Source organism: Pandoraea sp. (assembly GCF_004297875.1).
In the GTDB taxonomy this organism is placed as follows: domain Bacteria; phylum Pseudomonadota; class Gammaproteobacteria; order Burkholderiales; family Burkholderiaceae; genus Pandoraea.
Map to the genome: position 1 here is coordinate 1 of NZ_SCSK01000054.1, position 56,007 is coordinate 56,007.

56 protein-coding genes (1 of these 56 only partly in view) are annotated in these 56,007 nt (G+C 64.1%); 34 read left to right on the forward strand and 22 right to left on the reverse strand.

The window, feature by feature from the left end:
- Positions 1-211: sigma factor (locus tag EPN80_RS16270; RefSeq protein ID WP_293029572.1), on the reverse strand; the 211-nt coding region annotated here is incomplete at its 3' end.
- Between the two features lie 331 nt (positions 212-542).
- On the opposite strand from EPN80_RS16270, the gene arsS reads away from it, so the two are divergent.
- The 3 genes from arsS (at position 543) to EPN80_RS16285 (ending at position 3,770) form a co-directional block, all read left to right on the forward strand.
- Entirely contained in the window at positions 543-1,514 is a 972-nt protein-coding gene (arsS, locus tag EPN80_RS16275) for an arsenosugar biosynthesis radical SAM (seleno)protein ArsS (protein WP_293029575.1), read from the forward strand.
- A 223-nt stretch (positions 1,515-1,737) separates the two neighbouring features.
- On the forward strand, positions 1,738-2,865 hold the full coding sequence (locus EPN80_RS16280) for an aminotransferase class V-fold PLP-dependent enzyme (protein WP_293029579.1): 1,128 nt from the start codon (positions 1,738-1,740) through the stop codon (positions 2,863-2,865).
- A gap of 5 nt (positions 2,866-2,870) precedes the next feature.
- Positions 2,871-3,770 (forward strand): NAD-dependent protein deacetylase, encoded by a 900-nt coding sequence (locus tag EPN80_RS16285; RefSeq protein WP_293029582.1) that lies wholly within the window; start codon positions 2,871-2,873, stop codon positions 3,768-3,770.
- A gap of 30 nt (positions 3,771-3,800) precedes the next feature.
- Here EPN80_RS16285 and EPN80_RS16290 read toward each other — a convergent pair whose 3' ends face one another.
- Positions 3,801-4,751, reverse strand: coding sequence for a GlxA family transcriptional regulator (locus tag EPN80_RS16290; protein WP_293029585.1), 951 nt, complete (start codon positions 4,749-4,751; stop codon positions 3,801-3,803).
- A 133-nt stretch (positions 4,752-4,884) separates the two neighbouring features.
- On the opposite strand from EPN80_RS16290, the gene EPN80_RS16295 reads away from it, so the two are divergent.
- Entirely contained in the window at positions 4,885-5,706 is an 822-nt protein-coding gene (locus EPN80_RS16295) for an SDR family oxidoreductase (protein ID WP_293029588.1), read from the forward strand.
- Between the two features lie 82 nt (positions 5,707-5,788).
- Here EPN80_RS16295 and EPN80_RS16300 read toward each other — a convergent pair whose 3' ends face one another.
- Complete coding sequence (locus EPN80_RS16300; protein WP_293029589.1) at positions 5,789-6,673, reverse strand: LysR substrate-binding domain-containing protein; 885 nt, start codon at positions 6,671-6,673, stop codon at positions 5,789-5,791.
- 103 nt (positions 6,674-6,776) lie between these two features.
- Here EPN80_RS16300 and EPN80_RS16305 point away from each other — a divergent pair, with 103 nt between their 5' ends.
- The 5 genes from EPN80_RS16305 to EPN80_RS16325 all read left to right on the forward strand — a co-directional run bounded on the left by EPN80_RS16305 (position 6,777) and on the right by EPN80_RS16325 (position 10,502).
- On the forward strand, positions 6,777-7,418 hold the full coding sequence (locus EPN80_RS16305; RefSeq protein WP_293029590.1) for an NAD(P)H-dependent oxidoreductase: 642 nt from the start codon (positions 6,777-6,779) through the stop codon (positions 7,416-7,418).
- A gap of 147 nt (positions 7,419-7,565) precedes the next feature.
- Complete coding sequence (locus EPN80_RS16310; RefSeq protein ID WP_293029593.1) at positions 7,566-8,864, forward strand: RNA polymerase sigma factor; 1,299 nt, start codon at positions 7,566-7,568, stop codon at positions 8,862-8,864.
- Between the two features lie 129 nt (positions 8,865-8,993).
- Positions 8,994-9,425, forward strand: a complete 432-nt coding sequence (locus EPN80_RS16315) for a VOC family protein (protein ID WP_293029595.1) — start codon at positions 8,994-8,996, stop codon at positions 9,423-9,425.
- A 73-nt stretch (positions 9,426-9,498) separates the two neighbouring features.
- Complete coding sequence (locus tag EPN80_RS16320) at positions 9,499-9,852, forward strand: YciI family protein (protein WP_293029598.1); 354 nt, start codon at positions 9,499-9,501, stop codon at positions 9,850-9,852.
- Positions 9,849-10,502, forward strand: a complete 654-nt coding sequence (locus tag EPN80_RS16325; protein WP_293029601.1) for a dihydrofolate reductase family protein — start codon at positions 9,849-9,851, stop codon at positions 10,500-10,502. The genes EPN80_RS16320 and EPN80_RS16325 overlap by 4 nt, the downstream gene beginning before the upstream one ends.
- A 20-nt stretch (positions 10,503-10,522) precedes the next feature.
- Here EPN80_RS16325 and EPN80_RS16330 read toward each other — a convergent pair whose 3' ends face one another.
- Positions 10,523-10,858, reverse strand: coding sequence for a metalloregulator ArsR/SmtB family transcription factor (locus tag EPN80_RS16330; protein WP_293029604.1), 336 nt, complete (start codon positions 10,856-10,858; stop codon positions 10,523-10,525).
- Positions 10,859-10,939: 81 nt separating this feature from the next.
- Between EPN80_RS16330 and EPN80_RS16335 the strand changes: the two genes are divergently transcribed.
- A complete protein-coding gene (locus EPN80_RS16335) occupies positions 10,940-11,977 on the forward strand; it encodes a cation diffusion facilitator family transporter (protein WP_293029607.1) in 1,038 nt (345 codons plus the stop codon).
- Positions 11,978-12,058: 81 nt separating this feature from the next.
- Here EPN80_RS16335 and EPN80_RS16340 read toward each other — a convergent pair whose 3' ends face one another.
- The 6 genes from EPN80_RS16340 to EPN80_RS16365 form a co-directional block, all read right to left on the reverse strand.
- Positions 12,059-13,264 carry an MFS transporter gene (locus tag EPN80_RS16340; protein ID WP_293029610.1) on the reverse strand — a complete coding sequence of 402 codons (1,206 nt, stop codon included), beginning with the start codon at positions 13,262-13,264 and terminating at the stop codon, positions 12,059-12,061.
- A 175-nt stretch (positions 13,265-13,439) separates the two neighbouring features.
- Positions 13,440-14,330 carry a UTP--glucose-1-phosphate uridylyltransferase GalU gene (gene galU / locus EPN80_RS16345; protein WP_293029612.1) on the reverse strand — a complete coding sequence of 297 codons (891 nt, stop codon included), beginning with the start codon at positions 14,328-14,330 and terminating at the stop codon, positions 13,440-13,442.
- A 48-nt stretch (positions 14,331-14,378) separates the two neighbouring features.
- Positions 14,379-15,920, reverse strand: coding sequence for an efflux transporter outer membrane subunit (locus EPN80_RS16350; RefSeq protein ID WP_293029615.1), 1,542 nt, complete (start codon positions 15,918-15,920; stop codon positions 14,379-14,381).
- Positions 15,921-15,954: 34 nt separating this feature from the next.
- Entirely contained in the window at positions 15,955-17,916 is a 1,962-nt protein-coding gene (locus tag EPN80_RS16355) for a glycosyltransferase family 2 protein (protein WP_293029618.1), read from the reverse strand.
- 13 nt (positions 17,917-17,929) lie between these two features.
- Positions 17,930-19,159 (reverse strand): hypothetical protein, encoded by a 1,230-nt coding sequence (locus tag EPN80_RS16360; RefSeq protein ID WP_293029770.1) that lies wholly within the window; start codon positions 19,157-19,159, stop codon positions 17,930-17,932.
- 86 nt (positions 19,160-19,245) lie between these two features.
- Positions 19,246-20,559, reverse strand: a complete 1,314-nt coding sequence (locus tag EPN80_RS16365) for an HlyD family efflux transporter periplasmic adaptor subunit (RefSeq protein ID WP_293029621.1) — start codon at positions 20,557-20,559, stop codon at positions 19,246-19,248.
- 746 nt (positions 20,560-21,305) lie between these two features.
- On the opposite strand from EPN80_RS16365, the gene EPN80_RS16370 reads away from it, so the two are divergent.
- The 8 genes from EPN80_RS16370 (at position 21,306) to EPN80_RS16405 (ending at position 30,699) form a co-directional block, all read left to right on the forward strand.
- Positions 21,306-23,375 carry an EAL domain-containing protein gene (locus EPN80_RS16370; protein WP_293029624.1) on the forward strand — a complete coding sequence of 690 codons (2,070 nt, stop codon included), beginning with the start codon at positions 21,306-21,308 and terminating at the stop codon, positions 23,373-23,375.
- Positions 23,376-23,583: 208 nt separating this feature from the next.
- Positions 23,584-24,915, forward strand: a complete 1,332-nt coding sequence (locus EPN80_RS16375) for an amidase (protein ID WP_293029627.1) — start codon at positions 23,584-23,586, stop codon at positions 24,913-24,915.
- Positions 24,916-25,033: 118 nt separating this feature from the next.
- Positions 25,034-25,243 (forward strand): ChaB family protein, encoded by a 210-nt coding sequence (locus EPN80_RS16380; protein ID WP_293029630.1) that lies wholly within the window; start codon positions 25,034-25,036, stop codon positions 25,241-25,243.
- A 68-nt stretch (positions 25,244-25,311) separates the two neighbouring features.
- The gene (locus tag EPN80_RS16385; protein ID WP_293029633.1) at positions 25,312-26,355 is read left to right on the forward strand and encodes a CorA family divalent cation transporter; all 1,044 of its coding nucleotides are present in this window, start codon (positions 25,312-25,314) and stop codon (positions 26,353-26,355) included.
- 291 nt (positions 26,356-26,646) lie between these two features.
- Entirely contained in the window at positions 26,647-27,741 is a 1,095-nt protein-coding gene (locus EPN80_RS16390) for a polyamine ABC transporter substrate-binding protein (protein ID WP_293029773.1), read from the forward strand.
- 98 nt (positions 27,742-27,839) lie between these two features.
- On the forward strand, positions 27,840-28,973 hold the full coding sequence (gene potA / locus EPN80_RS16395) for a polyamine ABC transporter ATP-binding protein (protein ID WP_293029636.1): 1,134 nt from the start codon (positions 27,840-27,842) through the stop codon (positions 28,971-28,973).
- Entirely contained in the window at positions 28,970-29,881 is a 912-nt protein-coding gene (locus EPN80_RS16400; protein ID WP_293029639.1) for an ABC transporter permease subunit, read from the forward strand. Before potA ends, EPN80_RS16400 begins: the two co-directional genes overlap by 4 nt.
- Positions 29,881-30,699, forward strand: a complete 819-nt coding sequence (locus EPN80_RS16405) for an ABC transporter permease subunit (protein ID WP_293029776.1) — start codon at positions 29,881-29,883, stop codon at positions 30,697-30,699. The genes EPN80_RS16400 and EPN80_RS16405 overlap by 1 nt, the downstream gene beginning before the upstream one ends.
- Before the next feature lie 14 nt (positions 30,700-30,713).
- Here the strand turns inward: EPN80_RS16405 and EPN80_RS16410 are convergent, their stop codons facing one another.
- Positions 30,714-31,154 carry a DUF1810 domain-containing protein gene (locus tag EPN80_RS16410; RefSeq protein WP_293029642.1) on the reverse strand — a complete coding sequence of 147 codons (441 nt, stop codon included), beginning with the start codon at positions 31,152-31,154 and terminating at the stop codon, positions 30,714-30,716.
- Positions 31,155-31,559: 405 nt separating this feature from the next.
- Between EPN80_RS16410 and EPN80_RS16415 the strand changes: the two genes are divergently transcribed.
- The 3 genes from EPN80_RS16415 to EPN80_RS16425 all read left to right on the forward strand — a co-directional run bounded on the left by EPN80_RS16415 (position 31,560) and on the right by EPN80_RS16425 (position 33,881).
- Positions 31,560-32,372 (forward strand): transporter substrate-binding domain-containing protein, encoded by an 813-nt coding sequence (locus EPN80_RS16415; protein ID WP_293029645.1) that lies wholly within the window; start codon positions 31,560-31,562, stop codon positions 32,370-32,372.
- Between the two features lie 131 nt (positions 32,373-32,503).
- A complete protein-coding gene (locus tag EPN80_RS16420) occupies positions 32,504-33,172 on the forward strand; it encodes an amino acid ABC transporter permease (protein WP_293029648.1) in 669 nt (222 codons plus the stop codon).
- Positions 33,159-33,881: an amino acid ABC transporter ATP-binding protein gene (locus tag EPN80_RS16425; RefSeq protein ID WP_293029652.1), complete on the forward strand. Its 723-nt coding sequence runs from the start codon at positions 33,159-33,161 to the stop codon at positions 33,879-33,881. The genes EPN80_RS16420 and EPN80_RS16425 overlap by 14 nt, the downstream gene beginning before the upstream one ends.
- An 85-nt stretch (positions 33,882-33,966) precedes the next feature.
- On the opposite strand, the gene EPN80_RS16430 is transcribed toward EPN80_RS16425, so the two are convergent.
- On the reverse strand, positions 33,967-34,614 hold the full coding sequence (locus EPN80_RS16430) for an XRE family transcriptional regulator (RefSeq protein WP_293029779.1): 648 nt from the start codon (positions 34,612-34,614) through the stop codon (positions 33,967-33,969).
- 105 nt (positions 34,615-34,719) lie between these two features.
- On the opposite strand from EPN80_RS16430, the gene EPN80_RS16435 reads away from it, so the two are divergent.
- The 5 genes from EPN80_RS16435 to EPN80_RS16455 all read left to right on the forward strand — a co-directional run bounded on the left by EPN80_RS16435 (position 34,720) and on the right by EPN80_RS16455 (position 40,631).
- Positions 34,720-36,006 carry an MFS transporter gene (locus EPN80_RS16435; protein ID WP_293029655.1) on the forward strand — a complete coding sequence of 429 codons (1,287 nt, stop codon included), beginning with the start codon at positions 34,720-34,722 and terminating at the stop codon, positions 36,004-36,006.
- A gap of 11 nt (positions 36,007-36,017) precedes the next feature.
- Positions 36,018-37,547, forward strand: a complete 1,530-nt coding sequence (locus tag EPN80_RS16440; RefSeq protein WP_293029782.1) for an amidase — start codon at positions 36,018-36,020, stop codon at positions 37,545-37,547.
- A gap of 21 nt (positions 37,548-37,568) precedes the next feature.
- The gene (locus tag EPN80_RS16445; RefSeq protein WP_293029657.1) at positions 37,569-37,934 is read left to right on the forward strand and encodes a RidA family protein; all 366 of its coding nucleotides are present in this window, start codon (positions 37,569-37,571) and stop codon (positions 37,932-37,934) included.
- Positions 37,935-37,944: 10 nt separating this feature from the next.
- Positions 37,945-39,177, forward strand: coding sequence for an FAD-dependent oxidoreductase (locus EPN80_RS16450; protein ID WP_293029660.1), 1,233 nt, complete (start codon positions 37,945-37,947; stop codon positions 39,175-39,177).
- 146 nt (positions 39,178-39,323) lie between these two features.
- Positions 39,324-40,631 (forward strand): Nramp family divalent metal transporter, encoded by a 1,308-nt coding sequence (locus EPN80_RS16455; RefSeq protein ID WP_293029663.1) that lies wholly within the window; start codon positions 39,324-39,326, stop codon positions 40,629-40,631.
- A 209-nt stretch (positions 40,632-40,840) separates the two neighbouring features.
- On the opposite strand, the gene EPN80_RS16460 is transcribed toward EPN80_RS16455, so the two are convergent.
- Positions 40,841-41,167, reverse strand: a complete 327-nt coding sequence (locus tag EPN80_RS16460; RefSeq protein ID WP_293029665.1) for a hypothetical protein — start codon at positions 41,165-41,167, stop codon at positions 40,841-40,843.
- 439 nt (positions 41,168-41,606) lie between these two features.
- On the opposite strand from EPN80_RS16460, the gene argC reads away from it, so the two are divergent.
- The 3 genes from argC (at position 41,607) to EPN80_RS16475 (ending at position 43,972) form a co-directional block, all read left to right on the forward strand.
- On the forward strand, positions 41,607-42,560 hold the full coding sequence (gene argC, locus EPN80_RS16465; RefSeq protein WP_293029667.1) for an N-acetyl-gamma-glutamyl-phosphate reductase: 954 nt from the start codon (positions 41,607-41,609) through the stop codon (positions 42,558-42,560).
- 160 nt (positions 42,561-42,720) lie between these two features.
- The gene (locus EPN80_RS16470) at positions 42,721-43,215 is read left to right on the forward strand and encodes a hypothetical protein (RefSeq protein ID WP_293029785.1); all 495 of its coding nucleotides are present in this window, start codon (positions 42,721-42,723) and stop codon (positions 43,213-43,215) included.
- Between the two features lie 301 nt (positions 43,216-43,516).
- Positions 43,517-43,972, forward strand: a complete 456-nt coding sequence (locus EPN80_RS16475; protein ID WP_293029669.1) for a CHRD domain-containing protein — start codon at positions 43,517-43,519, stop codon at positions 43,970-43,972.
- An 8-nt stretch (positions 43,973-43,980) separates the two neighbouring features.
- Here the strand turns inward: EPN80_RS16475 and EPN80_RS16480 are convergent, their stop codons facing one another.
- Together EPN80_RS16480 and EPN80_RS16485 are read right to left on the reverse strand one after the other, a co-directional pair.
- The gene (locus EPN80_RS16480) at positions 43,981-44,658 is read right to left on the reverse strand and encodes a cytochrome b/b6 domain-containing protein (RefSeq protein WP_293029672.1); all 678 of its coding nucleotides are present in this window, start codon (positions 44,656-44,658) and stop codon (positions 43,981-43,983) included.
- Positions 44,648-45,544 (reverse strand): AraC family transcriptional regulator, encoded by an 897-nt coding sequence (locus EPN80_RS16485; RefSeq protein ID WP_293029674.1) that lies wholly within the window; start codon positions 45,542-45,544, stop codon positions 44,648-44,650. Before EPN80_RS16485 ends, EPN80_RS16480 begins: the two co-directional genes overlap by 11 nt.
- Positions 45,545-45,739: 195 nt before the next feature.
- Between EPN80_RS16485 and EPN80_RS16490 the strand changes: the two genes are divergently transcribed.
- Positions 45,740-46,648: an NAD(P)H-binding protein gene (locus EPN80_RS16490; protein ID WP_293029677.1), complete on the forward strand. Its 909-nt coding sequence runs from the start codon at positions 45,740-45,742 to the stop codon at positions 46,646-46,648.
- A gap of 221 nt (positions 46,649-46,869) precedes the next feature.
- On the opposite strand, the gene EPN80_RS16495 is transcribed toward EPN80_RS16490, so the two are convergent.
- Together EPN80_RS16495 and EPN80_RS16500 are read right to left on the reverse strand one after the other, a co-directional pair.
- Positions 46,870-47,820: an NAD(P)-dependent oxidoreductase gene (locus EPN80_RS16495; RefSeq protein WP_293029679.1), complete on the reverse strand. Its 951-nt coding sequence runs from the start codon at positions 47,818-47,820 to the stop codon at positions 46,870-46,872.
- A 191-nt stretch (positions 47,821-48,011) separates the two neighbouring features.
- On the reverse strand, positions 48,012-48,932 hold the full coding sequence (locus EPN80_RS16500) for a LysR substrate-binding domain-containing protein (RefSeq protein WP_293029681.1): 921 nt from the start codon (positions 48,930-48,932) through the stop codon (positions 48,012-48,014).
- Positions 48,933-49,323: 391 nt separating this feature from the next.
- Between EPN80_RS16500 and EPN80_RS16505 the strand changes: the two genes are divergently transcribed.
- From EPN80_RS16505 to EPN80_RS16515, 3 genes are all read left to right on the forward strand, one after another.
- Positions 49,324-50,211 carry a PilZ domain-containing protein gene (locus EPN80_RS16505; protein WP_293029685.1) on the forward strand — a complete coding sequence of 296 codons (888 nt, stop codon included), beginning with the start codon at positions 49,324-49,326 and terminating at the stop codon, positions 50,209-50,211.
- Between the two features lie 169 nt (positions 50,212-50,380).
- Entirely contained in the window at positions 50,381-51,325 is a 945-nt protein-coding gene (locus EPN80_RS16510; RefSeq protein ID WP_293029687.1) for a DnaJ C-terminal domain-containing protein, read from the forward strand.
- Entirely contained in the window at positions 51,322-51,642 is a 321-nt protein-coding gene (locus tag EPN80_RS16515) for a chaperone modulator CbpM (RefSeq protein WP_293029690.1), read from the forward strand. The genes EPN80_RS16510 and EPN80_RS16515 overlap by 4 nt, the downstream gene beginning before the upstream one ends.
- 21 nt (positions 51,643-51,663) lie before the next feature.
- Here the strand turns inward: EPN80_RS16515 and EPN80_RS16520 are convergent, their stop codons facing one another.
- The 5 genes from EPN80_RS16520 to EPN80_RS16540 form a co-directional block, all read right to left on the reverse strand.
- Entirely contained in the window at positions 51,664-52,527 is an 864-nt protein-coding gene (locus tag EPN80_RS16520) for a universal stress protein (RefSeq protein ID WP_293029692.1), read from the reverse strand.
- 33 nt (positions 52,528-52,560) lie between these two features.
- On the reverse strand, positions 52,561-53,073 hold the full coding sequence (locus EPN80_RS16525) for a universal stress protein (protein ID WP_293029694.1): 513 nt from the start codon (positions 53,071-53,073) through the stop codon (positions 52,561-52,563).
- 144 nt (positions 53,074-53,217) lie between these two features.
- On the reverse strand, positions 53,218-54,024 hold the full coding sequence (locus EPN80_RS16530) for a helix-turn-helix domain-containing protein (protein ID WP_293029696.1): 807 nt from the start codon (positions 54,022-54,024) through the stop codon (positions 53,218-53,220).
- Positions 54,025-54,049: 25 nt separating this feature from the next.
- Positions 54,050-54,454, reverse strand: coding sequence for a response regulator transcription factor (locus tag EPN80_RS16535; protein WP_293029698.1), 405 nt, complete (start codon positions 54,452-54,454; stop codon positions 54,050-54,052).
- 142 nt (positions 54,455-54,596) lie between these two features.
- A complete protein-coding gene (locus tag EPN80_RS16540) occupies positions 54,597-55,715 on the reverse strand; it encodes a PAS domain-containing sensor histidine kinase (protein ID WP_293029700.1) in 1,119 nt (372 codons plus the stop codon).
- A gap of 249 nt (positions 55,716-55,964) precedes the next feature.
- On the opposite strand from EPN80_RS16540, the gene EPN80_RS16545 reads away from it, so the two are divergent.
- Positions 55,965-56,007, forward strand: partial view of an NADPH:quinone reductase gene (locus EPN80_RS16545; protein WP_293029703.1) — the beginning only. 935 nt of this gene lie beyond the right edge of the window; 43 of the gene's 978 nt are visible here — the first part of the coding sequence; the start codon lies at positions 55,965-55,967; its stop codon lies off the right edge, out of view.

The window sequence follows — 56,007 nt, forward strand, 5'->3', positions numbered from 1 at the left end:
TGATCTTGTTCTTCAGGATCGCGAACAGCCAGGTGCTGATCTGCGCCCGGCCCTCGAAAGTCGAGATACGTGCCATGGCCGCTACCATGGCGTCCTGGACCGCATCTTCGGCGGCCGCCGAGTCGCGCAACTGTAGTTCGGCAAAACGCAGCATATCTCGCCGCAGTAAGGAAAGTTCATGATAAGGATCGTCGCCTGCCAAATCGTTCATGGATCAGAGTGGTGAAGGGAGGGCGTGTGCGAATCACCCGATCGTCGACGAAACAAGCCGCCGCTGCGCGCCCGGCCATGATACTGTCGCCGCCCGCGCGCCGAGCCGCCGCGTAAACCCGAAACGCAGCCCACCCTGTTGCCGATTGGACGAGGATGCACAGGAATTATTACAGCGCGTGTGAAAATGGCGACGCGTTGCCTGCCCGGCCGATGCCAACGAGCCCAAGGCGGTGGCGGCGGGCCGAGAATCCAGGCGGTGCGAGTGTAAGAAAGCAGCGCCCGTATCGTCAAATGAGACATAGACATCCACCTTCGCTCGATCACTGGCCATGCACAATACTTTCCCGCTGCTGCAAAAAACGGATTTCCCCGCGCTGCGCCGCCGCATGCTCCGGACGCTGCAGGTGAACCTCGGCTATCGCTGCAACCAGTCCTGCGTGCATTGCCATGTCGCCGCGGGCCCGCACCGCACCGAGACCATGAGCCCGGGGGTGATCGACACGGTATTGGCGGTATTGGCCAAACATCGCGTCGGTACGCTGGACTTGACCGGCGGCGCGCCGGAGCTTAACCCCGACTTTCGCCGGCTGGTCGAGCAGGCCCGGACCTTGGGCGTGCATGTGATCGACCGCTGCAACCTGACTATTCTCGAAGTCGCCGGGCAGGAAACGCTGGCCGAATTCCTGGCCGGCCAGGGGGTCGAAATCGTCGCCTCGCTGCCGTGCTACTCGATGGAGAACGTCGACAAGCAACGCGGCGACGGCGTGTTCGAGGCCAGCATTCGCAGTCTGCGGCGGCTTAACGCGCTGGGCTACGGCGCGCCAAATTCAGGCCTGTCGCTGAGCCTGGTCTACAACCCCCAGGGCCCTGTGCTGCCGCCGCCGCAGGAGGCGCTTGAAGCCGACTATCGCCGGATACTCGGCGAGCAGTTCGGGATTCGTTTCACGCGCTTGATCGCCATCACGAATATGCCGATTCAGCGGTTCGGCAGCGTCTTGGTATCGAAGGGCGAGTTTGCGTCGTATATGGCGTTGCTCAAGAAAAGTTATCAGGCTGTCAATCTCGACGGTGTGATGTGCCGCGATCTGCTCAGCGTCGATTGGCAAGGCTATTTGCACGACTGCGATTTCAATCAGATGTTGGGCCTTGCGCTCGTGCGGGAAGGCCAGCGCCGCGTGCCGCTGTCGCTTTTGCTCGAGGAATCGCTCGAGGGCAACCCGATCCAGGTCGCCGAGCACTGCTACGGCTGCACTGCGGGGCAAGGCAGCAGCTGCTCGGGCGCGCTGGCTGCGGCCAGCTGAAGGAGCGCGCCGCTGCCGCCGCGATGCGTCGAGCCCCGCTCCGATCCGAGCGTGGCCCGGACAGAACCCACGAAATGTCGCAATGGTCTAGAATCGGATTCCATCAGGCCGAGCCAGGCCGCGAGCGCAGCGGGTGAGCCGCTGCCGCCGCGGCCTGCGGCCGGACAGCGCGTTCGCGCCGTAACGGCTGCGCCGCTTTGATGTCTTTTCGCTGGAGACCAACTTGCCTAGCCTATTGCCCAACATCGATCCAGACGGACTGCTCGAATATTCGGTGGTGTACACCGACCGCGCGGTCAATCATATGTCGGCCCTGTTTCAGGGGGTGATGAAAGACATCTCCAGTACGCTGAAACAGGTCTATCACGCTCATTCCGCGATCATCGTGCCCGGCAGCGGTACCTTCGGCATGGAGGCGGTCGCGCGGCAATTCGCGACCGGCAAGCAATGCCTGGTGATCCGCAACGGCTGGTTCAGTTATCGCTGGACCCAGATTTTCGAGATGGGCAGCATTCCTGCCGGCTCCCGGGTGCTGAAGGCGCGGCCGGTCGAAGACGGCCCGCAGGCGGCGTTCGCGCCGCCGCCGATCGACGAGGTGGTGGCGGCGATCGAGGCGAGCAAACCCGATGTCGTATTTGCGCCGCACGTCGAAACTTCGTCCGGCATCATTCTGCCCGATGACTACGTGCGCCGGGTCGCCGACGCCGTGCACGCGGTGGGCGGCCTGTTTGTGCTCGACTGTATTGCTTCTGGCACGATCTGGGTCGACATGCAGGCATGCGGCGTCGACGTGCTGATCAGCGCGCCGCAAAAAGGCTGGAGCGCTTCGCCGTGTTGCGCGCTGGTAATGCTCAGCCGGTTGGCGCGCGAGCGTATCGACGGCACTGTCAGCACCAGCTTCGCGTGCGACCTGCGCAAGTGGCTGCAAATCATGGAGTCATACGAGCAGGGCGGTTTCGCCTATCACGCGACGATGCCGACCGACGCCCTGATCGGGCTGCGCGACGTGATGACCGAGACGGCGGCCTACGGCTTCGACAAGGTGCGCGCCGAGCAGCAGATGCTGGGCGATCAGGTGCGTGCGCTGTTGGCCGAGCGCGGCTTCAAGAGCGTGGCCGCGCGCGGCTTCGAGGCGCCGGGGGTGGTGGTCAGCTACACCGACGATCCGGCCATCCAGTCGGCCAGGAAATTCGTCTCGGCAGGGGTGCAGGCCGCCGCCGGCGTGCCGCTGCAGTGCGACGAGCCAGCCGACTTCAAGACCTTCCGCATTGGCCTGTTCGGTCTCGATAAGCTGCATCACGTCGAACGCACCGTCACGACGCTGGCCAAGGCCCTGGACGCGATCGCCTAGCATTCATGCCGACGCACGAGTTGACCCGAGTGCATGACCCGCAGGCGCAGGACGCGCTGCATGCTTTCGTCGAGCGTCATCCGCGCCTGCTGGTGCTATCGGGCGCGGGGCTGAGCACTGCCTCGGGCATTCCCGGTTATCGTGATGAGACGGGGGCCTGGCGCGGCCGCCAGCCGATACAGCTCAAGGAATTTCTCGGCTCCGCGCTGGCGCGTCAGCGCTACTGGGCGCGCAGCCTGCATGGCTGGCCGGTGGTTGCCCGGGCCGCGCCGAACCCCGCGCACTTCGCGCTGGCGCGCCTGGCCGAGACGGGGCACGTGCGCCAACTGGTCACGCAGAACGTCGACGGCCTGCATCAGCGCGCCGGCAGCGACGACGTGATTGAATTGCATGGCAATATTGGGCAGGTGATCTGCCTGGCGTGCCGGGCGGATTTCCCGCGTGCCGACATCCAATCCGTGCTTGCCTCTCAGAATCCGCAATTCGTCGAGCAGGTGGCTATCCGGTCGGCCGAGCCGGCGCCGGACGGCGACGCCGATCTCGAAGTCGAAAATTTCGAAACGTTTCGCATTCCAACATGCCGGCACTGCGGCGGCATGCTTAAACCCGATGTGGTGTTTTTCGGCGAGAACGTGCCGCACGAACGCGTCGATGCGACGCGGCGTGCGCTCGAGCAGGCCGACGCGCTGCTGGTGGTCGGATCTTCGCTGATGGTGTTCTCCGGCTATCGCTTCTGTGTGCTGGCCAGCCAGTGGGGCAAGCCGATCGCCGCGATCAATCTCGGGCACACCCGGGCTGATCCGCTGCTCTCGCTCAAAGTGCGGCAGCCTTGCAGCGAAGCCCTGACGGGACTGCTCGAGCGGCTTGGCCTGGGGCAGAAGGCGGGAGTTGTTCTCGAGGCCTGAACCGCTGCCGGTCCCGCTGTTCCGATTTCGTCAATTCGGCTGCGCGTGCTCGCCTCGCGTCGTGCGTCGGATCGCCTGCGGTGGCTGGCCGAAGGCGCGCAGGAACGCGCGGCGCATGCGCTCGCGATCCCCAAAGCCGGTCTCGCGGGCGATCACGTCGATCGGGTGCCGTCCAGACTCCAGCATCAGGCGTGCGGCTTCGAGACGCAGATGTTCGACCGCCTTGGCCGGGGATTGCCCGGTCTCGGCACGAAACGTCCGGCTGAATTGACGGGGACTCAGGTGGGCTGCCTCGGCCAATTGCTCGACCGACAAGGCTGTGTGCAAATGCTGTTTGGCATAGGCCAGCGCGGTCTGGATGCGGTCGGACTTCGGGGCGAGTTCGAGCAATGCCGAAAACTGCGACTGGCCGCCGGCGCGGCGGTGATACACCACCAGCTTTCTGGCCACCTGCCTTGCCACCTCGCCACCGAAGTCTTTCTCCACCAGCGCCAGCGCCAAGTCGATACAGGCGGTCATGCCGGCTGAAGTCCATACCGGGCCATCGATAATGAAAATACGGTCTTCCTCGAGTGCCACGTTCGGGTAGTCGCGCCGGAATTTTGCCGCGAAAAACCAGTGTGTGGTCGCGCGCCGGCCGTCGAGTATGCCAGCTTGTGCGAGATTGAACGCGCCGGTGCAGGTTGCGCCGATGCGGCGGCTGGTGCGCGCGGCCTGTTGCACAAAGTCGATAAGTGCCGGCGACGGTTCGATGACTTCGTTGTCGCCGACCACCAGGACGGTATCGAAGCGGCTCTCGTCGAATGGCTGCGTATGCACCGCGAATCCGGCCGACGCCGGCACGGGGCCGCCGCGCTCGGAGAGCAGTACCACTTCATAAGCACACTTGCCAAGCGCAAGGTTGGCGAATTCGAACACCGTCGAGACGGCGAGGTTCATGACCTGAAACCCAGGGTACAGAACGATACCAATGCGCAGCATGGCGTTCCTCATGTTATGGCTTAAAAAGCTGTATATATGACATTTGAGTCACCGCATTATGCGCCTATTCTCCAACTCATGCAGGCCGATACGGGATCGGCCGCTGCCTCGACTGCAAACATGGAGCAATGCAATGACCCAAAGCACAGAACACAATGCGTACCAGGGCACCGCCCTGATCACCGGCGCGTCGTCCGGTATCGGCGCCGTCTATGCGGACCGATTGGCCCGGCGCGGCTACGATTTGATTCTGGTGGCACGCAACCAGGATCGCCTCAACGAACTGGCCCGGCGCCTGACGACCTCGACCGGCCGCTCGGTGGAAGTCATCGTCGCCGATCTCGGCGCGCCGGAGGGCGTGCGGCGCGTCGAGCAGATACTGCGCGCCGACGCCAGCATCACTATGTTGGTGAACAACGCAGGTATCGGCGGCGCCGGGCCGCTACTCCAGGCGGACGTCGATCGCATGCAAGCCATGATCGAGCTGAACGTGACCGCGCTGACGCGCCTGACGTATGCGGCCGCTCCGCAATTCGTCGCGCGCGGCAGCGGCACCATCGTCAATATCGCCTCGATGGTCGCAGTGGCGCCCGAGATTCTGAACGGTGTGTATGGCGGCAGCAAAGCCTTCGTGCTTGCCTTTAGCCAATCGCTGACGCATGAACTTGCCTCGCGCGGCGTGCGCGTGCAGGTGGTGCTGCCAGGCGCCACTCGCACGGAGTTCTGGGACATTGCCGGTCAACCGGTCGATCACTTGCCACAGGAGATTGTCATGAGCGCCGAAGACCTCGTCGATGCCGCGCTCGCCGGTCTCGACCTGGGCGAGTTCGCAACCGTGCCGTCGCTGCCCGACGCAGCCCATTGGCAAGCTTTCGAATCGGCCCGCGTCGCGCTCGGACCGAACCTGTCGCGCTCGGTGCCGGCGGCGCGTTATGGGGTCGGTGCGCCGGCCTGATCGCCTCAGGCGGGATTGCACCGCACGAGTCGTCGAGGTCGTCGCTGGGTCGCATATATGAACCCGGCGACGACCGCCTCGATCAAGCCGGTGCCTTGCTTTGCCTGCGCGGCGGCGCCCACCGCGCCACACAGCCTTGGGCGATGGATTCGATCAGCAGCCGCAACATCGTTTGCTCGCCGACGGCCGGCGCAAACAGTCGGAATTCCGCATCGGGCAGCGCGGGCAGGCCGTGCTCGGCACTCAGCGCGACGAGTTCCGGTGTCAGCTGGCTGGCAGGCATCGGGGCCAGCGCGAAGCCGGCTTGCGCAGCCGCGCGAAGGCTGGCCATGCTGGTGCAGACCATCGCGGTGCGCTGAGCCATGCCCGCCTGGGCCAGGCGGGCCAGAGCGGCCTCGCGGTAAGGACATGGTTCCGGAAACAAGGCCAGTGGAAGCGGCGCCGGCAGGTTGCGATTGGCTTGGGCAGACCACCCCCACACCAGGGGTTCGCGCCACAGCAGTCGGCCTGGTTCGCGAGCCTCGCACTGCGAACCGATCACCAGGTCGAGCGCGCCTTGCTTCATCAGCGGCAGCAGTGCGCCGGGAATACCGACCTGCACGTCGATTTCGACGCCCGCATGCTGATCGACGAATGCTTGCAGCACGCGCAGCAGCGGCAATTCGGCGAAATCCTCCGATACACCCAATCGAATGCGTCCCTGGAAGGGCGCGCGCGTCAACTCGGCCAGGGCGTCCCGGTTCAAGGCCAGAATCGCGCGGGCATAACCGATCAGCCGCGCGCCGTCCGGCGTGATTTCCACCGAGCGGGTCGTACGCCTCAACAACGGCTTGCCGATTTGCTCTTCCAGTTTGTGCAAATGGCCGCTGACGGCCGATTGCGTCAGATGCAGGCGCGCAGCGGCCTTGCTGAAGCCCGATTCGTCGACCACGGCCACAAAGCTGCGCAGCAACAGAGGGTCTAGCATATATTCCAATTCGCGTTTATTTGAATGTGAATTTACTGTTTATATATCGAATGAAAATATGTTGCAATGGCCGTGTTGTCCTCGTCCCGAAAGGAGGCTTGCCGTGACCACGCTTGTACACATAGAGTCGTCTCCCCGCAAGGATCGTTCGGCCTCGCTCGAGGTTGCCGACGCCTTCATCACCCGCTATTTGGCCAGACGGCCCGCGACAGAGATCGGCACGCTCGATCTCTGGGGCTGCGAACTCCCGGAATTCGACGGGCACGCAATGCAAGCCAAGTATGCCGGGCTGAGCGGGATCGCCTTGACGCCGCCTCAGGACGCCGCATGGACGGCGTTGCGCCGTTTGGCCGATCATTTGCACCGAGCCGATTTGCTGGTGTTTTCCGTGCCGCTATGGAATTTCGGCATTCCTTATAAACTCAAGCACTTTATCGATCTGGTCTCGCAAAAGGACCTGCTGTTCGCCTTCGACCCCGAGCGCGGCTTCGACGGCCTGCTGCACGGCAAGACAGCGGTGGTCGTCTATGCGCGCGGTCTGGATTTTTCGGCGCAATCGATCACGCCGGCCGAGCGCTTCGATTTCCAGAAGCCATACCTGGAAGCCTGGCTGAAGTTCGTCGGTGTCTCGTCGGTGCATGCGGTGGTCGTCGAAAAAACCCTGTTCGGCAGCGATATCGATCGGGGTGCCCGTTTGCGCGCGGCCCAGGAGGCGCGGCAATTGGCGGAGACCCTCAGCGATTGATAGATCGGCCGCGCGCGGGCGCAAGCACATTGGCGGCCGCGGCGACCCGGCTTGACGGTTGCGCGTTTGCCCGGCGGGGAAGAAAATCGTTGTTCGGCGCGCACGCTCCGGCTTCGCCGTCGGACGCCGCCATCACGAGGCAAGCACATGACGCTCAAACCCAGCGGCACGCCCGCCGGCCAGGCGCTCGAGGCCGACGGCGCGCTGCCGCCGGAGATGCGCGAGACAATCGATCGACTGTACCGGGACCAGGGACGCAAGGTGTTCGCCACACTGGTACGTCTGCTGGGCAGTTTCGATCTGGCCGAAGAAGCGCTGCACGATGCCTTCGCGGCTGCCGCAGCGCGGTGGCCGCGAGAGGGCGTGCCTGCCAGCCCGGTGGCGTGGCTGGTGTCGACCGGGCGTTTCAAGGCAATTGATCAAATCCGACGCCAGGCGCGCTTCACGCCGTGGGACGATGTCGCCGAGTTTGCAGAAAACCTGCCCGACGAAGCGGACCTCGATGAGCCCGCCGAGGTGCTCGAGGACGACCAGCTCCGCCTCATCGCCACCTGCTGCCACCCCAGCCTGTCGGAGCAGGCGCGCATCGCGCTGACCCTGCGTGAAGTCTGTGGATTGAGCACCGAGGCCATTGCGAGCAGCTTTCTGCTCGAGCCGGCAACGCTGGCGCAGCGCATCGTGCGGGCCAAGGCCAAGATCCGCGCGGCGCGCATTCCCTACGAAGTGCCTGGACCGGACGAATTGCCGGCGCGCCTGCAAAGCGTGTTGCGAGTGATTTATCTGGTCTTCAATGAAGGCTATTCGGCGTCGTCCGGCCAGAGCGTCGTGCGGCCCGATTTGTCGGGCGAGGCGATCCGGCTCGCGCGCATGCTCGTCGCATTGCAACCCCAGCCCGAAGTGCAGGGATTACTGGCGTTGATGCTGTTGCATGAGTCGCGGCGCGCGGCACGCATCGACCCGCATGGCGACCTGATTCCGCTCGATGAGCAGGATCGTACCCGATGGGATGCCGCGCTGATCGAGCAGGGGTGCGCGCTGGTGCGGGCGGCGCTCGCTACACGAGGTTTCGGCCCCTACTGCCTGCAGGCGGCCATTGTCGCGGTGCATGCCGAGGCGCGCGATGCCCGTGATACCGATTGGGCTCAAATTGTCGGCCTGTACGACGCACTGCTGCGACTCGAGCCGTCGCCGGTGGTGGCCTTGAATCGCGCCGTTGCGGTGGCCATGCGCGACGGCCCGGCCGCAGGCCTGGCGCTGATGGCGCCGCTGCTCAGTCATGACGCACTGCGCAATTACCATCTGGCGCACGCCGCGCAGGCCGACCTGTTGCGGCGCGAGGGCAGGGCCGCCGAGGCGTGTGCCGCCTATGAGGCGGCCTTGGCGTTGGCGCAACAGGCACCGGAAAAACGCTTTCTGCTAAAGCGTTTGAAGGATCTGCAAGCGTAGCGCAGACCGGCAAAAACAGAGCAGGAAAAATATTTTTCGAGGACTGTCGATTTCGCCGTCTGCCGTTCGACTAGAGAGTACAAACGCCAGCCGGCTTTTGTCACTTCACCCAAATGGAGAGAACCGACCATGCCTCAGCCGATCGCTTACCTGTCTTTCAACGGCAATTGCGCCGACGCCATGAAATTCTACGAGCGTGCCCTGGACGGCAAGCTTGAATTGATGATGACGTTTGGCGATTCACCCATGTGCGCCCAAATGCCCAAGCAGAGCCACTCGCTCATCATGCATGCGCGGCTTGCGCTGGAGGGCGGCAATAGCCTGGGCGCGCTTTATGCGGGAGACTGCCCGGCCAACGCGCCCTACGAGGGCATCAAGGGCGTCTCGCTGACGCTGAACTACGACACCGTCGCGCAAGCCGAGCGCGTGTTCGCAGCGCTGGCCGACGGCGGCACGGTGACGATGCCGATGCAAGCGGCATTCTGGGCCAAGACCTGGGGCATGCTGGTCGACAAGTTCGGCACGCCCTGGATCATCAACGGCGAAAACCTGCCGATCTGAGTATGCGCGGGGCACGGCGCCCGGCCGGTGCCGCAACCCCTTGCCGACATTGCCGGTCCTTCACGGAGACTTCATGAAATACTTATGCCTCGTTTATCTCGACCAGGAACACTGGAGCGCCTGCCCCGACAACATGTGCGCCGCCTACGGCCAGCGCCTGGCCGATAGCGGGCGGCTGCTCGCCGCCGAGCCGCTGCATCCGGTCGAGACGGCCACCACGGTTCGGGTGCGTAACGGTCAGACCGCTCTCTACGATGGTCCATTCGCCGAGACCAAGGAGCAATTGGCGGGGTTTTACCTGGTCGATGCCAACGACCTGAACGAAGCCATCCACATCGCCAGCGGCATCCCGCCTGCCAGATACGGCAGCGTCGAAGTGCGGCCGGTGCGCTCGCTCGCGATCGATCAAACCGGAGAACCGGCATGAGCAAACTGCGCATCAACGCTTTTTCCGTTTCCGTCGATGGTTATGGCGCAGGCCTGGGCCAGGATGTCGACAACCCCGTCGGTATCGGCGGTCTCGCACTGTTCGAGTGGGTGTTCGGCACACGCACTTTTCAGCGCATGCACGGCGACCGCGGCGGAAGCACCGGCAGCACCGGCGTCGATGACGATTTCGCTGCCCGCGGCTTCGACAATGTCGGCGCCTGGATTCTCGGGCGCAACATGTTCGGCCCGATCCGGGGGCCGTGGCCCGATCTTGCCTGGCGCGGCTGGTGGGGCGACGATCCGCCGTATCACGTGCCGGTGTTCGTGTTGACTCATCACGCGCGAGCGCCGCTCGAAATGCAGGGCGGCACGGTGTTCCATTTCGTTACCGGCGGCATCCACGAGGCCCTGGCCCGAGCCAGGGAAGCGGCCGCGGGCAAGGATGTGCGCCTGGGCGGCGGCGTCGCCACCATCCAGCAATACTTGCGCGCCGGTCTGGTCGACGAAATTCATCTGGCGATTGCGCCGGTACTGCTCGGCCGGGGGGAGCACTTCTTCGGCGATCTCGACCTGCCCGCCCTGGGGTTCGAGCGCAGCGAGCACGTTGCCACCGCGCATGCGACGCACGTGGTCTTCACCAGGCGCTAAGCGGTAAAGCTCGGCCGGCATCAATGTTCGCGCGAGGCGTCGTCCAGATCGGTCGGCGGATGTTCGCAAACGTGGTCGGCCATGTCGTCGATCATGCGCCTGACATGATCGTCGGCCGCCTCGTAGAAGATTTGCTTGCCGCGTCGCGCCGCCCGCAACACGCGCGCCGCGCGCAGCAGCCGCAGGTGATGGCTGACCAGCGGTTGCGACAGGCCGAGCTTGGCGGCGATGTCGGACACGCACATCGGCGCGCTCAGGCACGCCGCGATGATCTTCAGGCGGCTCGGATCGCCCATGAGCCGGAACATTTCAGCCAACTCAACCACTTGGTCGTCGCTTAGATCGGCGGCATGCATGGCAACTCCGGTTTTTTCATATCAACACATGTTTATGTGTGTATATAATAATGCATTCGCCATCCAGCCAAGAGCTTTTCGATGTCACACCCTCATCACCCCGACAATGCCAGGAGCGCGCCGCACGACCATGAACATGGCGCGCATGGGCACGATCATGCAGGCCACAACCATACAGGGCACAGTCATGCGGGGCACAGCCACGCGGGACATGATCACTTGCACGGCGTAGCCGATCAGCGGCGCATCGGCTGGGCTTTCGTCATCATTGCGGCGTTCATGTGCGTCGAGATCGCTGGTGGCCTGCTGTCCGGCTCGCTGGCGTTGCTGGCCGATGCCGGGCATATGGTGAGCGACGCCGCCGCGCTCGGATTCAGTTGGCTTGCGATTCATTACGGGCGACGTCCGGCGACCGCGCAACTGTCCTATGGCTACAAACGGCTAGAGATTCTCGCGGCGTTCGTCAACGGGTGCGCGCTGTTCGTGATCGCGGCCTGGATCGTGATCGAGGCCATCCAGCGTTTCGCCGCGCCGGTACCGGTGGTCGGCAGGACCATGCTGATTGTCGCGCTGGTCGGGCTGGCCGCCAATATCGCCGCGTTTCTGGTGCTGCATGCCGGCAACCGCGAAAACCTGAATCTGCGCGGCGCCTGGCTGCATGTGATGGGTGACATGCTCGGCTCGGCCGCGGCGATCGTTGCCGCCGGCGTGATTCTCGCGACCGGCTGGACGCCGATCGATCCGCTGCTGTCGATCTTCGTCGCCGTGATCATCCTCAAAAGCGCCTGGGGCATCGTCAAATCGTCCGCCCACATCCTGCTCGAAGGCACGCCCTCGGGCATGAGTCTGGCCGACATCAAGGCCGATCTCGAGCGACATGTGCCCGAGGTAGCCGACGCGCATCACATTCACGCCTGGTCGATCACCGGTGAACGGCATATGCTCACGCTGCACGTGCATCCCGCGCCGGGTGCCGCGTCGCGTGAAGTGGTCGCCGCGGTCCAGCGGCGCCTGACCGAGCGCTTCAACATCGAGCACGTGACGGTGCAAGTCGAGGAGGATACGTGCTTCGATGCGAGCGTCGATGAAGGCGGTCAGGCTGGCAGAAAGTGCCACTGAGTGTGACGACAGTGCCGCCGATTGCGATGTGCGGTAACTGCGGCAGTCCCTGCTGGCTGCATGCGAGGGCCTCGCAACGGCTCACGGGCGCACGGTCGGCGCGGGACTGCGCACCAACGACAGCAGCACGATTGTCAGCAGGCTGAAGCCCGCGCCGGCGTAAAAGGTGGCTGCGGCGCCGACGCGGTCCCACAGGCTGCCGGCGATGACGCTGGCCACCAGCGTCACCAGCCCGCTGAGCAAATTGAACAGGCCGAAGGCGGTGCCGCGCAGGCGGGTTGGCGCGACGCGCGCGACCATGGTCGACAGCAGTCCCTGCGTCATTCCCATATGCAGCCCCCACAGCATGACGCCTGCCAGCACCATGCTCCAGTGCGCGCTGTGCGCGAGTATTACGTCCGAGGCAATCAGTACCAGCAGGCCGGCGATCAGCAGGCGGGAGTGGCTCATGACGTCGGCAAGTTTGCCAAACGGGTAGGCGGCCAGCGCGTACACGACATTCATGGCGACCATCACCAGCGGCACGATGGCGATCGGCACGCCGCTTCCCATCGCGCGCAAGACCAGGAAGGCTTCGCTGAAGCGCGCCAGCGCGAAGATGCTGCCGACCGCCACCACCCACCAGTATGCGGCGCCGAGCTCGCGCACGCTGTCCCAGCGGATCGGGTTGACACGCTTGTCGCCGGCTTCATGCGCCGGCTCCTTGACTGCCAGCACGAGCAGGGCGACGGCCAGCGCGCCGGGGATTACCGCCAGCCAAAAGGCACGCCGGAAGTTGTCCGCCCACAGGAGCATCACGCCCACCGCGATGAGCGGGCCGAGAAACGCGCCGACGGTGTCGAGCGACTGGCGCAGCCCGAACGCCGCGCCGCGCAGCTGCGGCGGCGTGAGATCGGCGACCAGCGCGTCGCGCGGGGCGCCGCGAATGCCCTTGCCGACCCGGTCGGTGATACGCGCGGCCACCACGAAACCGACGCTCGGCGCGAGCGCGAACAGCGGCTTGCTCAGCGCGCCCAACGCATACCCGGTGACGGCCAGCCATTTGCGGTTGCGCAGGTAATCGCTGAGCGTGCCGGAGAACACCTTGACGATCGGGGCGGTCGCTTCGGCCAGGCCCTCGATCAGCCCGATGGTGGCGGCATTGGCGCCCAGGCCCGCCATCAGGAACATCGGCAGCAGGCTGTGGATCATTTCCGAGGAAATGTCCATGAACAGGCTGACGAAGCCCAGTACCCAGACACTGCGTGGAATCTGCTGCAGAACGCTCGCGCGCGATTCGGTTGACATCGGTGTGATCGGCAAAAGGATGGGGGGCCGCCGCGTCGCGTTCGACGCCTTTGCCGCGGGCCTCGGCGGCCGGCGGGACGGCAGCGGTCAAAAACGTTGTCATGGTAACCGCTGTACTGCCGATCGTGATGGGCCGCGGCGAGAAATTTCGCGGGAGCCCCGCGTTGCCGCTTGGTCAGACCTCGGTCAAGTCGGCCCGCAACGCGATCTGCCGGACATACTCGGTGAACTCCTCGCGCACTTCGGGATGGCGCAGTGCGTATTCGACGGTCGCCTTCAGGTATCCCACCTTGCTGCCGCAGTCGTAGCGGGTACCGCGATAGCGGTAGGCCAGCACCTGCTCTTCCTGCAGCAGTGCCTGGATCGCGTCGGTGAGCTGGAGTTCGCCGCCGGCGCCGGGCTTGAGCCGGCGCAAATGCCGGAAGATGGTGGGCATCAGGACGTAGCGGCCGACCACGCCGAGATTGGACGGCGCGTCATCGGGCGCGGGCTTCTCGACAATGCCGGAGAGCTTGACGATGCTGTCGTCCCACGCCTTGCCGTCGATCACGCCATAGGCGCGGCTGCGCTCGCGGGGAATTTCCTCGACCCCCAGCACCGAGCTGTGATAGTGATCGAACGCCTCGAGCATTTGCGACAGCGCCGGCGGCTCGCCGGCGATCAGGTCGTCGGCCAGAATCACCGCGAACGGGTTGTCGCCCACCAGCGTCTCGGCACACAACACGGCATGGCCCAGGCCCAGCGTCTCCGGCTGGCGCACATAGACGCACGCCATCTGCGGCGGCTTGATCGAGCGCACCGTATTGAGCAGGGTCTGCTTGTCGCTCGCCTCCAGTTCGGTTTCCAATTCATACGCCTTGTCGAAATGATCTTCGATCGCCCGTTTGTTGCGGCCGGTGACGAAAATCATCTCGGTGATGCCGGCCGCCGCGGCCTCCTCGACCGCGTATTGGATCAGCGGCTTGTCGACCACCGGCAGCATTTCTTTCGGGCTGGCCTTGGTGGCCGGCAGGAAGCGCGTGCCGAGACCGGCGACGGGAAAAACGGCTTTGGTGACTTTGAGCATGGCTGGAGGTCCTTTCGTGGCGCAAAAGCGCGGTGCGTGTGGATGGGGTTATTGAAGCGGCGACGCGGTGCCGGGCGGGATCGCCGTCGGCGGGGCGGTGCCCGAGGGTGGCTGTGGCGGGGCCACGGATGCGGCCGCCAGCGGCGGCGTGGCCGCGGTCCAGCCGCCGCCCAGCGCCTTGTACAGGTTGACCTGATTGGCCAGCTCGGCAAGCTGCATGGTGATCAGATCCTGCTGCGCGCTGAACAGCGAACGTTGCGAGTCGAGCACGATGTAATAGTCGTCGAGTCCGCCGCGAAAGCGCAGGTTCGACAGATCGTAGGTCTTGCGCGCGGCCTTGACCAGATCCTGCTGGGCCGCCACCTGGCGCGTGAGCGTGCCGCGTGCGGCCAGATCGTCGGCTACTTCACGAAAGGCGGTCTGAATGGCTTTCTCATAAGTGGCCACTTCGATGCGCTTTTGCACTTTGGCCATGTCGAGCTTGGCCTGGTTGCTGCCCGCATCGAAGATCGGCACGCTGATCTGCGGGGCGAAGGTCCAGGCCATGCCGGCGCTGAACAGGCTGGCCAGGCTGGTGCTGGCCAGGCCCAGTGCGCCAGTCAGCGTGATGGACGGGAAGAACGCCGCGCGGGCCGCGCCGATGTTCGCGTTGGCCGCCTCGAGCTGGTGCTCCGCTTCGATGATGTCGGGGCGCCGTTCGAGCAAATCGGAGGGCAAGCCGGCGGGCAGCGTCTGGAACGCGGGTTGCCCGGCGAACGTGCCGGTCTGCGGCAAGTCGGCCGGCAGCGGCCCGCCGATCAGCAACTGGAGCGCGTTGCGATCCTGTGCGACCTGACGCGTGTAGCGCTCGAGCGCGACTTGCGCGCTGTCGACCTGTGTTTGCACGCGCTGCAGGTCGAGGTTGGCCAGCGCGCCGGCACGCTTGCTGCGGCTGACCAGCGCGCTGGCGTGCTGCTGGCTGTGCAAGGTGTCCTGGGAGAGCTTGAGCAATGCTTGATCGGCTTGCAGCGTCAGGTAGGCGTCGGCCACTTGCGCGACCAGGCTGATCTGCACGCTGCGCCGGGCAGCCTCGGTGGCAAGGTAAGACTGCAGCGCGGCATGCTTGAGACTGCGCACGCGGCCGAAGAAGTCGAGCTCGAAAGCGTTGAAGCCGATGCCGGCGCTGTATTCATTGACCAGTGCCGGCTGGCCGGGCGCGCGCAGCGAGCCCGGCAAGCGCTGGCTGATCTCACCCGCGCTGGCATCGAGCGTGGGCAGTTGAGCGGCGCGCTGGATGCCGTATTCGGCGCGCGCCTTCTGGATGTCGAGTACCGCAATGCGCAGATCGCGATTGTTGGCCAGCGCCAGTCCGATCAACTCCTTGAGGTGTGGATCCACGAAGAACTGTTGCCAGCCGATATCAGCGGCCGCACGCGAGGCACTCGGCGAGCGGCCGGTGGTGCCGGGGGGCTCGCCCATCGGCTTGGTCTGGTAGGCCGGGCCGTTGGGCCATGCCTGCGGCACCGGCGCAGCTGGCCGCTGGTAGCGAGGCTCGAGCGAGCAGGCCGCGAGCGTGCCGGCCAGAAGCAGAGTTAAACAGGATTTATGCATGGGGTCGTCCAAGGAAGTGATGGAAACCGTGCGCTCAGCCGGAGAAGGCGCGCCGCAACAGGCGCGACAGCGCCAGGCGGGGACGCGCGGTGTTGGCGACGTTGTGCGGCGGCGCGCCGAACAGCAGACGAATCAGTCTGTGCCGAGTCGCCATGTCGAGCTTGAATTCAATGCCGATCAGATCGCCCTGGCAGCGTGCGATGCGACATGGAATCCAACCGGTCGGGGCGAGCCATACCGCGCCATGCCCGCGCAGCGGGATCATGCCGGCCTGGGTGCTGCGCACGCCCACGCCGTTGCATGACAGGTCGGTCGAGATGCCGGCGAATTCGTTGTTGCCGATACGCACCCGCACCGACGCGCGATACGGAAATCGCTCCTCGCGGCGCGGCCGCGGCAATTCGATGCACACCAGCATCGAGCCAAGGTAGAGCAGCAACGCGATCGTGGTCCAGACGGTGTTGAAGACCAGTCCAGGCGCATCGGGGTCGCTCAGGAACGCGCGTATCAATCCGGCCGAGGACAGCACGATCAATGCGGCATAGAACAACGCCAGCTTGCCGTGCACGATAAGCCTGGAGCGATCGAGCCCTTTGTTGGTGACCTTGAATGGGCGGCCGAAGGGCTTGACGATGGCGCTCAGGAGCGTGGCCGTGACGGTCAGTGCCGAGGCGATCTGCGTGACTTCAGTGAATATCGGCAGCGCGCGCGAGCCGGTGATCCAGATGCTATAGCCCCAGAACGTGATCAATGCCGGCAAGCCATAGGCGAGGAACTGCGTGGGCGAGCTGTAGATGGTCGGCGTGCCGAAGTACCAGTACAAAAGCGGGCCGGCCAGCAGCATCAGCGTGAACGGACGGCTTAGCCACAGCATCATGCCGTGGATGTAATGCAGCCGCTGGGTAAACGTGTAGCCCTTGCCGCGCAGCGGACCATCGGCGGTGAGCGCGACCTGGATGGTGCCAAGCCCCCAGCGGCTGCGCTGGCTGATGAATTCGGGCAAGCCCTCGGCCGAGAGTCCGACGCTCAGGCGCTCGTTGAGCCAGCGAGTGATATAGCCGTGGCGCAGCAGCCGGTAGGTCAGGTGGATGTCTTCGGTCACGGTGCCGGTCGGAAAACCGCCGATCATGTTAACCAGATCGCGCCGCACCACGAACGAGGTGCCGATGCAAAACGCCGTGCCCCAGGCGTCCTTGGCCGGCTGCACGACGTCGAAGAAGGCGCGTTGGTCGTCGACCCAGCACTCGGTCGAGCGCAGGTTGTACTGGATCGGATCGGCGTTGTAGTAGAACTGCGGCGTCTGGACCAGGCCGACTTTCGGTTCGTCGAACAGGCCCATGATGCGCATCAGGATGTTCCTGTGCGGCGCGAAGTCGGCGTCGAGCACCATGATATATGGCGCGTTGCTTTGCAATGCGGTTTGCCGCAGGCCATTGTTCAGGTTGCCGGCCTTTGCATGCGCGTTGTCGGGGCGGGTCAGATAGTTGGCGCCGACCTCTTCGCAAAATTCCCTGAGCCAAGGCCGGCGCGTATCGTCGAGCACCCATACAACGAAGTTCGGGTAATCGATCGCCATCGCCGAGACGATGGTTTTCTCGAGAATCTCCAGTCCTTCGTTATAGGTTGCGATGAAAATGTCGACCGCAGGCAGGTCGTTGCGCCGGCGCAGCGCCGCTTCGGCCCGGTCGGCCTGGGGCGTGTAGTTGCTGGTGCGCACCAGGATCAGCGCCGAGAGCAGGGTGTACGTCACGGTGATGGCCTCGAAGCCGAAGAACACGTAGGCCCACATGCTGGGAAAGCTCAGCGAGAAATCGGGTAACGTCTGCGTGGCTCGCCAGACCAGGTAATTGCCCAGCAACAGCGCGGCGACGCTGCCATAGAGGACGCGATCCGCCGTGCGCCGGCGCTCGCCCAGCAGACCCAGCAGCATCACGAAAAGCAGTGTGCCGAAGTTGATGTCGAGCAGCGTCTGATTGTCGAAGTACAGTTGATACATCGTTGGCTTTCCTTCATGGCGAGGTTGCGACGGCGGGGTGGGCGCTTTGCGGCACGAATGGATTCCAGCGCGCGGCCGCGAGCACCGCCCAGGCGGTTGCGCCCAGGTGCGGCAGGTGGAAATAGTAGAAATCGCTGGTTTTCGAGGCCGGCCCGATCGACAGGCCGGTGCTGATGCGCTGCGCGGGCGTCGCGAACAGCAGCCCGGTTGGCGAGCGCTGCGCCAGCAGGATCGGCCACAGCGGCGCGGCCTGCGCAGCGTGGCCGGTGAGTTGCAGCACCAGGGCGGCCTGCCCGGTGCCCTCGGTCCAAAGGCCGTCGGGGTCGGCCTTGAAGCCGTAACCGCCGTCGATGCGGTGATGCCTGTTGGCCCATGCGAGCGCGCGCTCCCATTCGGGTGGCGCGTCGCCAATGGCGATCAGCGGCCACAACGTCGCATCGAGCGCGGAGGGGCCGGTGTTCAGCGTATGCCCGTCGTTTTGCGTGCCGATCACGAAGCGCCCTGACGGGGCTTGCCACATCGCGGCGACAAAGCCGCGGGCACGGTCTGCCGCGGTGCGCCAGCGTGCCTGCCCGGTGAGGCGGGCCAGCCAGTGAAATGCCGCGTAGGCGTCGACGTTGTGTTCGGTCGATTTCCAGGTTTGCTTCAACGGCGTGGGCTCTTCGCCGAAATAGCCGCCGCTGTAGCCGGCCGGCGCGGTGGCGTCGTAGACGGAGGCGTCGACCCAGCTCATGAATTTCGCCGCGGTGTCGAGGTAGTGCCGGTCATGGCTGGCGTGGTAGACCGCCAGCAGCATCAGTGCGGCCCAGGCGACGTTGCCGGTCGCCGTGCCGGTTTGGTAACCGTCTTCGAACCAGCGGCGGCTTTTGTCGTCCCACCAGCCCGGCAGTGCCGCTGGGCCCGGCCCGAGCGGCCCGGCCCGATACGCGTTGCGCAAGCGGCCGTCATGGTAGTAGCGGTCGTGCTCGCCGGCGTCGACCAGCGCATCGGCGATGCGGCGTGCATCGCTCACGTGTCCGCACGCGAGCAGCGCGATGCCGGCCAGCGCGTTGTCGTAGACGAAGGCCGCGTGGCGCAGGGCGGGCGCCAGCGGCGTCTGGCCGGGCGCGGCCCGGTAGCTTTGCAGAAACAACGGACCGTCGCCCGGCACGGCAGCGACTTCGTCCGTGAGCGTGCGGCAACCTTCGGCCAGCAACTGCGCCCGCGCAGCCGATGGAATGGCCGATGGGGCCGCCGTCGGCAGCGACGGCGAAGCGGCAAGCACGGGCTGGCAGGCGAGCGCGGTAGCCAGCGCCAGGAGCGTGGTGAAGGCTCGCAGGGCGGCCGACCTCACAGCAGGGTGCTCAAGTGATTCCACCACGACCTGCCTGCGTTGACTTCAGCCCAGCGGCCCATCGCGCAGGTGCTCTGCGGCGCGCCGCTGGTGCCAAGGTGCAGCGGCCTGTCGAGTTTGGCGATCAGGTAGATTTCATTTTTCTCCACCGGCGGAAACGGCACCAGGTAGCGCGCCTGTTCGCCGGCTGGCGCGCTGGGCAGGATTTGCGCCACCGTCGCCTTGAGCGGGCCGGCCACGCCGTCCACGTGCACGGTCAACGGCGAGCCAGGCAGCAGCGCGTCGCTAAAGCTGCGCGGAAACACCGCGACCACGCGCGCGTCGGCACAGTTGGTGGCGCGAATCAGGGTCGCGCCGGCTGCCACGCGCGTACCCGGCGGGGCCAGCACCTGCTCGACCACGCCGTTGTCGAAGGCTTTGATCGGCATGTTGGTCAGGCGCTCGAGTCGGTCCTGTTCTTTGGCGATCAGGCCGTTGATCTGATCGCCCGCGCTCTGATACTGGGACAACTGGGCATCGAGCTGGGCAATCTCGGCCTTGAGGCCGTCGCGCCGCTGCATCAGCGTCTGAACGGTGCCGTCCGAGGCGCCGTTGAAAATCCTGTGGCGAATCGCCGAGCTTTCGCTCTGCGCGTTTTGCAGCTCGGCCTGCGCTTGCTGTTCGTTGCTCTGGAGCACCGCCAGTTGGCTGCGCGAGGAGTCGGTGTAGGCCTGGCTGACCGCGCCAGCCCATTGCAGCGCCTGATTGCGATTGACGATGGTTTCCTGATGATCGACCTGCGCCTTGGCCATTGCCAGTCGCGATGCCAGCACCTGCACGTTGGTCGCATGCGTGCGCTGCAACGCGGCCTGGTATCGGGTTATTTCGTCATTGGTTGTTGCCAGCAGGGTCTGGTCGGCAGTGAGCTTGGCCTTGGCGGCGTCGAATTGCTGCTGGTTATCGAGCTGCTTGCCGGTCAGGTCGACCAGCAGCGAGCGATCGACATTTGGATTTTGCACCGTCATCAGGGTATCGCCCGCATGGAACGCGGCGCCGACCTTGACCTGCTGCGCGGTGACGATGCCCTCGGCCGGTGTGGTGACCAGGCTGACGGGCGCGTCGACCACCGCGCGCTCGGAACTGTGGGAGAACACCGTGGGCAGCATCATCGAGAGCAGCATCCAGACAATCAGGAGCGCCACACCATAGCCGGCGACGCGTGGCAAGACGCGCCAGCGGTTGACGGCCGGTACTTCCAGTGGATTCGACTGTCTGGCCAGCAACATGTCCTGGGCCTGCAGGCGGCTTACCTTTTCCAATTCGTTAGGCATAGTTTCCTCTTTGCCACGTTCTGGCCGAGCGTCGCGTAAATATCGGATCCGCGCCCGGCGTGTCGGCTCAGGCGCTGCGATTCGTCGATTGCTGCGTCATCGTTGCAACGGCGCACCGGGTGGTTTGCGTGGCGCCACTCCTGCGCATGGCGCGTGGACGCGATGACGGGTGCCTGGGTCGAGGCCTGGCCGGTGGGTTCGGTGCTTGGCTCGACTGCGGCAATGAATGGCCGTGAGATCACGGGATAACGTTTGCCGAGGTACTGCGCGGTTCCAGTCGGCGATGTAAGACTAATCAAAAGAATTTTGTGATGCTGTAAAGATGTGTAAATATATTTAGATTTACTAATCATTATTTTGATTGATGATGAAATTAACGCGCTTCGGTCCATTATTGTTTGGATGTCATGCATTGTTAGAATTACAAAATATCGACAAAATTAATCGATCAATCGCCGTATTTGGAGTGCTGACGCGCCGCTGGTTTTACGTTTTGTAACAAACAACGAATTTTTCCGGAGATCGTTGCGATGTAGCTGTGTTCGCAGTGCCACTGATGCGATTGAATCGACCGGAAAAATCGACCGGCAAAGTCGACCGCTTCGCGCCGACAGAAACGGTGCCGGCGAATTGCGGTGAAATACGCAAAAAAAACAATCCGGCAGGGCTAAAGAATTGATCGGGGGTGCCGTCAAACAGACGTCTATCGCTTTTCTCGCCCTCGGGTTGCCGGCTCCTCAACGCATATGCTCACCACCTACAACTTTTGGCTAGTGGCGCTGTCACTGGGTGTGGCGACACTCGCGTCCTATACCGCGCTTGACCTGGCCGGGCGAATTTCACTGCTGGCGCCCTCGCGCGCCCGGCATGTCTGGCTTGCCGGCGGCGGGGTGGCCATGGGCGTGGGCATCTGGTCGATGCACTTTGTCGGCATGCTGGCGTTTTCGCTGCCGATTCCGCTTGGCTACGATCTGGCGATCACCAGTGCATCGCTGGGCATTGCGGTGCTGGTGTCGTGGTTTGCGCTGTTCATCATCACGCGCGCCAAGCTGAGTCCCCCGCGTTTGCTGGCTGGCGGCGTGCTGATGGGGCTCGGCATCGCCGGCATGCATTACGTGGGCATGGCGGCCATGCGCATGTCACCCGGCATTCGCTATGAGCCTGCCCTGGTTCTCGCCTCGATCGCGATCGCCATCGGAGCGTCGAGCGCGGCGTTATGGCTCGCCCAAGTGCTGAGCGAGACCGGGCATGGGCACGTGCTGAAAAAACGTGTGGCCGCGGCGCTGGTGATGGGGCTTGCGATCACCGGCATGCACTACACCGGCATGGCTGCGGCGGAATTCCCGCTGGGTTCGATCTGCGGTGCGGCCAGCGGCGTCAATTCGCAGTGGCTGGCGACCACTATCACGCTGTTTACCTTCGCGATCCTGATTGTCACACTGATGCTGACGCGGTTCGATGCGCGCACTACCTTTTTGATCGGCTCGGTGTCGTTGCTCAACGGCCAGATCGTGCGCATGGCGACTTTCGATATGTTGACCGATCTGCCCAACCGGCGGACGCTGACCGAACGCCTCGAATATGCGATTCAGTCAGCCCGGCGCGACAACAGTATCGTCGCTGTGTTGTTCATGGATCTCGATGGCTTCAAGACGATCAATGACTCGCTTGGCCATGCGGTCGGGGACGAGGTGCTCAAGGCGTTCGCGCGGCGTTTGCTCAAGTGCGTGCATGGCAGCGACTTGGTCGCGCGCCTCGGTGGCGACGAATTCGTCGTGCTGCTCGAGAACGCCACGTCGACGGCCGAAGTCGAGGCAACGGCGCAAAATCTGCTCGAGCGCATGCGCCGGGGCGGCTGGGCCGACGGCCAGCCGCTGCAGGTGACCCCCAGCATCGGCATCGCGCTGTTCCCGCAGGACGGTGATAGTGCCGAGGTATTGCTCCAGAATGCCGACGCGGCGATGTACGAGGCCAAGCGCAGCGGCCGCGGCACCTACCGCTTTTTCGAGGCCGGCATGAACGATGCGGCGGTGCGTACGCTGCAGATTCAAAATGCGCTTTTCGACGCGCTCGAACAAGGCTATTTTTCACTGAATTTTCAGCCAAAATTCCGCGGCGACTCGGGTAAGCTGGCCGGGGCGGAGGCGCTGCTGCGGCTCACGCATCCCGAGTTCGGCTCGCCGCCGCCGCTCGAGTTCATCCCGGTCGCCGAGCGCTCTGGCCAGATCGTGCAGATCGGCTATTGGGTCGTGCGCGAGACGTGCCGGCAAATTCGTGACTGGGAGCGCAGCGGCCTGTCGCCGGTGAAGGTGGCGATCAATTTGTCGCCGCGCCAGTTGGTGCAACCCGAACTCGTGAGTACCATCGTCGGGATCATGCGCGGCGAGCGTGTCGCCTGCGAGCGCGTGATGTTCGAGATCACCGAGACGGTGGCCATGCAGGACGCGCCGCGCACTATCGAAATGATCCGGGAATTCCAGGATCACGGTTTCGAAATTGCGATCGACGACTTCGGCACCGGCTATTCCAGCCTGGCCTATCTGCAGCGGTTTCGCGTCAAGCAGTTGAAGATCGACCGATTCTTTACCAACGGGCTGGACGAACAGGGTCTGGAGGGCGGTGCCATCGTGTCTGCCATTATCGCCATGGCGCATTCGCTCGATATGGACGTCGTCGCCGAGGGCGTCGAGACTGCTTCGCAACTGGCCAAGCTCAAGAACCTGATGTGCGACGAGATGCAGGGCTTTCTGCTGGGCGAGCCCCTGAGCGCCGGCGCATTCGGCGATTTGCTGCAGCAGCGGGCGGTGCCGGTGTAGCCTGGTTGCCGTCAGTGGGTGCGGCTGGCGGCGCGCTGCCCGGTCGCGTGCGCGCAATCAGGCCAGCGCCGCGGCGGGCCGGCTTACACTATGGCCTTTTACGTGAGGACCTGCCGATGCCGACTTTGCGTTTTCAAGCTTTTGCCGCGGGCGGACCGCTTTGTCATGCGTGCCGCGCGCTGCGCGGCGAGTGCCGGGCGAGGCTCGCATGAGCGCGCTTGCCCCGACCATTGCCGATCTGGCCGACGCGTTGGCCGCTGGCCGCACCACCAGCGTCGCACTCACCGAGCAGGCGCTCGCGCGAATCGACGCTCACGTCAAGGCTGGCGGTGCCGCCTTTATTGAAGTCGACGCCGACGGCGCGCTGGCGGCCGCGCGCGCTGCCGATCAAGCCCGCGCTGCGGGATTCGTGGCATCGCCGTTGGCGGGACTGCCCGTGTCGATCAAAGACCTTTTCGATGTGCGCGGGCAACGCACTCGGGCCGGCTCCCGGGTGCTTGACACTCGCTCGCCGGCCCAGGCCGATGCGCCGGTGGTGGCGCGCCTGCGCGCGGCCGGCGCGGTGCTCGTCGGGCGCACCAACATGAGTGAATTCGCGTACTCGGGCCTGGGTCTGAATCCCCACTACGGAACGCCCCGCAACCCATTCGATCCGGACTGCGTCACCGGTGGTTCGACCTCGGGCGGCGCGCTGAGCGTGGCTGCCGGCATGGCGGTTGCCGCGCTTGGCACCGACACCGGCGGGTCGATCCGCATTCCGTCGGCCTTTTGCGGCCTGACCGGCTTCAAGCCGACTGCGTGCCGCGTCCCCATGGATGGGGGAGTGCCGCTGTCGACCACGCTCGACTCGGCGGGTCCGCTGGCCCGCTCGGTGGCCTGCTGTGCGGCATTCGATGCCGTGCTCAGCGGCCAGACGCTCGATACGCGTGCGGCCACGCTCAGCGGATTGCGGCTCTATGTGACACGCGACTTCGTCGGCGACGGGCTCGACCCGGCAGTCGCCGCGGCGTTCGATGCGGCGCTGGGGCGCCTGTCGCGGCATGGCGCGCAGGTGATTCCCTTTGACTTTCCCGAGCTGCTGCGTTTGCCGCAGATCAATGCCGGAGGCGGTTTCAGCGCGGCCGAGTCGTGGACCTGGCATCGTGCGCTGCTGGCCGAGCAGGGCGAACGTTATGACCCGCGCGTGGCGGTGCGCATTCGGCGCGGCGCCCAGCAAAGCGCGGCCGATTACATCGAGTTGCTGGCCGAGCGCCGCGCCATGCGGGCCAGCGCCGCGCGGCGCCTGCGCGAGGCCGATGCCTGGCTAATGCCCAGCGTTGCGACACGGCCCCCGAGGCTCGACAGCCTGGTGCGCGACGAAGACTTCTTTGCGATCAATGGGTTGGTGCTGCGCAATTCGAGCGTGATCAATTTTCTCGACGGCTGCGCAGTGTCCCTGCCGTTGGCGCAGGGTATCGGCTTGAGCGTGTGCGGCCTGCAAGGGCAGGACGCGCGCGTGCTGCAGGTGGCCGGCGCGCTGGAGGCCGGGCTCGCGCAATGACCCGGCGCGGCACCGATTTGCTTGCTTGATCAAGGTCAAGCCTGTTCGCTGCCGGAGCTTCTAGACTGAATCTGTCCAGTCATTCGTCAGTTGGTCAGCGGCAGATGCGGGAGGGATGATGCCGTACGGTTCCATTGCAGACTTGCCGCTGTCGGTGCGCGGACATTTACCGCCGCACGCGCAGGAGATCTATCTCGCCGCGTTCAACCACGCCTACGCGGCGCATGCCGGCGACGCGGATCGAGAGGAGATCGCGCATCGGATTGCCTGGGCGGCCGTCAAGCGTGGCTACGTCAGGGATGGCGATGTTTGGGTAAGGCGGGCTTGAGTCACGTGGGCGTGCCGCACGCTTCGGGACGAACGATTGCCGGCAAGACAGGCGCACGGGAGCCGGGGATGGACAGCGAGTTGGCGTCGAGCGCGCCCGAGGCAGGGGCGCCGGCGGGTCATGGCAGCGATCAGTATCCGCTGGATCACGGTTATCTGTTTTCGGCGGCCGGCGTGGGCAGCAAGATCGACGCGGCGGCGGCCATTGCGTGGCTCGAGCGCGAGGCGCCCGGGCGCGAGGAATTCCTCTGGCTGCAATTTCACGATATCCCGAGCGTGCTGGACGGCTGGCCGGTGCAGCACGTGACGCTGCCCGAGGCGTTTGGAGATACGCTGCGCGAGGCCTCGCGCTCGACGCGCGTCGAGTCCGTGCAGAAAACCATGATCGCGGTGGTCAACGACGTCGATTACGACTTTACACAGAAAAAGCCGCTCGTGGTCGCGACGCTGTGGCTCAGCGCCGGGCCCCACTACCTGTTGAGCGTGCGTAATCAACCGTTGCGCTCGGTGCAGCAAGTTCGGCTGGATGTCGAGGCGGGAGAAATTTTTCACAGCCCGCTGGCGTTGCTGATCCGCCTGCTGCAGGAGCAAGCCGACGTGTTGCGCGCGATTGTGCGTGGCGGCTCGCACACCGCCGACGAGGTGGAAGCCCGCTTGCTGGGCGGTCAGTTGCCCAAGCGCGCCAGTCTTGGGGGGATCCGCCGCGATCTGGTGCGGCTGCGTCGGTTGCTGGCGCCAGAACCGGCGGCGCTGTTTCGTCTGGTGAATCGCCCGCCACGCTGGGTGCGGGAGGACGACGCGCAAGACTTGCGTCAGACGGCCGAGGCGTTTTCGCTGACGCTGCGCGATATGGCAGGGCTGCAGGAGCGCATTCAGTTGCTCGAGGAGGAAATTGCCGATCGCGTCGCCGAACACACCAACCGCAGTGTGCTGATCCTGACTGCGGTGACGGTCATCGCCCTGCCGATCAATCTGATCGCCGGACTGCTCGGCATGAACATCGGCGGCCTGCCGTTGCGCGTAAACCCTTACGGCTTCTGGATTGTCGTGGCGATTTCCGGCTGCCTGACCGGCTTGGCCAGCTGGTTCGTGTTTTGGCGCCGGCACGATTGACGGCCCGCCGGACCGACTTTGCGGGGGGCAGGGCCGATCGTTGACGCCAACGCGCGCGTGGCTTCAATTTCCAAGCGTTTTCCACAATAATAGAGCCCGCCGCGCTGCGGGGCGGACCGGTTTTCTGTTCGGTTCGCCGCCGCAGCGCATTTTTTTGTTGAATTGCGCAAATTTGGTAGTAATCTCGGGTTTTTTCAGCGTCCGGGTCCGGGCAAATGTGACGCCCATGGGCCGGCCAGCGGGGATCCAACGATTTTTAAAAAAGCGGAGAACGGGATGAAAAACAAGGTCATGCTGAGCATCGCGATGGCGATTGCCTGCACGCTGCCAGCGCTGCCAGCGTTATCGGCCGCGGCCAACGACACGACGCTCAATGTCTACAACTGGTCCGACTATATTGCCAAGGACACGATACCGAATTTCGAGAAGGAAACCGGCATCAAGGTGCGCTATGACAATTACGATAGCGACGACACCCTGCAGGCCAAGCTGCTGACCGGCAATTCCGGTTACGACATCGTCGTGCCGACCAGCAACTACGCCGGCAAGCAGATCGCCGCGGGCATCTTCATGCCGCTGGACAAGTCGCAACTGCCCAACCTGAAATACCTCGATCCGCAATTGATGGCGCTGGTGGCCGGCGCCGACCCGGGCAACAAGTATGTGGTGCCGTGGGCCTATGGCACTACCGGGCTGGGCTACAACGTGACCAAGGTGCAGCAGATCCTCGGCAAGAACGTGCCGCTGGATAACTGGGACATCCTGTTCAAGCCGGAATATATCTCCAAGCTCAAGAGCTGCGGCGTATCGGTGCTTGATGCGCCCGACCAGATGTTTGCCGCGACGCTGCATTACATGGGGCGCGACCCGAACAGCACCAATCCGGCGGACTACCGCGCGGCGCTGGGCGTGCTCAAGAAGATCCGCCCGTACATCACCCAGTTCAATTCGTCGGGTTACATCAACGATCTGGTCGGCGGCGACGTCTGCTTTGCGTTCGGCTGGTCGGGCGACGTGGTGATTGCCAAGCATCGCGCGCAGGAAGCCAAGAAGCCGTACAAGATCGAGTACTACATCCCCAAGGGTGGCGCGCCGGTATGGTTCGACGTGATGGCGATCCCCAAGGATGCGCCGCACAAGGAGGCCGCGCTGAAGTGGATCAACTACATCGAGACGCCGCAGGTTCATGCTGCGATCACCAACGCGGTGTACTACCCGAGCGCCAATCTCGAGGCGCGAAAGTATGTCAGGAAAGACGTGGCGAACGATCCGGCCGTCTATCCGCCGCCCGCCGTGCTGAAGACGTTGTTCTTGCTGAAACCCTTGCCGATCAATATCCAGCACCTCGAGACTCGCCTGTGGACCGAGTTTAAAACGGGGTATTGATGCGCGCCGCGCGGCGCGGCGACGTGTTTGACGCGTGTTTCAAGACAGCCTCCGGCGTGCCGGGGGCTTTTTTCGAGTTGAAGAGGGTGGAGTCGATAATGAATGAACCGGCATCCATGCCGCGTGAGTCGCAGGCCGAACGTGCCAGCCATTTCGTCCAGATGGTCGGGGTCGTGAAGAAGTTTGGCGAGACAGTGGCGGTGCGGCACGTCGATTTATCGGTCAGGAAAGGGGAGCTGTTCGCCCTGCTGGGCAGCTCGGGTTGCGGCAAGTCGACGCTGTTGCGCATGCTTGCCGGCTTCGAGAGCCTGACCGAAGGGCAGATTCTGATCGATGGCGAGGACATGGCGCGCATGCCGCCCTATCGCCGGCCGGTGAACATGATGTTCCAGTCGTATGCGCTGTTTCCGCACATGACGGTGGAGAACAACGTGGCGTTCGGTCTCAGGCAGGAAGGATGCGACAAGGTGGAAATCCGCGAGCGCGTCGCGGCGGTGCTCGAATTGGTGCAGATGACGCGCTTCGCCAAACGCCGGCCGAACCAGCTCTCGGGCGGCCAGCAGCAGCGCGTGGCGCTGGCGCGCAGCCTGGTCAAGCGCCCCAAGCTGCTGCTGCTCGACGAACCGATGTCGGCGCTGGACAAGCAGATTCGCCAGCGCACCCAGGTCGAGCTTGTGAATATTCTTGATCAGGTCGACGTGACGTGCATCATGGTCACGCACGATCAGGAGGAAGCGATGACGATGGCCGACCGCATCGGCGTGATGAGCGACGGCCTGATCGTGCAAACCGGCTCGCCGCTCGATGTCTACGAGTATCCAAGCACCCGCTTTGCCGCGGAGTTCATCGGCTCGACCAATCTGTTCGAAGGCACGGTAGCCGAGTCAGCCCCCGATCACGTGCTGATCGAGAGCGCCGAACTGGGGGTGCCGCTCTATGTGAATCACGGCATCGGCAGCCCGGCGGGGGCGCAGGTCGCCGTCTCGATCCGGCCGGAGAAGGTGGTGCTGCGCCGCGCCCGGCCCGACGCTGCGCACAACTGGGCCGAGGGCGCCGTCACGCACGTCGTCTATATGGGCAGCTATTCGCTGTACCACGTCGTGATCGACTCGGGCAAGACCATCGTTGCCAATGTCTCGAGCCTGGCGCTGGCCGATATGGGCGCGCCGGAGGTCGGCGAGCGCGTGGCGATCAGCTGGAACTCTCAGTCGGGTGTGGTGCTGACGCAATGAAAAATCAACCATTGACCAAGCGCGGCTGGTTGACGGGCCGCTCTGTCGTGATCGGCGGCCCGTTTCTGTGGCTGCTGCTGTTTTTTTTCGTGCCGTTCGTGCTGGTGGTCAAGATCAGCTTCGCGGATTTGCGTCTGGGGATTCCGCCGTATACCGATCTGGTGACGCTCAAGGACGGTGTCGCGCATATCGCGATCTACTTCACCCACTACGCGGAGCTGTTCGCCGACAGCCTGTACTTCGAGGCGTACCTGAGCTCGCTGAAGATCGCCGGCATCTCGACCCTGTTGTGCCTGCTGCTGGGCTATCCGATGGCGTACTACATCGCCCGCTCGAATCCGGCCACGCGCAACCTGTTGATGATGGGTGTGATGCTGCCTTTCTGGACCTCGTTCCTGATTCGCGTGTATGCGTGGATCGGCATTCTGAAGAACAACGGGCTGCTCAATAATGCGCTGATGTCGATCGGCCTGATCCATCAGCCGATCGCGCTGTATCACACCAATACCGCGGTCTATATCGGCATGGTCTATTCGTATTTGCCGTTCCTGGTGATGCCGCTCTACGCGCACCTGGTCAAGATGGATTTCACGCTGCTCGAGGCGGCCTACGACCTGGGGGCGCGCCCCTGGAAAACCTTCGTCCACGTGACCCTGCCGCTGTCGAAGAACGGCATCATTGCTGGCTGCCTGCTGGTGTTTATCCCGGCGGTTGGCGAGTATGTCATTCCTGAATTGCTGGGTGGCGCGAATACGCTGATGATCGGCCGTGTGATGTGGGACGAGTTCTTCAGCAACTCCGACTGGCCGATGGCATCGGCAGTGACGTGCGCAATGGTGCTTTTGTTGCTGGTGCCGATGATGCTGTTCCAGTATTTCCAGATGCAGCAAATGGAGCAGCGCCGATGATCAAGCCCAATCGCACCCTGCAGTGGCTCTCGCTTGGCGTCGGCTTTTTGTTTCTCTACATCCCGATTCTCAGCCTGGTGGTCTATTCGTTCAATGCCTCGGAGCTGGTGACGGTATGGAGCGGCTTTTCGCTCAAGTGGTATGCCGCCATGTGGCACGACACCGAGTTGATCAACGCGGCGTGGCTATCACTGAAAATCGCGCTGATGACGGCCTTCGCGTCGGTGCTCATCGGCACCTGGGCCGGCTTCGTGCTGGCCCGCATGGGACGCTTTCGCGGCGTGACGCTCTTCAATGGACTGATCAGCGCGCCGCTGGTGATCCCGGAAGTGATTCAGGGCATTTCGCTGCTGCTGCTGTTCGTCGAGATGGGCAAGCTGCTCGGCTGGCCTTCGCAGCGCGGCATGTTCACGATCTGGATCGGTCACGTGATGCTGTGCGTCTCGTATGTGGCGATCATCGTGCAGTCGCGCCTGCGCGATCTCGATCCGGCGCTGGAGGAGGCCGGCCTCGATCTGGGCGCGACGCCGCTGCGGGTGTTCTTCAGCATCACGCTGCCGATCATCTCGCAGGCGCTGATCTCGGGGTGGCTGCTGTCGTTCACGCTATCGGTCGACGATGTCGTGACCTCCGCCTTTCTTTCCGGACCAGGGTCGACCACGCTGCCGCTGGTGGTGTTCTCGCGCGTGCGTCTCGGGCTCAACCCCGAAATGAACGCACTCGCGACGCTCTTCATCACCGTGGTGACGATCGGCGTGGTCGTTGCCAATCACTTCATGCAGGCGGCCGAACGCCGTCGGGTGGCACTGGCGGCGTAAGGCCAGGGCAGGGCTCACGGGAGGCGTGTTGCCTGTGGCAGGCGAGCCAGCGTTTGGGTATCGGGCGCGCCGTCGAAGTACTTCCGCAAGGCGGTGCGAAACGGCTCGCCATCGGCAGCGGCGCATGAGAACAGTGTCATCGATGAGTGAAATTTCAGGTCGTCCGGTGCGCCGAAAATTTGTGTGACAGGGCGCCCTTCGATACTGTTGACGAGTTGCGTGCACGCGCGCAAGCGCTCGCCGAGCACCGGGTGCTCGAGATAGGCATGGGCCTCGGCAAGCGATCCGATCGCATAGCGCTGGGCCATCGGACTTTGCCCGAGCCCCTGCATCTGCGGGAACACGAACCACATCCAGTGGCTGCGCTTGCGGCCGGCCCGCAATTCGTCGCACACCCGCGCATAGACCGGGTCTTGTGCCTCGACAAAACGCTGCAGATCATAAGGGTCTTCCATGTCGTGCTCCTTGCGGGCGTGCCGCGTCGGCTCGTTTGGTCAGGCACAGGGGGGAGCGAATGTCGGTGTCCATGTCGGATGTCGGATCGGGATGCAACTTCAATTCTCGGCGCTCTGACCATTATTCATGGCGGGCAACGGCCAGAAAATTTTTCCGCCAGGCGTCTTGCGCCGCAACCGCTTGTTGCACACCGCATTGCAGATTTATCACGTTTTGCCACTGGACGTCGGGCCGGCATCCTCTTAGAATGCCGCATCTTTTTGTGTGAGCGGGGGCGAGTTGCGGCCGGATTTCATCTTGACTTCCGAACTCCGTCGCTCTCATACTAAAAAAGGGGCCCAATAAGAATAATATTCATCAGTATTGTTCCGGGTTGAAATAATTCCTCAAAAAGGAGAATTTCCTTGAAAAACAAATCACTTTTTACAGCACTTGCTGCTCCGCTGATCGCCGGACTGGCTTTTTCCGTTTGCGCCACGACCGCCTCGGCTGCCGGCAAAAACTCCATCGTCGTGGGCGCGGACACCACCTTCCCGCCGTTTGAAACCGAAGTGAATGGCAAGGTGACGGGTTTCGACATCGACATGATCGAAGCCATCGCCAAGGCCGAAGGCATGACCGTCGAGATCAAGACGATGCCGTTCAACGGGATCATCCCCAGCCTGCAGGCCGGTTCGGTCGACGCCGCAGTGGCTGGCATCACGATCAAGAAGAGCCGCATGCAGAGCGTCGATTTCAGCGATGCCTACTACAAGTCGGGCTTGTCGGTGCTGGTCATGAAGGATTCGAAAATCAAGGATTTCGCTGATCTGAAGGGCCACGTGGTTGCCACCAAGAAGGCGACCTCGTCGGTTGACTACATGACCAGCCACGGCATCGATCCGAATTACATCAAGCAATTCCAGGACATCGACACGGCCTACCAGGCACTCGAAACCGGCGGCGCCGATGCCGTGGTGTTCGATAATCCGGTGAACGTGAATTTCAAGACCGCGCATCCGAACGTGAAGGTCGTGGGCCCGCTGCTGACCGGCGAATACTACGGTATCGCGATCAGCAAGAAGGATCCGACGCTGGTCAAGAAGATCAATGACGGCCTGGCCAAGATCAAGAAGAGCGGCGAATATCACCAGCTGTTCGTGAAGTATTTCGGCGGCGATGTGAGCGGCGCGGTCAACGGCGTCGAGAAGCCGGCTGCCGTGGCAGTGAGCGACTAAGCTTTCATTCATTTGCCGGGTCGGCATGACAAGCGCGCGGTGCGGAGGTTGCACTGCGCGTTTTATTTACGGCGGCCCGGACAATCCATGGCAACAAATCAAGTCATTGCAAGCGATATAGGCCAAGGCTTATGAATGTAATCTGGCAAAACCTGCCCGTCATCCTCGACGGCTTGCGCCTGACGATTCAGTACTCTCTGGTGGCCATCATCCTGATGGTGATCATTGGTCTGGTCGCGGCGCTGATGCGGTTGTCCCGCTTTGGCGTGCTGAACTGGATCTCCTCGGCGTATGTCGAGATCTTTCGTTCCACGCCGCTGCTGGTGCAGCTTTTCTTTATCGTGCTCGGCCTGCCGGCGATCCTGCCGGTCAACGAATGGTTCGGGCAACTGACTTATCCGATTCTGGCGGCGGCCTTCACGCTCAGCCTGAACGAGGGCGCCTACGTCACGGAAATCATTCGTGCCGGCATTCTGGGCGTCGACCGCGGCCAGAAGGAAGCGGCCTCGAGCATTGGCATGACCGGCTTTCAAACGATGCGCTACATCGTGCTGCCGCAGGCCTTCAAGCGCATGATTCCGCCGCTGGTCAATCAGGCCGCGCAAACGATCAAGGACACCTCCCTGCTGGCGCCGGTCGGCATCATCGAACTCGTCTATAAGGGCGAAATCGTGATTGCGTCGACCTTCGCCTCGTTCAAGATCTGGGGCCTGATCGCTACCCTGTACTTCGTCATCATCTTCTCTGTATCGAAGTGCGCGTCTTATATGGAGAGGAGGCTTCAAGTTGATAAACGTTAAGAATCTCCATAAATCCTTCGGCCACCATGAGATCCTCAAAGGCATCAACAATCATGTGGAAGCGCAGGAGGTGGTGGTCGTCATCGGCCCGTCGGGCAGCGGCAAGAGCACATTTTTGCGTTGCCTGAACGGTCTGGAGGAAGTCACCAGCGGCGAAATCGAAATCGCCGGCATGAAACTGACCGACCCGAAGACCAACATCCACAAGCTGCGTCAGCACGTGGGCATGGTGTTCCAGCAGTTCAACCTGTTCAAGCACCTGACGATCCTGGAAAACATCACGATCGGCCCGCGCAAGGTCAAGAAGATGTCGGTGGAAGACAGCAACAGGATCGCGCGCGAATTGCTGGCCAAGGTTGGCCTGTCGGGCAAGGAAACCAGTTATCCCGACCAGCTCTCCGGCGGGCAGCAGCAGCGCGTGGCGATCGCCCGGGCGCTGGCCATGCAGCCAGACGTGATGCTGTTCGACGAGCCGACCTCCGCGCTTGACCCCGAAATGGTCGGCGAAGTGCTGCAGGTCATGAAGAATCTGGCGGTCGAGGGCATGACGATGGTCGTCGTTACTCATGAAATGGGTTTTGCCCGCGAAGTGGGGCATCGCGTCATTTTCATGGATGGCGGTTACATCGTCGAGGAAGGCAAGCCGCAGGAAATTTTCTCGAATCCGCAGGCCGAACGCACAAAGAATTTTCTCGCGAAGATTCTGTAAGGCGATTGCCGCAACCTCCGACGGCCCGGGTGCGCACCTGGGCCGTCATGCGTTTACGAGCGGGTATTCCGATGAACGGCCAGGCTCAGATAACGCCATCTCGATGCATGGCCTGCGCGTCGATGCAACATACCAGCAACTCCGCGTCCCGCTTGCCCGTCGATAGATAGACATGGCCCACGGCGCTGTCGAAATAAAGGCTGTCACCGGTCTTCAGGTGGTAGGCTCGACCGTTCTCGAAGCGAAGTTCGAGCGTCCCGCTTAGCACGTACACGAACTCCTCGCCCGCGTGCCGGATGTAATCGGGAAACTCGTCCATCGACCGCGCGCGGATATGACCGCGCATCGGCACCATGCGTTTGCCGGTCAGGTCGTTGGCAAGCATCCCGTACCGATAGGTCGGTGTCTCGTAAATCACTTCGTCGCCGGCCGCGGTGAACGAGGGCGCCAACGGGCCGGTGGCAGCGTCGCGCGTGCGCCCGAAGAGCTGGTCGAATTCCAGCGCCAGGGCGTGAGCAAGCGCAGCGAATTTATCGTACGTCAACGCAATATCGCCGCGTTCGGCTTTCGAGATGGTGGATACCGCAATCCCCGAAAGTTCGGACAAAGCCGCCAGCGTCAAGCCGCGCGTCTTGCGTGCTTGCCGGATGCGCGCGCCCACGGTCTTGTGATCGAGGACCAAGGGGGCGCCCGGGCTCGAGGAGTCCGTCGCCGTGGCGACCGGTTTTGCCATAAGTATTCCCACGCCGGTTAGGGTTTTATCGTATACGAGAATTTTATTTTTCTCATATATGATAACCCAGGTCGATTTCGCTATCACCGCCTGGAGGGCCATATCGTGTCAACGCTTGCATTGGAAAAGGCCGGTCTGTCGAGGGCGAATGTCATTGCCGCGACCACGATCGGCGCTGCACTCGAGTTTTACGACTTCACGATCTATAGCTTTTTTGCGATCCAGATTGGGCAACTGTTTTTCCCGGCGGCCTCGCCAGTAAATCAGTTCCTGCTGTCGATCGCGGTGTTCGGCGTGGGGTTCGTCGTGCGGCCGCTCGGCGGTATCGTGATCGGCGCTTACGCGGATCGCGTCGGCCGCAAGAAAGCCATGGTGCTCACCATCATGCTGATGGCGCTCAGTTGCGCGATGATCGCCTGCGCGCCACCTTACGCGGCGATCGGCATAGCCGCGCCGTTCATCGTGCTGAGCGCTCGCATTATTCAGGGCTTTGCCGCGGGCGGCGAGTTTGGCCCGGGCACCACGCTGCTGGTCGAATATGCCGACGACAACAGCCGCGCTTTCTTTGCCAGCTGGAATTTCGCCGCGTCGGCGCTGGGTCTGGCGCTGGGCGCGCTGGTGGCCACTCTGGTGCATGCCTCGCTCGACAAGGCGCAGGTGCTGGCTTGGGGCTGGCGTTTGCCGTTCGTGATTGGGGTGCTCGCTGCGCCCGCCGGCATGTTGGTTCGGCGCCGGCTGGAAGAAACGCTGAGTGTGCGCCAGACCGACGCCACACGGCCGGTCGGCGCATTGAAGGCGGCGTTGACCACGCATTGGAAATTGACCGTGCTGTGCACGCTTGCCGAATTGGGGGGCTCGGTGTCGGTGTACATTTCGGCGTTTTTTCTGCCCAGTTTCGCCGTGCGCACCCTGCATATCAGCCCTACAGCGGGTGTCGTCTCGGGGGTGGTCACCGCGCTTATACTGTTCATATCGGCTCCTGTGGCCGGGCGGCTGGCCGATTGCTTCAGTCGCAAGCGTGTGCTGGTCGTCTCGCGCGTTATTATGCTGCTGGGGATTTATCCGGCCTTTGCGCTGCTCGCGGCGCGTCCCACGCTGTCGATGTTATGCGTGGTCTCCGGCGTGCTCGCGGTGTTTGTCTCGGCGCAAATCGTGCCTGTGCTCGTCATGATTCCGGAGCAGTTTCCGAAGCATGTGCGGGCTACCGGCATCGCGCTCAGTTACGTCGTCAGCGCATCGTTTTTCGGCGGCTTCTCACCGCTTGTCGCCAGCTGGCTGGTGGCGCGCACCGGCGATCCGCTTTCGCCGGCCTGGTATGTTGCCGCCGCCTGCGCAGTCTCGCTGTTGCCGATGATCTGGCTCAAGGACCGCACCGGCCAGTCAATTGCCTGACAAGGAGCATGATGAAACACAATAACCAACTCGTGGCCTTCTCGGCCGTTGAACTGCGCCGGCTGATCGGCACCAGGGAGATTTCGCCGGTCGAACTGCTGGAGGCCTGCATCGAGCGCATCGAAGCTATCAATCCGGCCATCAATGCCATCACCGCGACTTGCTACCCTCAGGCGCGCGAGGCTGCCCGGGCCGCCGAGCGGGCGGTGCTGGCGGGCGAACCGCTGGGCCTGCTGCACGGACTGCCGCTGGGCGTCAAGGATCTGGAGGACACGGCCGGCTTGCTGACTACCTACGGTTCGCCGTCCGCGCGCGGGCATGTGCCGCAACGCGACGTGGTGCTGGTCGAGCGCCTGCGCTCGGCCGGCGCCGTGCTGGTGGCCAAGACCAATGTGCCGGAGCTGGGCGCGGGCGCCAACACGCGCAACCCGGTGTGGGGCGCGACCGGCAATCCGTTCGACCCGGAACTGAACGCCGGTGGATCGTCGGGCGGCTCGGCCGCCGCACTCGCGTGCGATATGCTGCCGGTGTGCACCGGGTCGGACACTGGCGGATCGCTGCGTATCCCGGCCTCCAAATGCGGCGTGGTGGGCTTTCGTCCGTCGCCTGGGCTCGTGCCGAATTCGCGCCGGCTGCTGGGTTGGACGCCGATCTCGGTAGTCGGGCCGATGGGTCGCACGGTGGCCGATACGATCCTGCAACTGGCCGCCACGGCCGGCATCTCGGCCGGCGATCCGCTGAGTTATGAGATCGATCCGCTGAATTTCGCGCCGCCGGCGCCGGTCGATTTGGGCACCCTGCGCGTGGGCTGGACGGTGGATTTCGACAACTGCGATGTCGATGAGCGTATCGGCGCATTGTTCCGCGAGCGCATGGCGGCGATCAAGCCGATGTTTCGCGCGTGCGATGAAGTTCGCTTCGAACTGGGCGACGTGCATCGCTGCTTCGATGTGCTGCGCGCGGAGAGTTTCGTCGCGGGGCTGCGCGATGCGTATGCGCGCGACCCTGGCGCGCTCGGGCCGAACACGCGGGCCAATTATGAGATGGGCGCGGCGATGACGCTGGCCGACAGCGCCTGGGCGCAAGCCGAGCAGACGAGAATATTCCAGCGCTTCCAGTCGGTATTCGCCGATTACGACGTGATCATTTCACCAACCACGCCGGTCTCGCCGTTTCCATGGCGCGAATTGTATGCCGCGCAGATCAACGGGCGTGCCCAGGAAAACTACTACCGCTGGCTGGCGCTGACCTATATCGTCACGCTCACGACGCATCCGGCCATCACCATTCCCTGCGGTGTCGATCAATCGGGCATGCCGTTCAGCCTGCAGGTTGTCGGCCCGTTCCGCGGCGACCGCAAGACACTGGGTGTTGCCCACGCGATGGAGCAGGTTTTCGACGCCTCGGCAGCGTTGCGTCGCCCCCGCCCCGACCTGACCAAACTGATGCAGCCGACACCGGCGCTCAAATCGATCGTTACAGCACCGCCGATCTTCGACGCCGGCGCGACCGATCCGGGCCTGGGCAAGGCGGCACTCTAAACCCCTTTATCGAGGAATCTCGTGACAAGCGAAATCATCCGTATTCAAACCAACGCACGCATGAGCCAGGTGGTCATTGCCAACGGCTTCGTGCATCTGGCGGGACAGGTTCCCGAAGTGGCCGGCCGTTCGGTGACCGAGCAAACCAACGAGGTGCTCGTACGCATCGACGCCTTGCTGGCCTTGGCCGGCGTCGACAAAACGCGGCTCGTCAGTGCCAACATCTGGTTGTCGGACCCCAAGCATTTCGCGGACTTCAATGCGGTCTGGGAGGCGTGGGTGCCGGCCGGCCAGGCGCCCACGCGAGCGTGCGTGCAAGCGCTGCTGATGAAGCCGGGCTGCGATGTGGAAGTGGCTGTGACGGCGCTCGCTCGCATTGCAACATAACGGGGCGCCGATGAAGTTCGATAGTGTCGTGCTCGGCGGTGGCATCGTCGGTGTCTCGGTGGCCGTGCATCTGCAAAAGCGCGGTCGCGCGGTCGCGCTGGTCGATCGCAGGGCGCCGGGTAACGAAACCTCGTTCGGCAATGCGGGCCTGATTCAGCGAGAAGGCGTCTATCCGTACGCCTTTCCCCGCGACTTTGGCACGCTGTTGCGCTATGCGCGCAATCGCTCGCCCGATGTGCGCTACCACGCCGATGCGATTCTCGAGATCGCTCCGTTTCTGTGCCGATATTGGCACTATTCCCAGCCAGCCCGGCACGCGGCGATTGCCCGGGCCTACGCCACGCTGATCGAGCACTGCGTGAGCGAGCATCGCGCGCTGGCGCAAGACGCGGGCGCCGACGGCCTGCTGCGCCGCAGCGGCTGGATCAAGATTTTCCGCTCGGCAGCCAAGCAGGACGAAGAACTGAGGCAGGTCGAAAAATGGCGGCGTGAGTTCGGCGTCGAGTTCGAGGCACTCGACGCGGGGCGTCTGCGGCAAATGGAGCCCGACCTCGATCGCTCGCTGCTGGGCGGGCTGCACTACACCGCAGCGGACTCGGTGAGCGACCCGAACGCGCTGGTGAGTGCGTATGCGCGGTATTTCGAGCGACTGGGCGGGCGGGTTTTGCAGGGCGACGCCACCACACTGCAGGATGCCTGGACGGTTCAGACCGAGGCCGGTCCAATCGAGGCCGGCTCGGCAGTCGTCGCGCTTGGACCATGGTCGAATGACATCACCACGCGGCTGGGCTACCGTTTGCCGCTGGCCGTCAAGCGCGGCTACCACATGCACTATGCCGGCAAGGCGGGGGCTCGGCTCAATCACCCGGTGCTCGATGTGGAGAGCGGCTTTTTGCTCGCACCGATGGCGCGCGGCATCCGGCTGACCACTGGGGTCGAGCTGGCGCATCGTGACGCGCCGAAAACGCCGGTGCAACTGGCGGCAGTCGAGCCGGTGGCGCGCACGCTGTTTCCGCTGGACCAGCGCATCGACGCCGAACCGTGGATGGGCCGGCGACCCTGCACCCCCGACATGATGCCGATCATCGGGCCGGCGCCGCGCCACCGCAATTTGTGGTTCGCTTTCGGTCACGCGCATCATGGCCTCACGCTGGGCGCGGTCACGGGCAGGCTGCTCGCCGAGATGATGACCGGCGAGGCGCCACTGGTCGATCCCCGGCCATTTCGCGCCGATCGCTTTTAGGTCGCGCGGCTCCCAGGTCGCCGGCCCCGGCGGCGGATGATTTCGCCAATCGACGCGATCAGGACATTCAATTGTTCTTTTCGCGCTGCCCGTTCCATGATTCACGTGTGAGAAATACGTGACGACTGGAACGAGAGATTTTGGCAATGACGAGCGCCCAGGCACAACTCGGGATGAGCGAACGCACCACGCTGGCCATCGGCGAGGCGCTCGCCGCACGCAGCGTCGGGTGGCGCGCCAGGCTGCTGTTCGTCGGCCCGGCCGTGGTGGCCTCCATCGCGTATATGGATCCGGGCAACTTCGCCACCAACCTGCAAGCCGGCGCCAGGTACGGTTACTCGCTGCTGTGGGTCGTCGTGGCGGCCAATCTCATTGCGATGCTGTTCCAGGCACTCTCGGCCAAGCTCGGCATCGTCACGCAGCGTAATCTGGCCGAACTGGTGAGCGCGCAGTTTGCCCGGCCCGTGGTGCTGGCCATGTGGGGCATCAGCGAGATTGCGGCGATGGCGACCGATCTGGCGGAGTTTTTGGGCGGTGCAATCGGTTTGTCGCTGCTTTTGCATTTGCCGCTGATGCTCGGCATGGTCATCACCGGCATCGTCACCTACGGCATCCTGTTGGCTGAGAAACGCGGATTCCGGCCGCTCGAGCTGATCATCGGCGCGCTGGTGGCGACCATTGCGCTGTCCTACCTGATGGAGCTGCTGATCGTACCGGTCGGGTGGGCGGCTGCCGCGCGCGGCGCGATCGTGCCGCAACTGTCCGATGCCGGCGCGCTGACCGTGGCCGTCGGCATCCTCGGCGCGACCGTCATGCCGCATGCGATATTCCTGCACTCCGGCCTGGTGCAGGGCCGTGCGCCGGCGCGTACCGAAGGCGCGCGCCGGAAGCTGGTCAAACTGTCCAATCTCGAGGTCGTGACTGCCCTTTCGGCGGCGGGACTCATCAACATGGCAATGATCGTGATGGCATCCGGCGCTTTTCACGCGGGCCATCCGGAGGTCGCCGAAATCGAGACCGCCTACCGCGCGCTCACACCCATGCTCGGGGCGGGCGCCGCAGTCCTCTTTCTGGTCTCGCTGATGGCCTCCGGCGTCTCGAGTTCGGTGGTCGGCACCCTGGCCGGGCAGATGATCATGCAGGGCTTCGTCGGCACGCGGCTGCCGCTGTGGTTGCGCCGGGCGGCCACGATGCTGCCGGCTTTCGTGGTCGTTGGCTGCGGCGTGAGTGCGACGCAGGCGCTGGTGTATAGCCAGGTCGTGCTGAGCTTTGCCTTACCGGTACCGATGATTGCGGTGGCGATTTTCACCTGCCGGCGCGACATCATGGGCAGTTTCGTCAATAGCCGGCTTGTCGCCGCCTCGGCAGTCGCGGGTGCCGCGGTAATTCTCGCGCTCAATGCCGTGTTATTGCTGCAAACGTTTGGGCTCGCCATCCCCGGCTTCACCCGCTAGTGCGGGCCGTGGCCACCGTTGCGCTACGGCGCGGCCGCCGGGGCGTACCGGCACTTGTCCACAGAAATTGTTCGTAAGGTTGTGGATAATTGATCTGCAAACTGGGCAATGGCTTGATTTGCTTCAGATTTTCAATGCTGTATCCGAGCGCGGCAAAACGCGGGCCCTGAGGAGGGCGCCGGTTGCCGGCCCTGACTTGCCGGCCCCCGTCAATGTCGATCGGGTCCACGGCCGTGACCGGGCCCGTGATCGTAACCATGACCGCGATCGTGATCGGGGCGACGGTGGCGCCACGGGTCCCGGTCGTGCGGATGGTGCCGGATCCAGTCGTCGCGGTCCCAGTAGCGATGGCCGTCCCAGTAGCGGTCGCCATGCAGGCCGATGGTGATGCTCACGTCGACCGGCATCAAGCGCGGTTGACCATACACGGCGAGCGCCGGACCCTCATAGGCCTGCGAGGAACCGGCCGCGACGAGCGCGCCGCCGGCAAGTGCCGCAGCGATGATCGAGCGAGCGATACGGTGGTTTTTTTTCATGATGTGTTCTCCAGAGCCAGATGAGGGTAGGCACGTGCCGGCCGGCACAATGCGCTGCGGCATGGCGCTACCAAGCGAGGTCATCCTAGCGCGGCAAGGCGGTGCAAACGTGACAACTTGTAAGCGCGCATTTCCGCATGTAACCGGGCAGCGTGCTTCCTCGGTAAAAAAGCCTGATTTCATGGGGCTTGCGGGCGACCGCCCGTGCGGCCGGGGGACCGTCGCTGTTACATCTATTGCGGGGAAGTAATGTTCCTGCGCACCGCATCGGCGGCACTGCGGCAACGGCGGGGGTGGCCGCAGTGCCCGGCTGCGCGCGCTGCCGCAACGGCTGGCGCGCAGGGTGATATAGTTGACGGATAAGACAAAGCTGTGCCAACGCGCAGGCAATGTGGATCGCACCGGCCGTCCTGATCGGTTGGCCTTTCTAGGAAATGTAATGGCAGCAAAACCCGCTATTTATGTCGATGGCCAGCATGGCACCACCGGATTGCAAATTCTCGATCTGCTGGCGCAGCGCGACGAATTCGAACTGATTTCGATTGCCGAGAGCGATCGGCGGTCGCTCGAACACCGGCGTCGCGCGCTTAACGGCGCGGACGTGGTGATTCTCTGCCTGCCTGATGATGCCTCGCGAGAAGCGGTGTCGCTAATCGAGAATCCCAAGGTGCGCGTGATCGACGCGAGTACGGCGTACCGTATCGCTCCCGATTGGGTATACGGCTTTCCCGAGCTCACCGATGGGCACCGCGCACGCATTGCCGAAGCGCCGCGGGTCAGCAATCCCGGGTGCTACGCGACCGGCGCAATTGCGCTGCTTCGGCCGCTGGTGCAGCGCGGCGTCGTACAACCCGACCAGGCGATGCACATCGTCGGCGTGTCCGGCTATACCGGTGGCGGCAAGGCGCTGATACAGATTCACGAAGGCGAGGATCCCGAGCCTTTCGCCCTTTATGGCACCAAGCTGGCTCACAAGCACGTGCCGGAAATCCAGATGCACGCGCATTTGCGCCGCCGGCCGATTTTCGTGCCCAGCGAAGGACATTTCCCGACCGGCATGCTGGTGATCGTCACCCTGGCGCGCGAGTCGCTGAACGGCGATGGGGCCGCCGTGCATGGCGCGCTGGCTGAACACTACCGCGACGCGGCTTTCGTCAGTGTCGTGCCGGCGGACTCACGCGAGCAGTTGTTGCGCGGCGACTTCATTCGCGCCGATACCCTCAGCGGCACCAACCAGCTCGAGCTGATGGCGTTCGCGAGTCCGTCGGGCGAAGAGATTCTGTTGGTGGCGCGCCTTGACAATCTCGGCAAGGGCGCCTCGGGCGCGGCGGTCCAGAACCTGAATCTGATGCTCGGCATCGACGAGCGCACCGGGTTGGCCGGCGCGCGCTGAGCGGGTTGGCAGCCCGGTTTCCGGTCACGGCGCACCCATGGATTTGCCACGCGCCACTCGACATGACGAGGTTGCGCTTCAGCGGGAGCTCACCATGGCAAGAAATCGTTGGATATCCTATTTATTCGCGCCTCGCCGCGGCCGGCACTCCGGCCGGGCGATGACACTGCTGGCCTGCATGGCGGCGCTGCTGCTTGGCGCCTGCGCGCAGCCCTGGGAATCATTCCAGGCCGGCGAGCCGGTCTCCGCCGTGGTCGCCAGGCTGGGGCCGCCGCGTGAAGTCTATACGCTGGCCGACGGCACCAGGCGGCTGATGTGGCCGACCCAGCCGATGGGCGAGGTGACCACCGCGGTGCACGCGAGTGCCGACGGCAAAGTGCTCAGTGTGCGGCAGGTACTACAGCCCAGCGAGTTTTACCGGGCACGGATCGGCAAGTGGACCCAACAGGACGTGCTCGAGCACTTTGGCCAGCCCGCGGAGAAGGCGTACTTCCCGCTGCAAAAACGCGAAGTCTGGAGCTATCGCTTCCTGCAGGACGGGCAGTGGTACCAGCTTTATCACTTCCTGTTCGACGACGCCGGCGTGTTGCGCGGGACGCAGCAAAGTCCGGATCCGCTGCACGAGCGCGCCGGCGGCGACAACGTGGTGATGTAGAAAACGCCGAGTCCGGGCCTCGCCGATTGTCGCCTTGCAGGGTGCCGGCCAGTTGCGGCGCGCTACGAGGAACGGTCCGACTCGATTCGGCTTACTATGCTAGGATCGTCAGCGGCGCGTGTTCATCCCCCCGACGACGAAGCGATACACGTCGCGGTCGTCCGAGCGGCGCCGGTGGCGAGCGCGGCTTTGCTTTCACGGTGGTTGGTCAGAGCTGATTTCGTGTTGTGCGAGAGCATCGCGAAAAGGCGCGCGTCCATGGGACTGTTCAGTCAGATCAAACCGGATAGGAGAGAATCAAATGCGAATTTCGATGTCACGGCGGGCTGTTCTGATGGTTGGCGGGCTTGCACTGGCGGGCTCGATGAGTTTGGCCAATGCGGCGCCGCTTTCATTCACGGTACCGCTCGACGGCGCGCATGAAGTGCCGGCGGTGCAAAGTCCCGGCAGCGGAAGTGCTGCGCTGACCTACGATCCGGCCACGCACGTCGTGACCTGGGACATCACGTTCAGCGGCCTGTCGAGCGAGGCCACGATGGCGCACATTCACGCAGGCGCGGCGGGCAAGAACGGGCCTGTCAAGGTCTGGCTGTCGAAGAAGGGCGCCGCGGTCAGCAGCCCGATCAAGGGCGAAGCCAAGCTCTCGCCCGCCGACGCGAAAGCGTTCCTGGCCGGCGACACCTACATCAACGTGCATACCAAGGACCATCCGGCCGGCGAAATTCGCGGCCAGGTTACCCCGCCCAAGGGGGAATGACGTAGTCGCTAGAGGAAGTTGGCGATCAGTGCCGTCGCTGCGGCACCGATCGCCAGCATCAGCAGGGCGCGTGCCGGCGGCGCTTGCCGCGGTGCGGCAACTCCGGCCGGCAGGCGCTTGCGGCCTGTCAGCATCGGGCGCAGCAGATTGTGCCCTTTAAGGATGGCATAAAGCGCGATCGCCAGCACGTGCAGCGCGACGCAAGCCAGGAGCGCATCCCACAACAGGGCATGCAGCGCCGTGATCGCGTTGGCGATCGGCGCCGGCACCCAGGCGGTCAGAGGCCCATTGTCGGCGACGTCATTGTTGACGTACAACCCCGTGAGCGTCTCGCCCAGCAGCAAGCCGAGCAACAGCATTACCATCCAGCCGCCGGCGGGATTGTGGCCGACCTGCCTGTCGGGCTCGCGCCGCGTCAAATGCCGTAGATGTTGCCATGCGGCCGCAGGTGACGCGACAAAGGTTCGAAATCGTGCCGTATCGCTGCCGAAGCAGCCCCACAGCAGGCGAAACAGCACCAGCGCCAGCAATGCCTGGCCAATCCAGACGTGCCAATCCATCCAGTTCAGGCGTGCCGTGACGTAGGCCGCGGCCACCAGCACCACCGCCAGCCAATGGAATAGTCGCGTCGGTGCGTCCCACACACTGACCGAACGCGTGATCGGTGCCGGTTGTTCAGACGCCATGACGTGTCCGGCGTACGGGCGCATTGGCCGCGACAATGTCTCGCGGCGACACGCCGAGCAGGCGATTCATCCAGTGCGCCATATGGCTTTGATGGGCAAACCCGGTGTCCAGCGCGATCTGGCTGGCGCCTAACTTGCCCTGCTCCAATAGCATGCTGGCCCGCTCGACGCGACGTTGTATCACATAGCGATGCACCGGCATGCCCAGCGTTTCCCGAAATAGCACCTTGAAGTGGGGCACGCTCAGGCCGGCCATGGCGGCGAGTTCGACAAGGGTAAGCCGCTCGGCGAGGTGGCTGTCGATGTATTCGATCAGACGGGTGGCTACGACCGGCGCCAGCTTCCGGCGCCGACGGTCCTCGAGCGATGGCACTGTGCCGATCAGGCGCACGATCATCGCCGTGCACAGGCTTTCCGCATATAACGGATCGGACGCTTCGTCGGCCTCCAGTTCGGCGCGCAAGGCCCAGGCCAGATGCTGAAAGCGGATATCGCGCAGTTGCAGTTGTGGCCGAATGCCCGCCTGGGCAGTTTTCAGATTCAATTGATCGAAGGTTTTGCGTGCCAGCGGCTCGCCGATCCAGATGCTGAAGATCGTGCAACTGGCATCGTCCGTCCATTGTCCGTCGAGCCCGGCGGGAATCACGTCGGCGTCGCCGTGCGCCTGAAGGCGCGCGCGGCGTTGATTTTCACAACGGCAGTGCGCCTTGACCGGCGTTCCCACGTGCACCCCGATACGATGCACCGGCATGGCAGGTATGCGGTGCAAACCTGCCGATACGCTCATCAGGTCAGCGCCGAATCCATGCCAGCCCAGACCAGCGCTGGAGCGCAGGCGAACGCGGGTGCCGCTGTGCGGCAAGGCAATGGGCGAAGCGGCATTCATCGTGGGGCCTCGTGGAGCGCGCCAAGGGTGCTGGCATTGTACTGCGTCCATGGCGCTTGCATCGACGCCGGGGTTGCCGTGGTGCTCGTAAAAAGTCATCCAAATCCGCGCAAAGCGATCCTTCCATGCGCGCGGGATGGGCTCGGCGCTCCTAAGATCCCGGAGTATGAAACAGAGATCGACAAGGAGCTTGGCATGTTCGTGATATTTGGTGCGGCGGGCAATGTCGGCCGCGCCAGTGCCGCCGCGTTGCGGCAGGCGGGGTGCTCGGTGCGAGCAGTGGTGCGCCAGGCCGGGCAAGCCGAGCCGTTGGTTCGGCTCGGCTGCGAAATCGCCGTGGCGGATCTGGGCGATCCGGTGACGGTCGCACGCGCGCTCGACGGCGCGCAGGCAGTGCAGATGCTGTGCCCGGTGCCGCGATCGGGAAGCCAGCCCGCGCAGGCGATGCGCCACATGATTGGCGTCGCTGCCGGCGCATTGCTGATGAATCCACCGCCCCGGGTCGTGGCGCTGTCTGACTACGGTGCTGAGCTTCGCGGCGGGACCGGCATTACCGAGCTGTTCCACGAGCTGGAGTCGCGCCTCGCGCCGCTCGGTACCCGCCTGTGCCTGTTGCGCTCGGCCGAGCACATGCACAACTGGGCGCGCGTCATGCCGGTCGCGCTGGCCACCGGCGTGTTGCCCAGCCTGCACGATCCCTTGAGCAAGCGGTTTCCGTGCGTGGCCGCGCAAGACGTCGGACGCCTGGCTGCCGAATTGCTGAGCGGCGCATTCGATTCGACAGCCTGTGCCGGGCCGCCCGTGGTCAGCGTGGAGGGGCCCGAACGGGTGAGCGCGCTCGACGTGGCTCGGGTGCTCGGCGATGTCAGCGGCCGTGAAATGGTCGCCCGCGCGGTGCCACGCGGGGAGTGGGCGGCCATGCTGGGACAGGCCGGATTGAGCGGGCAGCACGTGCGGCTGATTTGTGATCTATACGATGCGCACAACGCGGGCCGTATCGACGTCGAGCCTGACGTTGGACAATGCCGCCGCGGCAAGACGACGCTGGCGCAAGCATTCGCCGCCATCGTGCCGCGTGTGACGGCGGCCATGTCCCTCCAGTAATGCGGCGCGGGAGACGAACATGGCTATTTGCCCATTGACGGGAAAATCACGCGAAACCTCGAGTTCGCCCGTGCAAGCTTGCATGCTCGTCACGCGCCGTGTGCGGCATTGGAGGCGCCACCTGTTCTCACGCGCTGGCGGCCGGTGGATCCAGGCCCTGCGCGATGGACTGCCTCGCAGCAACGACGATTTCGACGTGTACTGAGGCAAGCCGCCCGCTCTCATTGCCGCTGCGCCGTCGCCAGCCAGTGCGCCAGGTCGCGCGTGAACGACGAGACGCCAGGCTCGGCCGAGGTGCGGGTTTCGATAGCGGTGAGCACAGCCACCATATCCTCGCTGTCGTGGCCCAGCGCCAGCGTTTCCTCATAGAGTGCGTGGCAGACATCGAGCAGCGGCGAGGCAATACCCGCCTCGCGCGCGGCCTCGGCGATCAGGCGGTTGTTTTTCAGGACGTCGGGGATCGATGCCTGCACAGCGAAGTCGCGGTCAACGAGCTTGGGGGCCTTGACGCGTGAGACATCGCTGGCCATTTGGCCGGCGTCGAGGATGCGCACCAATTGCTGGAGATCGAGCCCCTGGCGCGAGGCGAAATGCACCGACTCGGCCAAGCCCGTGACTGTCGATATCAGAAAGATATTGACCGCGAGTTTCATCAGGAGTGCGTTGGGCACGGCCCCGCATACCGTCACCTCCCGGCACATCGGCTGCAGCAGCCCACGCACCTCGGCCACTGTCTGAGCGTCGCCCGCCAGCATGGCTACCAGCCTTCCGGCTTCCGCCGGTTTGCGCGAACCCGACACTGGCGCCTCTACGTAACGCGCGCCGACAGTGTGCAAATCAGCCTCGAGCCGGCGAGAGTAGGCGGGGGAAGTCGTGCCCATGTGCACGATGACCTTGCCACGCACGCGCCCCGCGAAGTCGGCGCTGTCCCGACCGAGCACGGCGTCGATCGCCAGGTCGTCGGCCAGCATCAGAATTATTATGTCGGCGCCCGCGAACACGTCTGCGGCAGCTGCTGCCACGCGAGCGCCCGCGCTTGCAAGGCGGGCGGTTTTGGCCTCGGACCGATTCCACACCAGTAGCGGCACGCCGGCCTTGACCAGATTCAACGCCATGGGCTCGCCCATCGAGCCCAGCCCGATGAAACCGAGCGGGGAAACATTATTGCCCATCGAGATTCTCTTTTGCCTGGGTTGCAGCGCAGGCCGGCGCCTCGTGCCCGGTGTGCGATCGGGAGCACGCCAGCCCTCCTGAACCCCAGTGTGGCAGCGCCTGGCCGGCATGACAAAGGAAAAGATTTTGATCAAAGGTGACGCAAATTCATCTCGCCAGCCATGCGCGCCAGCGCGCATTCGTCGCCAGGCTAGCGCACGGCGGTGCCTTCGCTCGCACCCGTGAATTCCTCGGCTTCGCTTACCAGCCATTGCTTGAACCCCGCCAGATCGGGGCGCTCGTCGGCGCCGTCGGCGCAAACCAGCCAATAAGCGGTCTGAGTGGCCACCCTGGCCGGACTGATCTCGACCAGCAAGCCTGCGGCGAGTTCGCGCTCCACCATCGGATAGCGGCCCAGCGCAACGCCCAGCCCGGCGGCGGCGGCTTCGAACGCCAATTGGATCGAATCGACATGCAGCCCACCTGAGAGCGCGATGCCTTCCATGCCTGCGGCATCGCACCAGGCTTGCCAATCTTCGCTGGCCGAGTCGACGTGGATCAGCGTGGCCCGGTGTAAATCGGCCTGGCCGGCGGCCTCGGCCAATACGTCCCGATAGGCGGGGCTGCAAACCGGCACCAGCTGCTCGCCGAACAGCCGTGTCCAATCCGCGCCGGCATCCGGCGCGCGGCTTAGCCGGATAGCGAAGTCGAATCCGTCGGCCGGGAATCCGACTTGCCGCCGTGACGTGTCGACTCTCACATTGACTTGCGGCCAACGGCGGCGAAAGCGCTGCAGGCGCGGCAGCAGCCAGCGCGAAGCAAGGGTGGGCGCGCAACTCACGGCGATGGTGCGCTCGGCCCGGTGTGCGGCCAACCGTTGCGTGCCGGTGACCAGCAGCGCAAACGCCTCGGCTACATAAGTCAGATAGTCGGCACCGGCAGGCGTAAGCGATAGCGCGCGCGCCTCTCGCACGAAAAGTTCGACCCCGAGCGCCTGTTCGAGCGAGACGATTCCATGACTCACGGCGCTCGGCGTCACGTTCAACTCCGCGGCGGCGAGCTTGAAGCTCTGGAGCCGGCCGGCCACTTCGAAAAAACGCAGCGAAGTCAGTGGGGGAAGACGAAACGGCATCACGCATCCTCGACAGCAGTCCGGTAGATCGCTCGCACCGACCGGGAAAGAGCAGGGCGAATCCCGCGAAGCGGGGCGCTGGCACCGCAGCCAGCCTGCAAGTCAAACGAGCATACCGGGCGGCGCCGAGGCCGGCAAGCCAGGAGGCGCTTCTCTCCAGGGATTGGTGCATGTGTAACGTAACGCGGTCGCGGCCGTAACGTGACAGGCGAGTGGGCGCGGCACGGGCCAGCAGTGCTCGGGCAGACGGGCATCGGCGCGATGGCCCTTGCCCGGCAAGGAGGGGCGCGCGCGACACGAATCTCACCCGTGCGTGCGGCCGCTTGGCACGACAGTTGCTATTCGATAAGCAATGTCGGGACCGTCCGGCGGCGAATTAAGTCGATCAATCATGGAACTGCTCGAAATCCCCGTATCTGCCATCAAGATTGGCGAACCGCTGCCGTATTCGATCTATGATCCGGCCGGGCAACTGATGTTGGCCAAGGGGCTAGCCGTGACCTCCGAAGCCCAGCGCGAAAAGATTGCGCAATGGGGCCGGCAGTTAGCCAGCCCGATTGAACTCACGCCACCGCTCGAGGCTCATGCGCCCACATCGGCTGATGGCGCGAACGCGGCGCGAGTTGGCGAAGTGCGTATTCGATCGGGGCAATTGCTGAAGAAATGGGCAAAAACGGTTTTGCTGCAGCCGGCCGGCAGTGCGCGCAGGTTCGAAGCCGAGTTGCTTGGCGCGATTGACGGACGCAGTCTGATCGTATCCCGTCCGGGCGGGCTCGGCGACGATGGCGGCTGCGCGCCCGGCAGCCGGTTCGACGTGAATGTATTCAACGGCGTGGCGATTCATCAATTCCCGGCCAGCGTGCTGTGTGCGTATGAGGCGCCGGTGCCGCATCTGCATCTGTCGCTGCCGCCGGTGGCGCGGGAAATTCGCTTGCGCCGTCATCTGCGCGTCGAGACCGCGATCGCGGCGACGCTTTATGGTCGCCTGCATGGCCGGGCGCAACTTTCGCAGGGTCGCATCGTCGATCTCAGCGTGTCGGGGGCGGGTATCGAAACCGATTATCCGGCGCTCGAGTCGTTCGAGGAGTTGCGAATCGGCTTCAAGTTTGCGCTCGACGACGGCCAGTCACTGGCCTGCAACGTCCGAGCGGCGGTACGCCGCAAGAGCCAGCTCGCCGGTGTGACGCTTCGCTACGGCCTCGCCTTCGCCGAGCTCACGCCCTCGCTTGCCAACATGCTGCGTATCGGGGTGCTGGAGATGCTGCTGCGCGGCCTATAGGCCAGCGCCAGCCGAGTGTACCGCAGGCGGTCCGGTCTCTTGATTTTTATCAAAGCCCTCGATCGGGCCACTCCTAAACTTGGGGCATCATGTCGCGGGTGCGCGAGTGTCGCAGCCACCCCGCCCGGCGCGGCTTGGCCATGCGCTCATCGCCTTCCCCGAGGCTCCTATGAAATACAAGGATTACTATCAAACGCTGGGCGTCGAGCGTTCGGCCACGGCCGATGAAATCAAACGGGCCTATCGCAAGCTGGCCCACAAATACCATCCCGATATTTCGAAGGACCCGCAAGGCGAGAGCAAATTCAAGGAAATCGCCGAAGCCTACGCCGTGCTCAAAGACGCGGAAAAACGCCAGGCTTACGATGATCTGGGCCGACGGCCGGCTGGCGAGTCGTTCACCCCGCCGCCGGATTGGCAGCAGCATTTCAACACCGCCGAGAACGGTTTCGACAACGTCGATCTGGCTGATCTTTTCGAGGCCTTCCGGCGCACCAGGCACGGCGCGCAGGCCCAGCGCGAGATACCCATCCCGGGTCAGGACTACGAGATAGTCGTGCCGGTATCGCTGGAGCAGATTTTTCGCGGCGACCGGATCGAAGTGAGCGCGGAGCTGCCGGAATTCGACGCCAACGGCCTGGCACATCGCGTGGTGCGAACGTTTCACGTCAAGTTGCCGAAAGGAGCGGCGCACGGCCATCGCCTGCGCCTGGCAGGGAAGGGCGGGCCCGGGTATCAGGGAGGGCGGCCGGGCGATCTGTATGTCGTGCTGGCGCTGCAACCGCATCCGCTTTACCGGGTCGACGGGCGGGACGTGTACATCGACCTGCCGCTGGCGCCCTGGGAAGCGGTGCTGGGGACCGTGGTCCGGATCCCGACGCCGGGCGGTCCGGTCGAGCTCGATATCAAGCCGGGTACGACTGCCGGCACCAGGCTGAGACTGGCCAAGCGCGGCCTGCCGGCGACCAACGGCGGCGCCGGTGCGCTCTACGCGGTGATCCGCATCGACGTGCCGAAAACCGTCAGTGCGAACGAACGAAATCTGTATGAGCAGTTGGCAGCCGCTTCGAGGGTGAATCTGCGGCAGCATCTCGAGAAGGAGGCAACGCCATGAACCTGCAAAGCACCACTGTGATGTGGCTCGACGGCGACGACGTGTGCCAGGTCGAACATTTGGCAGAGATCTCGGGTCTGTCGCTCGACGAGATCGAGGATCTGATCGACAACGAGGTAATTGCGCCGGTCGACCCGGCGCAGTCGCCGCGCATGTTTGCGCTGCAGGGCGTGACGACGGCGCGGATGGCACGCCGCCTGCGCGACGACTTTCTGCTCGATCGCCATGGTCTTACCTTGGCGCTGAAGCTATTGCAGCGCGTGGCACAGCTCGAGGCCGAGCTGCAAGCCTTGCGCGCGCGCGCCGGCCTGGCTTGATGCCGGTGCGGCGCAGCGCCGTCAATGCGACAGCAGGGTCGGCACCGTCATGCTGCGCAACAGGGTGCGCGTGACGCCGCCCATCACCAGTTCGCGCAGGCGGGCATGACCGTAGCAGCCCATCACGATCAGATCTGCAGCCACGTCTGCGGCGCGCGTGAGCAGCAGCTCGCCGACGCCGGCCTTGTCGACGCCCACTTCGTGGCTCGCGGGAATCGCTTCGAACGCGGCCGAGACGCCATGACGGGACAAATAATCGATGAGCGCGTTGGTGTTCGGCGCGTCGAGCCGCGGTTCGACGTTCGTGGGGTCGATGATTGCCGCCGTGACCCGATCGGCGCGTTCGAGCAGCGGCATGGCATCGCCCACGGCGCGGGCCGACTCGCGGCTGCCGTTCCAGGCGATGAGTATGCTGCGGAAACGGTGCGGCACCGGGCCGGTGTAAGGCACGACCAGCACCGGGCGCCCGCTGGCAAGAATCAGATTTTCGTTGAAGCGCTCGGCGACCGGGGCAGCGGGAGCCTGCCCGTCATGTTGGCCGAGCACGATCAGATCGGCATGCCGCGCGTGCAAGGCGGCGAGATCGTCTGCCAGGCCTTGCGGAGCGCGCCATTCGGCCGTGGCCCCGGCGCGTGCGGCGATGGCTTCGAACTTCTGCCGTGCGTCCTGCTCATGATGCTGATCCGAGATGGTTTGACGATCGAGCGCGGCCTGAAGGTTTTGGCGGTTGATTACCGCATACGACAAGTCAGCCGGCAACACCGGCAGGTAGAGTCCGACCAGATGGGCATTGCCAGCGGCGGCCAGGTCTGACGCCAGCTCGACGCGCGCGGCGCACCGTGGCGTGTCGTCGATATGAACCAGAATCGTTTGATAAGCCATCATGTCGCTCCGCGCGCTGGCAAACAGGGGCAAGGATCAATGCTGCGGCTCGGCCTGGCTGGCCGGCTGGGTCGTCTGGCCGGCCGGTTGCGCCGGCGCGTCGGATCTGACCAGCAGCACGGGCTGGGTGGCGGTGCGCACCAGTTGCTCCGCGACGCTGCCCATCAGCAGGCGTCTGGCACCGCGCCGGCCGTGCGTGCCGAGCACGATCAGATCGGCTGGCCAGCGGCTGCTTTCGTCGTGAATGGCAGTGGCGATGTCAACGGCCAGCTCGCGCAGATCCAGCAGGCGAGTCTGTACTTCGACGCCATGGCCGCTCAGTTGGCGTTCGGCGTTGGCCAGCAGTTCTCGGCCGGCTTCGAGCATGGCGTCGCGTACCGATTCGATGTCGTAGTAGCCGCTGTACACCGACGGGAAGGTCAGGACAGGATCTTCGACGACGTTGACCACGCGCACTGTCGCGCCGGGTTCCGCGATGCGGCTGATTTCGGCGAGCGCCTTGGCGGAAGTCGGGCTGTCGTCGATGGCCAGGAGTATGTGTTGATACATGATCGGTCCGTGAACGCTGATGTGAGGGTATGGTTGCCGCAGATTAATCTGCGGCACGCCTCCCCACTATAGGCTGGAATGCGCGGTTGTCGCTCGGCGGCCCCTGCGCGGTTTGATCTGCGTCAAGCCGCCCGGGTGATCGGCTCAGGCGCTTAGCCGGGCCGGCTCGAGCACGGCGCGCAGGCCGTCCAGATCGACGATGCGAATCAGCCGCTGCCGCATGGCGATATAGCCGGCGTCCTGGAAGCGCGAAAAAATACGGCTCACTGTTTCCATTTTCATGCCGAGATAGTTGCCGATTTCTTCCCGCGTCACGCGCAGGTTGAACTCGCTCGACGAGTATCCGCGGGCGGTCAGGCGTGCGGAGAAATCCAGGATGAAAGAGGCAACGCGTTCCTCGGCGCACATATTTCCGAGCACCATGAGCAACTTGCGTTCGCGGGAAATTTCCGCGCCGAGCAGGCGATGCACCATATGCTGGATGGTGGGCATATCGAAGCTCAATTGCTCCAGATGCTTGAACGGAATCACGCACACCTGGCTGTCCTCCAGCGCGATCGCGTCGCAGTCGTGGCGACCGCCGGTAATGCCGTCCAGACCCAGCAACTCTCCTGAAATCTGGAATCCGGTGATTTGCTCGCGTCCCTCGGGATTGAACAACTGGGTTTTGAACGATCCGGCCCGCACCGCATAGATATTCTCGAACGGATCGCCCGCGTGATATAGCCCATGGCCGCGCCGGATCGTGCGCCGCGCCGAGATCAGCGTGTTGAGCAGTTCCGCGTCCTGCATGCTCAAGCCGCTGGGCAGGCAGATGGCTCGCAGCAGGCAGGAGGTGCAATGCAGCGCGGCTGTGTTGTCGGACACTTCGTGCAGATGATGGATTTGCCGCCTGGACATGGCCACCGTGACGGGATTTGCGGGGGATGACGCTAATGCTTCGAGTGACATGATGGGCTCCGTAATGCGCGATGAGTCACGAATCTATTGTTTTTTGCTGCGTCGACAACGTTTGAACAATTTCCAGCAAACGCCCAAGTTCGGCCGTTTTGTCGAGAAAAAATGCCGCACCACCCTTCATGCAGATGTCCTGGATGTAGGGCACCGCATAATTGGTCAGGACGATCACCAGCACGCCCGGCAAATGCTCTTTCAAGTGCTTGAGCACCGTCAGGCCAGTGCCGTCAGTGAGCTTCAAGTCCAGGATGACGGCGTCCGGCGTGTGTCCGTCGATCCCCTCGATCGCCTCGCGCACGGTAGTCGCAAACCCGACGACATGCACCAGCGGCAAGGCGGCCAACCGGGTCAGCAGGCGCTCCCGGATCAGCGCGGAGTCTTCGACCAGATAGACCTGGAACTTGGGTGAGAGGCACGATTTCATGACTCCAGTATGCAAAGGCGCGGCTGTGAAAACCAGACGTCAATGGCTGGATTGCCTATCGGTGCCGGACTACATTTGTAGGCAAAGGACTACATGGTGATCCGCAGGGGGGAGGGCGCTCGCGCGAGGCTCGCCCCGAGCGCTACCGCCCGCTGGCGTCGGGCGCGACAATGCCGGCCAGCGGAATGGCGATAGCGATGCGCACCCCGCGCCCGGGCGCCCCATCGATGACGAGCGTGCCGTCGAGGCGGCCAACCCGCTCGCGCATGCCCATCAGGCCGAACGACGCGATGTTGGCGCGCGCCTCGGAGCGCATGCCCTGGCCATTGTCCTCGATGTGCAACAGGCAGGCGCCGTCGCGCGCGGCCAGGTCGATGATGACCTGGCTGGCGCGGGCGTGCCGTGCCACGTTGGTCAGCGCTTCCTGGATGATATGAAACAGCGTCGCGGCGGCGGCGTCGCTCAACGGCAGCTCGCCCAGTGCGGCCCGGAACTCGACGGCGATGCCATAGCGCCGGCTGAAATCTTCGGTGAGCCAGTCGAGGGCCGGCACCAGGCCGAGCGTCTCGATCGCGATCGGATGCAGGCCGGCGACGATGCGCCTGAGCGAGGCCACGCCGACGTCGATCAGCCGGTGCATGTCGCGCATGTTTGCGGCAACCTGTGCGGCTACGGCCGGGTGTGCATCGAGCATGCCGTCCAGATCGGCCAGCGCCATCTTGAGCGCGGTGAGCTGTTGGCCGAGGTCGTCGTGCAGCTCGCGCGCAATGCGCGCTTGCTCTTCCTCGCGGGCGGCCTGAATATGCCTGGAGAATCGGCGGATTTGCTCAAGCTCCGCGAGCCGGCGGCGCTCGGTAAGATCTTGCGTGACCTTGGCAAACCCGCGCAGCGTTCCCTGCTCGTCGCGAATGGCGGTGATGATGACGTTGGCCCAGAATTTCGACCCGTCTTTGCGTACGCGCCAACCCTCGCTTTCATATCGGCCCTGCGCGGCCGCTGTGGCAAGCGCCAGGGCAGGCTGGCCCGCGTTGACATCTTCCGGCGAGTGGAACACCGAGAAATGGCGGCCGAGTATTTCAGCTGCCTCGTAGCCCTTCAACTTGCGTGCACCGGGATTCCAGCTGGCGACGTTGCCCGCCGGGTCGAGCCTGAAAATCGCATAGTCACCGACGGCCTCGACCAGCAAACGGAAGTTCTCGTCGGCCGGCACATGAGGTGGAGTTGGCGTGGTATCCAGGGGCTCGGTCGCCTGATCGCTCATCGTCCTCTCCGGAAAGGCGAGTCCGGCTTCGGCAGGGCGCGGGCCCTAACTTGGCCTGGGGGGATGTCGCCAATATCATGCATTCTAGGTTTATTTGGCAGTAATTGGAATTGGCTCGAACCCAGGGACCGGCGGGGCCCATCCAGCGCGGCTTTGTGGCAGTATGTATGTCGCCCGGACGTGGGCTTGGCCCGCGCGGCACGCACCGATGCACCTGAGCACGATCGACTATCCAGTGAGGCGACGAGAATGAAAGCAGCTTGGTATACCGAATCCGGCGAGGCGCGCCGTG

Bases quoted from the DNA above. Each gene is read 5' to 3' on its own strand.
- EPN80_RS16505 (WP_293029685.1), top strand. From the start codon at position 49,324: ATGGAACTGCTCGAAATCCCCGTATCTGCCATCAAGATTGGCGAACCG.
- EPN80_RS16510 (WP_293029687.1), top strand. From the start codon at position 50,381: ATGAAATACAAGGATTACTATCAAACGCTGGGCGTCGAGCGTTCGGCC.
- EPN80_RS16350 (WP_293029615.1), bottom strand. From the start codon at position 15,920: ATGCATAAATCCTGTTTAACTCTGCTTCTGGCCGGCACGCTCGCGGCC.
- galU (WP_293029612.1), bottom strand. From the start codon at position 14,330: ATGCTCAAAGTCACCAAAGCCGTTTTTCCCGTCGCCGGTCTCGGCACG.
- EPN80_RS16515 (WP_293029690.1), top strand. From the start codon at position 51,322: ATGAACCTGCAAAGCACCACTGTGATGTGGCTCGACGGCGACGACGTG.
- EPN80_RS16370 (WP_293029624.1), top strand. From the start codon at position 21,306: ATGCTCACCACCTACAACTTTTGGCTAGTGGCGCTGTCACTGGGTGTG.
- EPN80_RS16530 (WP_293029696.1), bottom strand. From the start codon at position 54,024: ATGTCACTCGAAGCATTAGCGTCATCCCCCGCAAATCCCGTCACGGTG.
- EPN80_RS16490 (WP_293029677.1), top strand. From the start codon at position 45,740: ATGTTCGTGATATTTGGTGCGGCGGGCAATGTCGGCCGCGCCAGTGCC.
- EPN80_RS16480 (WP_293029672.1), bottom strand. From the start codon at position 44,658: ATGGCGTCTGAACAACCGGCACCGATCACGCGTTCGGTCAGTGTGTGG.
- EPN80_RS16380 (WP_293029630.1), top strand. From the start codon at position 25,034: ATGCCGTACGGTTCCATTGCAGACTTGCCGCTGTCGGTGCGCGGACAT.
- potA (WP_293029636.1), top strand. From the start codon at position 27,840: ATGAATGAACCGGCATCCATGCCGCGTGAGTCGCAGGCCGAACGTGCC.
- arsS (WP_293029575.1), top strand. From the start codon at position 543: ATGCACAATACTTTCCCGCTGCTGCAAAAAACGGATTTCCCCGCGCTG.
- EPN80_RS16485 (WP_293029674.1), bottom strand. From the start codon at position 45,544: ATGAATGCCGCTTCGCCCATTGCCTTGCCGCACAGCGGCACCCGCGTT.
- EPN80_RS16365 (WP_293029621.1), bottom strand. From the start codon at position 20,559: ATGCCTAACGAATTGGAAAAGGTAAGCCGCCTGCAGGCCCAGGACATG.
- EPN80_RS16355 (WP_293029618.1), bottom strand. From the start codon at position 17,916: ATGTATCAACTGTACTTCGACAATCAGACGCTGCTCGACATCAACTTC.
- EPN80_RS16285 (WP_293029582.1), top strand. From the start codon at position 2,871: ATGCCGACGCACGAGTTGACCCGAGTGCATGACCCGCAGGCGCAGGAC.
- EPN80_RS16375 (WP_293029627.1), top strand. From the start codon at position 23,584: ATGAGCGCGCTTGCCCCGACCATTGCCGATCTGGCCGACGCGTTGGCC.
- EPN80_RS16450 (WP_293029660.1), top strand. From the start codon at position 37,945: ATGAAGTTCGATAGTGTCGTGCTCGGCGGTGGCATCGTCGGTGTCTCG.
- EPN80_RS16310 (WP_293029593.1), top strand. From the start codon at position 7,566: ATGACGCTCAAACCCAGCGGCACGCCCGCCGGCCAGGCGCTCGAGGCC.
- EPN80_RS16295 (WP_293029588.1), top strand. From the start codon at position 4,885: ATGACCCAAAGCACAGAACACAATGCGTACCAGGGCACCGCCCTGATC.
- EPN80_RS16385 (WP_293029633.1), top strand. From the start codon at position 25,312: ATGGACAGCGAGTTGGCGTCGAGCGCGCCCGAGGCAGGGGCGCCGGCG.
- EPN80_RS16300 (WP_293029589.1), bottom strand. From the start codon at position 6,673: ATGCTAGACCCTCTGTTGCTGCGCAGCTTTGTGGCCGTGGTCGACGAA.
- EPN80_RS16525 (WP_293029694.1), bottom strand. From the start codon at position 53,073: ATGTATCAACACATACTCCTGGCCATCGACGACAGCCCGACTTCCGCC.
- EPN80_RS16420 (WP_293029648.1), top strand. From the start codon at position 32,504: ATGAATGTAATCTGGCAAAACCTGCCCGTCATCCTCGACGGCTTGCGC.
- EPN80_RS16520 (WP_293029692.1), bottom strand. From the start codon at position 52,527: ATGATGGCTTATCAAACGATTCTGGTTCATATCGACGACACGCCACGG.
- EPN80_RS16340 (WP_293029610.1), bottom strand. From the start codon at position 13,264: ATGTCAACCGAATCGCGCGCGAGCGTTCTGCAGCAGATTCCACGCAGT.
- EPN80_RS16390 (WP_293029773.1), top strand. From the start codon at position 26,647: ATGCTGAGCATCGCGATGGCGATTGCCTGCACGCTGCCAGCGCTGCCA.
- EPN80_RS16535 (WP_293029698.1), bottom strand. From the start codon at position 54,454: ATGAAATCGTGCCTCTCACCCAAGTTCCAGGTCTATCTGGTCGAAGAC.
- EPN80_RS16290 (WP_293029585.1), bottom strand. From the start codon at position 4,751: ATGCTGCGCATTGGTATCGTTCTGTACCCTGGGTTTCAGGTCATGAAC.
- EPN80_RS16440 (WP_293029782.1), top strand. From the start codon at position 36,018: ATGAAACACAATAACCAACTCGTGGCCTTCTCGGCCGTTGAACTGCGC.
- EPN80_RS16335 (WP_293029607.1), top strand. From the start codon at position 10,940: ATGTCACACCCTCATCACCCCGACAATGCCAGGAGCGCGCCGCACGAC.
- EPN80_RS16470 (WP_293029785.1), top strand. From the start codon at position 42,721: ATGACACTGCTGGCCTGCATGGCGGCGCTGCTGCTTGGCGCCTGCGCG.
- EPN80_RS16430 (WP_293029779.1), bottom strand. From the start codon at position 34,614: ATGGCAAAACCGGTCGCCACGGCGACGGACTCCTCGAGCCCGGGCGCC.
- EPN80_RS16540 (WP_293029700.1), bottom strand. From the start codon at position 55,715: ATGAGCGATCAGGCGACCGAGCCCCTGGATACCACGCCAACTCCACCT.
- EPN80_RS16325 (WP_293029601.1), top strand. From the start codon at position 9,849: ATGAGCAAACTGCGCATCAACGCTTTTTCCGTTTCCGTCGATGGTTAT.
- EPN80_RS16460 (WP_293029665.1), bottom strand. From the start codon at position 41,167: ATGAAAAAAAACCACCGTATCGCTCGCTCGATCATCGCTGCGGCACTT.
- EPN80_RS16475 (WP_293029669.1), top strand. From the start codon at position 43,517: ATGCGAATTTCGATGTCACGGCGGGCTGTTCTGATGGTTGGCGGGCTT.
- EPN80_RS16500 (WP_293029681.1), bottom strand. From the start codon at position 48,932: ATGCCGTTTCGTCTTCCCCCACTGACTTCGCTGCGTTTTTTCGAAGTG.
- EPN80_RS16455 (WP_293029663.1), top strand. From the start codon at position 39,324: ATGACGAGCGCCCAGGCACAACTCGGGATGAGCGAACGCACCACGCTG.
- EPN80_RS16315 (WP_293029595.1), top strand. From the start codon at position 8,994: ATGCCTCAGCCGATCGCTTACCTGTCTTTCAACGGCAATTGCGCCGAC.
- EPN80_RS16320 (WP_293029598.1), top strand. From the start codon at position 9,499: ATGAAATACTTATGCCTCGTTTATCTCGACCAGGAACACTGGAGCGCC.
- argC (WP_293029667.1), top strand. From the start codon at position 41,607: ATGGCAGCAAAACCCGCTATTTATGTCGATGGCCAGCATGGCACCACC.
- EPN80_RS16400 (WP_293029639.1), top strand. From the start codon at position 28,970: ATGAAAAATCAACCATTGACCAAGCGCGGCTGGTTGACGGGCCGCTCT.
- EPN80_RS16495 (WP_293029679.1), bottom strand. From the start codon at position 47,820: ATGGGCAATAATGTTTCCCCGCTCGGTTTCATCGGGCTGGGCTCGATG.
- EPN80_RS16330 (WP_293029604.1), bottom strand. From the start codon at position 10,858: ATGCATGCCGCCGATCTAAGCGACGACCAAGTGGTTGAGTTGGCTGAA.
- EPN80_RS16410 (WP_293029642.1), bottom strand. From the start codon at position 31,154: ATGGAAGACCCTTATGATCTGCAGCGTTTTGTCGAGGCACAAGACCCG.